43 protein-coding genes and 1 other RNA gene (1 of these 44 only partly in view) are annotated in these 57,671 nt (G+C 41.4%); 25 read left to right on the top strand and 19 right to left on the bottom strand.

Features of this window, described 5'->3' with window-relative positions:
* Positions 1-17: 17 nt before the first annotated feature.
* The 4 genes from V7K35_RS25825 to V7K35_RS25840 form a co-directional block, all read right to left on the bottom strand.
* Entirely contained in the window at positions 18-932 is a 915-nt protein-coding gene (locus V7K35_RS25825; RefSeq protein ID WP_335082888.1) for a M23 family metallopeptidase, read from the bottom strand.
* Positions 933-1,164: 232 nt separating this feature from the next.
* The gene (locus V7K35_RS25830) at positions 1,165-1,602 is read right to left on the bottom strand and encodes a DUF6918 family protein (protein WP_334724482.1); all 438 of its coding nucleotides are present in this window, start codon (positions 1,600-1,602) and stop codon (positions 1,165-1,167) included.
* A gap of 519 nt (positions 1,603-2,121) precedes the next feature.
* A complete protein-coding gene (locus V7K35_RS25835) occupies positions 2,122-5,463 on the bottom strand; it encodes an efflux RND transporter permease subunit (protein ID WP_335082890.1) in 3,342 nt (1,113 codons plus the stop codon).
* A 479-nt stretch (positions 5,464-5,942) separates the two neighbouring features.
* Positions 5,943-7,601, bottom strand: a complete 1,659-nt coding sequence (locus V7K35_RS25840; protein WP_335082892.1) for a mechanosensitive ion channel family protein — start codon at positions 7,599-7,601, stop codon at positions 5,943-5,945.
* 383 nt (positions 7,602-7,984) lie between these two features.
* Between V7K35_RS25840 and ahcY the strand changes: the two genes are divergently transcribed.
* The 3 genes from ahcY (at position 7,985) to V7K35_RS25855 (ending at position 10,135) form a co-directional block, all read left to right on the top strand.
* Entirely contained in the window at positions 7,985-9,262 is a 1,278-nt protein-coding gene (ahcY, locus tag V7K35_RS25845) for an adenosylhomocysteinase (RefSeq protein ID WP_335082894.1), read from the top strand.
* Positions 9,263-9,401: 139 nt separating this feature from the next.
* Positions 9,402-9,818 (top strand): XisH family protein, encoded by a 417-nt coding sequence (locus V7K35_RS25850; protein ID WP_335082895.1) that lies wholly within the window; start codon positions 9,402-9,404, stop codon positions 9,816-9,818.
* Positions 9,806-10,135 (top strand): XisI protein, encoded by a 330-nt coding sequence (locus V7K35_RS25855; protein ID WP_335082897.1) that lies wholly within the window; start codon positions 9,806-9,808, stop codon positions 10,133-10,135. The genes V7K35_RS25850 and V7K35_RS25855 overlap by 13 nt, the downstream gene beginning before the upstream one ends.
* Before the next feature lie 528 nt (positions 10,136-10,663).
* On the opposite strand, the gene V7K35_RS25860 is transcribed toward V7K35_RS25855, so the two are convergent.
* Complete coding sequence (locus V7K35_RS25860) at positions 10,664-10,792, bottom strand: hypothetical protein (protein ID WP_335082899.1); 129 nt, start codon at positions 10,790-10,792, stop codon at positions 10,664-10,666.
* A 98-nt stretch (positions 10,793-10,890) separates the two neighbouring features.
* On the opposite strand from V7K35_RS25860, the gene V7K35_RS25865 reads away from it, so the two are divergent.
* Complete coding sequence (locus V7K35_RS25865) at positions 10,891-11,130, top strand: type II toxin-antitoxin system Phd/YefM family antitoxin (RefSeq protein WP_335082901.1); 240 nt, start codon at positions 10,891-10,893, stop codon at positions 11,128-11,130.
* Positions 11,127-11,513, top strand: a complete 387-nt coding sequence (locus V7K35_RS25870; protein ID WP_335082903.1) for a type II toxin-antitoxin system VapC family toxin — start codon at positions 11,127-11,129, stop codon at positions 11,511-11,513. Before V7K35_RS25865 ends, V7K35_RS25870 begins: the two co-directional genes overlap by 4 nt.
* A gap of 325 nt (positions 11,514-11,838) precedes the next feature.
* Here the strand turns inward: V7K35_RS25870 and V7K35_RS25875 are convergent, their stop codons facing one another.
* From V7K35_RS25875 to V7K35_RS25885, 3 genes are all read right to left on the bottom strand, one after another.
* The gene (locus V7K35_RS25875) at positions 11,839-13,107 is read right to left on the bottom strand and encodes a bifunctional sterol desaturase/short chain dehydrogenase (protein WP_335082905.1); all 1,269 of its coding nucleotides are present in this window, start codon (positions 13,105-13,107) and stop codon (positions 11,839-11,841) included.
* A 183-nt stretch (positions 13,108-13,290) separates the two neighbouring features.
* Positions 13,291-13,728: a fatty acid desaturase gene (locus tag V7K35_RS25880; RefSeq protein WP_335082907.1), complete on the bottom strand. Its 438-nt coding sequence runs from the start codon at positions 13,726-13,728 to the stop codon at positions 13,291-13,293.
* Positions 13,729-13,809: 81 nt separating this feature from the next.
* Entirely contained in the window at positions 13,810-14,433 is a 624-nt protein-coding gene (locus V7K35_RS25885) for a Uma2 family endonuclease (protein ID WP_335082909.1), read from the bottom strand.
* 168 nt (positions 14,434-14,601) lie between these two features.
* On the opposite strand from V7K35_RS25885, the gene V7K35_RS25890 reads away from it, so the two are divergent.
* The 5 genes from V7K35_RS25890 (at position 14,602) to dnaN (ending at position 18,514) form a co-directional block, all read left to right on the top strand.
* Positions 14,602-14,916: a hypothetical protein gene (locus V7K35_RS25890; RefSeq protein ID WP_335082911.1), complete on the top strand. Its 315-nt coding sequence runs from the start codon at positions 14,602-14,604 to the stop codon at positions 14,914-14,916.
* Positions 14,913-15,110 (top strand): hypothetical protein, encoded by a 198-nt coding sequence (locus V7K35_RS25895; protein WP_335082913.1) that lies wholly within the window; start codon positions 14,913-14,915, stop codon positions 15,108-15,110. The genes V7K35_RS25890 and V7K35_RS25895 overlap by 4 nt, the downstream gene beginning before the upstream one ends.
* Positions 15,111-15,829: 719 nt before the next feature.
* Entirely contained in the window at positions 15,830-16,339 is a 510-nt protein-coding gene (locus V7K35_RS25900; RefSeq protein WP_335082915.1) for a hypothetical protein, read from the top strand.
* Between the two features lie 149 nt (positions 16,340-16,488).
* Positions 16,489-17,136, top strand: a complete 648-nt coding sequence (locus V7K35_RS25905) for a pentapeptide repeat-containing protein (RefSeq protein ID WP_335082917.1) — start codon at positions 16,489-16,491, stop codon at positions 17,134-17,136.
* Positions 17,137-17,350: 214 nt separating this feature from the next.
* Complete coding sequence (dnaN, locus tag V7K35_RS25910) at positions 17,351-18,514, top strand: DNA polymerase III subunit beta (protein ID WP_335082919.1); 1,164 nt, start codon at positions 17,351-17,353, stop codon at positions 18,512-18,514.
* A 239-nt stretch (positions 18,515-18,753) separates the two neighbouring features.
* On the opposite strand, the gene V7K35_RS25915 is transcribed toward dnaN, so the two are convergent.
* The 4 genes from V7K35_RS25915 to V7K35_RS25930 all read right to left on the bottom strand — a co-directional run bounded on the left by V7K35_RS25915 (position 18,754) and on the right by V7K35_RS25930 (position 26,444).
* Positions 18,754-22,608, bottom strand: a complete 3,855-nt coding sequence (locus tag V7K35_RS25915) for a GAF domain-containing protein (RefSeq protein ID WP_335082921.1) — start codon at positions 22,606-22,608, stop codon at positions 18,754-18,756.
* A gap of 256 nt (positions 22,609-22,864) precedes the next feature.
* Positions 22,865-24,052 (bottom strand): TRC40/GET3/ArsA family transport-energizing ATPase, encoded by a 1,188-nt coding sequence (locus V7K35_RS25920; protein ID WP_273769113.1) that lies wholly within the window; start codon positions 24,050-24,052, stop codon positions 22,865-22,867.
* Between the two features lie 322 nt (positions 24,053-24,374).
* The gene (locus V7K35_RS25925) at positions 24,375-25,202 is read right to left on the bottom strand and encodes a peptidoglycan-binding domain-containing protein (protein WP_335082924.1); all 828 of its coding nucleotides are present in this window, start codon (positions 25,200-25,202) and stop codon (positions 24,375-24,377) included.
* An 843-nt stretch (positions 25,203-26,045) separates the two neighbouring features.
* A complete protein-coding gene (locus tag V7K35_RS25930; protein ID WP_335082926.1) occupies positions 26,046-26,444 on the bottom strand; it encodes a hypothetical protein in 399 nt (132 codons plus the stop codon).
* A gap of 192 nt (positions 26,445-26,636) precedes the next feature.
* On the opposite strand from V7K35_RS25930, the gene V7K35_RS25935 reads away from it, so the two are divergent.
* Entirely contained in the window at positions 26,637-26,810 is a 174-nt protein-coding gene (locus V7K35_RS25935; RefSeq protein WP_335082928.1) for a hypothetical protein, read from the top strand.
* A 90-nt stretch (positions 26,811-26,900) separates the two neighbouring features.
* Here the strand turns inward: V7K35_RS25935 and V7K35_RS25940 are convergent, their stop codons facing one another.
* Both V7K35_RS25940 and V7K35_RS25945 read right to left on the bottom strand, forming a co-directional pair.
* Positions 26,901-28,130, bottom strand: coding sequence for an ABC transporter substrate-binding protein (locus V7K35_RS25940; RefSeq protein WP_335082930.1), 1,230 nt, complete (start codon positions 28,128-28,130; stop codon positions 26,901-26,903).
* A 64-nt stretch (positions 28,131-28,194) separates the two neighbouring features.
* Positions 28,195-28,746, bottom strand: a complete 552-nt coding sequence (locus V7K35_RS25945; protein ID WP_335082932.1) for a 2'-5' RNA ligase family protein — start codon at positions 28,744-28,746, stop codon at positions 28,195-28,197.
* A 197-nt stretch (positions 28,747-28,943) separates the two neighbouring features.
* Between V7K35_RS25945 and V7K35_RS25950 the strand changes: the two genes are divergently transcribed.
* The 5 genes from V7K35_RS25950 to queF all read left to right on the top strand — a co-directional run bounded on the left by V7K35_RS25950 (position 28,944) and on the right by queF (position 30,760).
* On the top strand, positions 28,944-29,186 hold the full coding sequence (locus tag V7K35_RS25950; protein ID WP_335082934.1) for a YciI family protein: 243 nt from the start codon (positions 28,944-28,946) through the stop codon (positions 29,184-29,186).
* A 37-nt stretch (positions 29,187-29,223) separates the two neighbouring features.
* An RNA gene (gene ffs / locus V7K35_RS25955) (signal recognition particle sRNA small type) lies at positions 29,224-29,320 on the top strand.
* 25 nt (positions 29,321-29,345) lie between these two features.
* Positions 29,346-29,729, top strand: a complete 384-nt coding sequence (locus tag V7K35_RS25960; RefSeq protein WP_335082936.1) for a phasin family protein — start codon at positions 29,346-29,348, stop codon at positions 29,727-29,729.
* A 149-nt stretch (positions 29,730-29,878) separates the two neighbouring features.
* On the top strand, positions 29,879-30,277 hold the full coding sequence (locus V7K35_RS25965; RefSeq protein WP_335082938.1) for a hypothetical protein: 399 nt from the start codon (positions 29,879-29,881) through the stop codon (positions 30,275-30,277).
* A gap of 69 nt (positions 30,278-30,346) precedes the next feature.
* Positions 30,347-30,760, top strand: coding sequence for a preQ(1) synthase (gene queF, locus V7K35_RS25970; protein WP_442939765.1), 414 nt, complete (start codon positions 30,347-30,349; stop codon positions 30,758-30,760).
* 18 nt (positions 30,761-30,778) lie between these two features.
* On the opposite strand, the gene pstS is transcribed toward queF, so the two are convergent.
* The 3 genes from pstS to V7K35_RS25985 all read right to left on the bottom strand — a co-directional run bounded on the left by pstS (position 30,779) and on the right by V7K35_RS25985 (position 34,355).
* The gene (gene pstS / locus V7K35_RS25975; protein WP_335082940.1) at positions 30,779-31,843 is read right to left on the bottom strand and encodes a phosphate ABC transporter substrate-binding protein PstS; all 1,065 of its coding nucleotides are present in this window, start codon (positions 31,841-31,843) and stop codon (positions 30,779-30,781) included.
* A gap of 304 nt (positions 31,844-32,147) precedes the next feature.
* Complete coding sequence (locus tag V7K35_RS25980) at positions 32,148-33,548, bottom strand: cytochrome c biogenesis protein (protein WP_335082942.1); 1,401 nt, start codon at positions 33,546-33,548, stop codon at positions 32,148-32,150.
* A 66-nt stretch (positions 33,549-33,614) separates the two neighbouring features.
* Entirely contained in the window at positions 33,615-34,355 is a 741-nt protein-coding gene (locus tag V7K35_RS25985) for a cytochrome c biogenesis protein CcdA (protein ID WP_334726017.1), read from the bottom strand.
* Positions 34,356-34,535: 180 nt separating this feature from the next.
* On the opposite strand from V7K35_RS25985, the gene V7K35_RS25990 reads away from it, so the two are divergent.
* Together V7K35_RS25990 and V7K35_RS25995 are read left to right on the top strand one after the other, a co-directional pair.
* Complete coding sequence (locus V7K35_RS25990; RefSeq protein WP_335082944.1) at positions 34,536-41,621, top strand: AAA family ATPase; 7,086 nt, start codon at positions 34,536-34,538, stop codon at positions 41,619-41,621.
* Between the two features lie 167 nt (positions 41,622-41,788).
* Entirely contained in the window at positions 41,789-44,374 is a 2,586-nt protein-coding gene (locus V7K35_RS25995; RefSeq protein WP_335082946.1) for a GAF domain-containing protein, read from the top strand.
* A 638-nt stretch (positions 44,375-45,012) separates the two neighbouring features.
* Here V7K35_RS25995 and V7K35_RS26000 read toward each other — a convergent pair.
* Positions 45,013-45,939 carry a class I SAM-dependent methyltransferase gene (locus tag V7K35_RS26000; protein WP_335082948.1) on the bottom strand — a complete coding sequence of 309 codons (927 nt, stop codon included), beginning with the start codon at positions 45,937-45,939 and terminating at the stop codon, positions 45,013-45,015.
* A 219-nt stretch (positions 45,940-46,158) separates the two neighbouring features.
* Between V7K35_RS26000 and V7K35_RS26005 the strand changes: the two genes are divergently transcribed.
* From V7K35_RS26005 to V7K35_RS26030, 6 genes are all read left to right on the top strand, one after another.
* Positions 46,159-47,427 (top strand): HlyD family secretion protein, encoded by a 1,269-nt coding sequence (locus V7K35_RS26005; RefSeq protein WP_335082951.1) that lies wholly within the window; start codon positions 46,159-46,161, stop codon positions 47,425-47,427.
* 36 nt (positions 47,428-47,463) lie between these two features.
* Positions 47,464-49,428 carry an ATP-binding cassette domain-containing protein gene (locus tag V7K35_RS26010; protein ID WP_335082953.1) on the top strand — a complete coding sequence of 655 codons (1,965 nt, stop codon included), beginning with the start codon at positions 47,464-47,466 and terminating at the stop codon, positions 49,426-49,428.
* Positions 49,429-49,481: 53 nt separating this feature from the next.
* Entirely contained in the window at positions 49,482-50,621 is a 1,140-nt protein-coding gene (locus V7K35_RS26015) for an ABC transporter permease (RefSeq protein ID WP_335082955.1), read from the top strand.
* Positions 50,622-50,787: 166 nt separating this feature from the next.
* Positions 50,788-51,912 (top strand): ABC transporter permease, encoded by a 1,125-nt coding sequence (locus V7K35_RS26020; protein ID WP_335082957.1) that lies wholly within the window; start codon positions 50,788-50,790, stop codon positions 51,910-51,912.
* 489 nt (positions 51,913-52,401) lie between these two features.
* Positions 52,402-52,893, top strand: coding sequence for a hypothetical protein (locus V7K35_RS26025; protein WP_335082959.1), 492 nt, complete (start codon positions 52,402-52,404; stop codon positions 52,891-52,893).
* Positions 52,894-54,598: 1,705 nt separating this feature from the next.
* The gene (locus tag V7K35_RS26030) at positions 54,599-55,720 is read left to right on the top strand and encodes a response regulator (protein WP_335082961.1); all 1,122 of its coding nucleotides are present in this window, start codon (positions 54,599-54,601) and stop codon (positions 55,718-55,720) included.
* Between the two features lie 160 nt (positions 55,721-55,880).
* On the opposite strand, the gene V7K35_RS26035 is transcribed toward V7K35_RS26030, so the two are convergent.
* Positions 55,881-56,852, bottom strand: a complete 972-nt coding sequence (locus V7K35_RS26035; RefSeq protein ID WP_335082963.1) for an SGNH/GDSL hydrolase family protein — start codon at positions 56,850-56,852, stop codon at positions 55,881-55,883.
* Positions 56,853-57,232: 380 nt separating this feature from the next.
* On the opposite strand from V7K35_RS26035, the gene V7K35_RS26040 reads away from it, so the two are divergent.
* Positions 57,233-57,671 carry the start of a helix-hairpin-helix domain-containing protein gene (locus tag V7K35_RS26040; RefSeq protein WP_335082965.1) on the top strand. Its footprint extends 911 nt past the window's final position, so only the first 439 of its 1,350 coding nucleotides appear in the window; its start codon is at positions 57,233-57,235; its stop codon lies off the right edge, out of view.

Below are 57,671 nucleotides of genomic sequence, written 5' to 3' on the forward strand. Positions count from 1 at the left end.
AATATTGGATGGTAACTTTAGGGCGATTTTGTTAAAGTATAAAATCTGTCAGAATGCATGTAAGTCCCATTTCGCCAAACTTCCACTCTTTCAGGGCTGACTAAATAATAAAAACTACCATTATCGGCTCGATATCTGCCTTTACCAATATTCAAAGCTGATATCTTTATAGGCTTACTTGGGTCTTGTTTCAACTGCCCAATATAAAATAACTGACCATTTTCTTTACAGACTTTTACACGAATACTTGCAGTCTCACCCTCAATGATGGTAACTCCATTGCATTCAGTATCAGTGCTTACAGGTGCAAAATCTATTGGAATTGGCTGTGAAGATGAAACTTGCTTTGCCACTGGAGGTGTCGAGACTGGGCGGTTCGGGTTATCTACTTGCTGAACTTTAGAAGCAGGAGCAACACTTGCAGTTAAGGATGTCAACAGACGAAGGGGGTCAACTGCTATTCGACCATTTGGATGAACTTCAAAGTGCAGATGAGGTGCTGTACTATTGCCTGTAGATCCCATCTCAGCAATAATTTGACCTTGAATGACCTGTTGACCCTTGCTCACTAACAAACGGCGATTGTGACCATAAACAGTGATGCCCCCGTCAAGATGTTTAATAGTTATAGCATTGCCTAATCCCCAATCATCCCAACCTGCTTTTACAACTGTACCCGATGCAGCAGCAACAATAGGAGTCCCAGATGCCCCTGCAATATCAACTCCTTCATGTTGATATTTGTGGAAGCCTTGAGAAATAAATCCTTGAGTCGGCCATATTAAGTTAGAAGCAGGGATAGGAGTTTGCCCAATTGGGGAATCGTCTGCTAACTGTGTTAGGGCAGATGTAGTTGTACTTAATATGAGGGTTAAGGATATTAACCCAATTAGTCCATAAGTGCGGTATCGATAAACGGTAACTTTTTTCATGAGTTGCAAGCCTATTAAAACAATAATTCAGATAGTTTCTGATTATTTGCTGTTTCAAGCTAACTCGGAAAATATCAGGAAATTAAATACTGCACTTTTTTTATTTAGTAGTTATGGCATCTCTAAGACTTTCGCCAAACACTTTGGAGCTATAGTGTAATATCTGCCTTGTATGCCAGCCACCGACGCATCGAACGGCGGCATACGTTTATTGTGATTCTTCCCTTCTGGCTCAGGACTTAGTGTAATTATCGATTACTTTAGCTAAGTCTGGCACTGCTTCTTCTACGTGCTTTTTGGCTGAACCGCGAAGTTTTTCATAGGTTCCTCGCACGATTTGGCGCTTTACGTTCTTGGCTCTAGCATCGGTGACACCCAGTAGCGCGTCTGCTGTATGAGAGCGATTCCCACTAAGGTATTCAATTGGATTGCCTTTCTCTACGCCTTCATTCCAGATGGGATCAAGTGCTGTGAAGCACTGTGGCAGAATCTGCTCAACGACGTAAGGGATATACCCTGGCTTAACTCCCTTTAGGGCGGCGAAGGCAGTTTTCAACGCGATACCGCTCATCCCTGACTTGGATGCAAGCTGTCCTTCGATCATCTTGCAACAGTCATTTATCACCATAGCCTTTTTGGTCGGGTTCAAAAGTCCCTCGCTAAGTCCCATTTCACTCTTCCTTATCTAAGTACTTAATTTCTATTCAACTAATTTTTTTAGCAAGCAGGAAATTACAGAAAATGTTATCGCGTTTGGGGTCTTCCCAAGTAGAGGAGCCAGCCTTGTAGTGAGGCAGTCCGGTCTTCTCCCAAAGGGAGAGGCTAGTGCCAAGGGGGTTTCCCCCAGGAGGAACTGCCGAAAGGGTCTGACGACTTGAGCGGACTGGCCTCAAGTGGCGCGTGAATTCCATTCGTCAGGGCAGGCGTATTTTTACACTCATTTAGATGCTCCTCCTTAGTGCTTATCAAATAAGGACTTAAGTCCTTACTACGAACTTGCTTACGTATAAATTTAAACTTCACAGACTATTAGCGCTAGTAAGCCTTCTTGGATTGCCCTCATCCCCTAACCCCTTCTCCCAACTTAGGAGAAGGGAAACTAGAAGGAATTTAAGTACTGTGACGTGGTTGGTTATTACACAACCTTTGTGTTCGCGTAGGGTTTCGTAGAGAAGGCGGATGGCAAAAGTCAGGTTATCCCATCCTGCTGAGACCTGAGTTGTGTCTCTGGCTGACTTGAGCCAGCAGGCAGAGCTTTATGTTCAGATGCCGAAGCTCCATTAGGAGAATCTGGAGGCTTTGAACCTCCCGATCGCTTCTGAGAAAATATAGCCTGAGCCAGAGTCTTGATTAAGATGTAAAGAATTGGCACTAAGAACAAACTCAAGAACGTTGAAAGCATCAGCCCCCCAAAGAGCGCTGTTCCTAAAGACCAACGGCTGCTGGCTCCAGCCCCTTGAGAGATCACCAAGGGCAAAAATCCTAACAGTGCTGCAAAGGAAGTCATTAAGATGGGTCGTAGACGTTCTTGCCCCGCTTTCACCGCCGCCCGCGTGTAGCTCATGCCCTGCTCATGCAGTTGATTGGCAAATTCCACGACTAAAATCGCGTTCTTTGCGGCTAGACCAATCAAAGTCACCAAACCTACCTGGCAATAGATATCATCCACCACTTTGGGGAAAAGGCTACCTGCCATGAAAATATTGGAACGTAGCCAAAGTGCTGTCATCGCTCCCAAGACTGCTAAGGGAACCGTCAGCAAAATAATCAGCGGGTCAATGTAGCTTTCATACTGAGCCGATAGCACCAGAAAGACAATTATGATCGCTAAACCAAAAATTAGACCTGTAGCTCCCCCAGATGTCTTCTCTTGGAGATAAGTCCCTGTCCACTCGTAACCAAATCCCTGAGGCAAAACCTCTGCTGCAACTTGCTCCATCGCTTTAATTGCTTCTCCAGAACTAGAACCAGGAGCAGGAGCGCCCTGGACTTTAATAGACCTGTACAAGTTATAATGCGAAATGGTTTTCGGCCCCACAAAGGGAGTAACTTTCACCAGATTGCTCAACGGAATCATCGCCCCACTTGCAGAGCGAACATACAGCTTGCCAATATCATCTGGATTAGAGCGGAACACTCCATCTGCTTGGACATATACTCGATACTGTCGCTGTCCCTGCACAAAGTCATTCACATATTGCGACCCCAAGTAACTTTGCAACGCTCCAAAGATGTCGTTGAGTTCGACGTTGAGAGCTTTGGCTTGGTTGCGGTTCACTTGGATGTCAAATTGGGGAGTATCTGCGGTGAACTGAGTGAAAACTCGTTGTAAAACAGGTTTTTTATTTGCCGCCGCAATGAATTTGTTAGCAGTATCAACCAGGGTTTGAATCGGCGCACTTCCGGTTTTGTCTTGAATGATAAACTCAAAACCACCCGTAGTACTTAGCCCTCTAACCGGAGGAGCATTCACAGCGATCGCTCTAGCTTCTGTAATTGCAGAGAGCTTTTTGTTCATCCTCTGAAGTATGCCATAGACAGACTGAGATTCTAGAGTTCTCTCTTTCCAGGGTTTCAGGTTAGCAAAGGCAATGCCTAAATTAGAAGCATTGCCATCGAAACCAAAGCCACTGATCATAAAACTAGCTTGAACTTCGGGAAGAGATGTTACTTCTTTGACAACCTTATTCATCACAGATTCGGTGTATTTCAAAGAAACCCCATCAGGCCCCTGGACAATTACAAAGAAGTAACCCTGATCTTCCTCTGGAATAAATCCGGTAGGCACTGCTCTGTACATCAAAACCGTTGCTACTAAACCAGTGATAAAAACCCCAATTACAATCGGCTTGACATGGGTAAGGTAGCTAACAAACCCGACATAGCGGCGTGTGAACCAGCCAAATCCCCGATTAAACTGCGAAAAAAACCAGCCTAAAGGGCCCCGGGGAGTCTGAGCTGGGCGCATCAGGATGGCTGCCATAGTCGGAGAGAAGGTTAAGGCATTGAAGGTCGAGATGCCAATGGAGCAAGCAACGGTTAATGCAAATTGTTTGTAGACAATCCCAGTAGTACCCGGAATGAATGCAACTGGAATAAATACCGCCATGAGTACAAGTGAAGTGGCAATGATTGCCCCAGTTAACTCTTTCATAGCTTCGACAGCAGCATCAAAGGGTCTCATGCCCTGCTCCAGTTTGACTGCAACTGCCTCCACCACAATAATCGCATCATCGACGACGATACCGATCGCCAGGACAAAACCAAATAAGGTCAGTGTATTAATCTGAAATCCTAAAACCAACAGAGCCGCACATGTCCCAACCAGGGAGACGGGGATCGCAACAGTGGGAATGATCGTGGTTCGCCAGTCTTGCAAAAAGACAAAAATTACCAAGACAACCAGGATAATCGCCTCAACCAGAGTGTGTAAAACTTCTTCTAAAGAAATTTCTACAAATGGAGTGGTATCAAATGCCAACTGTGCTTTTAGTCCAGGTGGAAAACTCTTCGATAGTGTTGCGATCTGCTCTTCAACAGCATGGGCAACGTCCAGGGCATTACTACCTGGAAGTTGATATATCCCCAAACCCACGGCTGCCTTGGGAGTACTTCCTGGTAGGGTAAATTTGGCATCAGCGAGATAGCTCTCTGCCCCCAGTTCAACTCGACCGACATCTCTGACCTTAACTAGGGTGCTATTAGTGTTGCTATTAGTGGTGCTATTAGTGTTGCTATTAGTGGTGCTACTGGTGCCACCTTGACTTACCTTTAGCACCATATCCTCAAATTCAGCCGCATCTTTAAATCGGCTGGTTGCCCGTAAAGCAAATTCAAAGCTTTGATTATTTGGTGCTGGTTCCTTACCAATTGCCCCTGCACCCACCTGAATATTTTGTTCTTGCAGGGCAGTTACCACATCTTGAGGAGTTAGTTGATGTTGGGCAAGCTTGTTGGGATCAAGCCAAAGACGCATGGCATATTTGCGCTCTCCAAAAATCGTGGCTTTTCCTACGCCAGGAAGTCGTTTGATCTGATCAAAAATAAACAGATCAACATAGTTACTGATAAAAATGTTGTCATACTCATTATTTTCTGAGTAAAACCCAAAGACCAGAAGCAGACTGCTCGATGCCGTTTCAACTGTGACACCTGTGCGTTGAACAGTATCTGGCAGTTGAGGGTCAGCAAGTCCTTCTTTATTTTGAACGTTTACTTGAGCAATATCGCTATTGACATTAGTTGGGAAGGAGACAGTTATATTGCTAAAACCATCATTACCCGTATTAGAAGATATATAAGATACATCTTTAACACCATTAATTTGCCGCTCAATAATGTTGGTGACAGTACTTTCTGTTGTTTGAGCATCCGCACCAATATTGTTGGAGGTAACGGTGATTTGCACCGGAGCGAGGTCTGGTAGCTGAGAAATCGGCAGGATCGGAATACAGATGCTCCCCAGCAGCAAAATGATGAACGTACAGACCGTCGTCAGGACTGGACGTCTGATGAAGGTATTGACAAACATAAATTAGGGAAAAGTTCAAGACTCGTTAGTAAGGTAGTAGCTTTTTATTAATATAAGAATTTATTAAGGCTTAGTGTTGGCGATCGCGCAAAATTAGTTACAGAGTACTGGATATTGGGCATGTTTCTCCTGAAGTTGACACCAATGTAAAGATATAACCTCCTACTGTGTGTTGTATCCAACCGATAAACCTTTGCCAATACGGGTTGCTTAATCATCCCCCCATCTGCGGCGACCCCCTTAAAAAGTGGGTAAAAAAGGGTTATAAGCAAGCCTTTTTCCGGGGTGTCACTTGCTCCCCTTGGAAGGATCTTTAAAATCTTAAACCGTTAACCAAACCGGATTGAAACCTCTCCAAGAAGGACAGGGAAGCGGAAAAACTTTTGTTAGCTGGAAGAGGCAGATTCCAAGCCTCTCTCTGGTAAAAGAGAGGTCATTTGGGTTAATCAACTGAAAAATGCGGTAATGAATTAAAATTTCTAATTATCTTTGCCATTACCCTGAAAATTTAACAAATGATCATCATTCACCCAAATTGCTTGTTGAGGCACAGAAATGGAAATTTCAGCTTGGTCTAAGGCAACTTTCAGGCGGCGGCGAAACTCCCGTGCTACATCCCATTGTTTGAGAGGCTGTGTTTTAATCCAGACGCGAATAATCAAACCGCGATCGCCAAATTGATCTATTCCCAAAACTTGCGGCGGCTCCAAAATTTGAGGCTGCCATTGTACTTCTTGATTCATCTGGGAACCAACAGTTTCAATCAATTTCAAAGCCTTTTCTGTATCGGCTTGGTAGGCAATCGGGATTGTTAAATCGGCTCGTGACCAACGACTAGAAAGATTGGCAACAACTTTAATTTCACCATTGGGAATCGTGATCAAGCGCCCTTCCGAATCCCGCAGTTGGGTCATCCGCAGATTCAGATTTTCTACTAAGCCTCCCACGTCTCCCACTGAAATCACATCACCTAAAGCGTACTGGTCTTCTAGAATGATCAAAAAACCGTTAATCGCATCTTTAATTAAGTTTTGCGAGGCTAGAGATACTGCAACACCAACTAAGCTGACACCCGCTAGCAAGGGAACAATATCTATCCCCAATGACACCAGCGCTAGCAAGAAGCCTACTCCTACCCAGATGCCAGTAGCGATGCTTTTAGTCACGCCAGAAAATGTGGAAACTCGCAGTTGCAGCCGTTCAGAACTTTCTGGAGTCAATAAAGCACCACTGCTGATCAAAGTGGTAGTGAAGCGGTCAATTAGGGCGTAGGTCAAACGGATCGCTACATAGGTTCCCAAGAACACAACACCTAATCGCAAAGGAAATTGGGCAGCTGTGAGAATTCCTACCTGAAATGGTCGTGTATAAGGAAATAGACCCAAAATGAAGAAACTTCCACCTCCCCAAATTCCGGCTTGAGTTAGCTCAAACAATCGTCTGTTGACTTCTTGGAGATGCTGCTTTTGTCGTTGATTCAGTTGTGTTGTAATTGGTTGAGCTGCTGCTACTGCTGGTGAAACTGGGGAGTTTTGGGGCCCTCTGGAGGGTTGAGAGGCAATGGGGTGTAATAAATCTTTTTTGGAGCGCTTTTGCCAGCTATATACCCCGCAACTCATAATCATCATTGTCAGTCCGATGCCCGCAGCAATTTTACCTTGGTTAATTAAAGATTGAGTTTGTCTTTCTTGCTTTGCTTGTTGCAAGTCTTCTTGTAACGATTCCTTTATTTGATTTGCCGATGTCGATATATCTACCTCTCGCAATCCCGCATCCTCAGAAGTGATCGTCATCAGATATTGGTCGTTGACATAAATTACTGGTAAGTCGTTTACTTTGCGAACTTCTACCTTGACTTCTGTTTTTGTTGGTGAATTAATGTAACTTTGGCTAATTTTCTCCAACTTCTTTTGAATATCTTCTGAACGCTCAGGAAAGTTGGCTTTTGATGCCGCTATCTGAAATAACTGCCGACCATCTAAATAAATCCAGCCTGTAACAAGTCTATTATTTGAATCATTACTCACGCTGCTGGGAGCTTGCAGCTGCGGTAACAAAGGAATTTGGGCTGTGGCTTTTGGCGCTGATACAAGAGCTATAGCCATTGAACTAGCGATCGCTAAAAATTGAAAGCGCACTTAAACACCTCCTTGAGTAAAATCTACTATTGACTACTTCTATAACCGCAATTACTTTTTGTAAATGTACCTATCTAATAGTTGAAGTTTTCCCATTAGATAATTAAATTTTTATATTTTTTTATTATCTATCTTTAGAAAGATGACAATATACTTAAAATCAGCGATTAAGGCTGAGAATAGTATTACTCTTACCAAAGATAAAACAAAAAGGAAGAAGCTGGGGATGAAGTTGACATTCCGCTGATCAAACGTCAAGCTAGTTTTGAGGACTATTGGCTAGTAGTTTGCTTTCTTTCAAGTAAAAATCGCCAGTAGTAGAATAACCTAGTAGAGTGCGTAAATTTTACGTAGCTATTTTTAATTTTTTGAGGTAACTTTTGATGACCGCAACTTCTCCCCGATTAAAGCACGAGGTTAAAGACCTCGGCCTAGCTGCCTTGGGAAGACAGCGCATTGAATGGGCTGGACGCGAAATGCCAGTTTTGCGGCAAATCCGCGATCGCTTTGCCCAAGAAAAGCCCTTTGCTGGCTTACGCTTAGTGGCTTGCGCCCACATTACAACCGAAACAGCACATTTGGCGATCGCTCTGAAAGCCGGTGGTGCAGATGCGCTTTTAATTGCTAGCAATCCTTTATCAACGCAAGATGACGTAGCAGCTAGCCTCGTCGTCGATCATGAAATTCCTGTCTTTGCCCAAAAAGGCGAAGATAACGCAACTTATAGCCGCCACGTTCAAATCGCCCTAGATCACCGCCCCAACATCATCATTGATGACGGTAGCGATGTGGTTGCTACATTAATCCAAGAGCGCCAACACCAAATTGCTGATTTGATTGGCACCACTGAAGAAACCACAACGGGAATTGTGCGCCTCCGGGCCATGTTCAAAGATGGCGTTCTCACCTTCCCCGCAGTGAATGTCAACGATGCCGATACCAAGCACTTCTTTGACAACCGCTATGGTACTGGACAATCGACCCTAGACGGCATTATCCGCGCCACAAATATTCTGCTGGCAGGTAAAAACATTGTCGTAGTTGGTTACGGCTGGTGTGGTAAAGGTACAGCCCTCCGCGCCCGTGGTCTGGGTGGTAACGTGATTGTTACCGAAATTGATCCCATCAAGGCAATTGAAGCCGTAATGGATGGTTTCCGCGTCTTACCAATGGCAGAAGCTGCTAAAGTTGGTGATTTGTTTGTTACAGTTACAGGTAACAAGCACGTAATTCGCGCCGAGCATTTTGATGTGATGAAAGATGGTGCGATCGTTTGTAACTCCGGTCACTTTGATATTGAACTTGACTTGAAATACTTGGCTTCTCAAGCGAAGGAAATCAAGGAAGTGCGTCCCTTCACTGAAGAGTACAAACTGCAAAGTGGTAAATCAGTCATCGTTCTTGGACAAGGACGTTTGATTAACCTGGCTGCTGCGGAAGGACACCCCAGCGCGGTTATGGATATGAGCTTTGCCAACCAGGCTTTAGCTGTTGAATACCTAGTGAAGAATAAAGGTAAGTTAGAACCTGGCTTGCACTCAATTCCCATTGAGACGGATCAAGAAATTGCCCGACTCAAGTTGCAGGCTATTGGAATTATGATTGATAGCCTAACTCCAGATCAAATTGAGTACATTAATTCTTGGACTACTGGGACTTAATGATTAATTGATTTTTTTGGGGATAGGCTTTTAGGCTTATCCCTTTTTTTGTGTTTAGCGCAAAGACGCAAAGGAGCAAAGGGAGGAATACATTACTAAAAAAATTAGGTATGATAGGATATAAAATATTATTTTTTCCATGTCAGCGAAAGATATCTTTCACAATGCAGTTCGTTTAGCTTTAGAAAAAGATAATTGGTTTATTACTCATGATCCTTTATCTATTACAGTAGATGGTATCGAATTTCGTATTGATTTAGGAGCAGAAAAACTTTTAGCAGCAGAAAAGGAGGGGCAAAAGATAGCAGTCGAAGTCAAATCTTTTCTTGGAAAATCAGAAATAAGTGAATTTCATACAGCGTTAGGACAAACACTTAATTACCGTTCTGTTTTAAGAAAAAAAGAATTTGACCGCATTTTATATTTAGCAATTGGTTCTGAAATATATAAAGAGTTTTTTATGATTTCGTTTATTCAAGAAGTAATTGCTGAACATAAATTAAAGTTGCTGATATTTGAACCTATTAAACAGGAGATTATTTTATGGAAGGAATGAATTATTCAGAATTAGTGCAAACAGTTTTAGGAAGACATACAGAAAATCATTTATCTAAAGGAACAGAAAAAGAGTTAATTTTTGATTGCCAAAGAAATCGCTATCTTGTAGTTTATGTAGGATGGGAAAATGAAGAACGCGCTTATGGTTGTGTTGTTCATGTAGATATTAAAGATGGAAAAATTTGGATTCAGCGCGATTTGACTGAGGAAGGAATAGCTAATGAATTAGTAGAGTTAGGAGTACCGAAAACAGATATTGTTTTGGGTTTTAGATCACCTTATGTCCGGCAATTTACTGGTTTTGCATCTGTTTAGATTAATTAACTTAACAAAAAACTTTATGTCTAATTTTTACGATTATGTACGTATAACTTTAGAAAGAACAAACTTACCTGATGGGTTAATTGGTGATTTTACACAGTTGATAACTTGTGGAGAATCTTATGAGTATATTTTAGAATCATTTAACAGAACATACTATCCTGTTCCACAGGAAGACCTTGATTCTACTTGAGATGTCAAGAGTATCACTAAGCGATTATAAATCACCAGGCTTTTTTGCGTCTTTGCACGAGTTCAAAAATATTGATAACTTCATAATAATGCTCAATATAACTGGGCGAATAGTTTTAGGGTATAAATGACACTGCTATTACTTTACTAATTGCTCAAAATCTTGAAGAGAATAGCCTTTGCATTTTAAAAGTGCATGAGCATAGGCTTTTTTCAATATTAGATAATCAGCACTTACTAGGAGCGTTCGCAACAATAATTTATCTAATTCACTTAATTGATGATTTTGATTTTTTTCTAAAAGTTATAAATGTAGTTCTTGTTGAGTTTCTAGAATTTGACTTTGACCAATATAGTTAATAAATCCTCAATAGTTAATTTTTGCATAGCGATTAACTCTCCTTGTAATTCGAGGCGTGCATAATCAACAGCAGGAAGAGCATTTGTTTGGTTAGTCATAATTTTTGTAAGAATTATTTAATTTTTAGTATAGCTTATTATTTATTTTTGATAAATCTCAACTTGATATACTAGAAATATTCCTACAGACACATCTCATGTTAATTGTAACAATTGATGAAATCCAGCAGAACTTAACTAGCTATCTTCACCAAGTAGCAGCAGGAGAAAGTATTCTTATCACGCAAGCAGGTAAACCTATTGCAGAAATTAAACCAGTTTCACCCACTTCTCAACAAATCAGACCTTATGGCTTATGTGCTGGAGAGTTCATTGTTCCAGATGATTTTGATAGTCCCTTACCTGAAGAGATTTTGAATAGTTTTGAGGGTAAATGAAACTATTATTAGATACCCATATTTTCTTATGGTTTATTAGTGGCGATCAAAAATTACCAATTAATTTACAAAATAGCATTCGTGATTTAAACAACGACGTATATTTAAGTTGCGTTTCAGTTTGGGAAGCAACTGTTAAATATCAATTAGGTAAATTACCATTACCTGAATCACCTGAAATCTACCTTCCTAAACAGCGTCAGCAGCATTTAATCAGTAGTCTTAACCTAGATGAAGAAAGTGTTACTCAACTATTGAAATTACCATTATTACATCGCGATCCTTTTGATAGAATGTTGATTTGTCAAGCTTTACAACATAATTTAACAATTTTAACTGTAGACCCGGCAATTCGTTCCTACTCGGTCAGTGTTTTATATTAAGGTAATAATTGCTCAAAATTTAGAAGAGAATAGCCTTTCCATTTTAAAAGTGCATAAGCATAGGCTTTTTTCAACATTAAATAATCAGCACTCACTCAGAGTGATGCCTGCGGCGGGCTACGCCTACGCAATAAATACTATACGCGCTCAGAGGCAATTCATGAATTGCCCCTAATATCATGTCCGGCTAAATACTTGTCATTACGAACGCGGCGATAGCGGAGTGAAGTAATCGCAGAGTCATTGCGATTGCTTCGTTCCACTCGCAATGACATATTGTAAGTGATTGAGCGGACTTGATATAAGAAGAAAATCACGGTTTCGGCTATTGTTTGCGTGAGTCCTGTTCACTTTTCGCTGTGCGGCTGAAGACTCGATAGTATAGCCATGTACTAGTTTCTTTTAAGGGAAACAGCAGATAGGTGAGAGGATTTATTGTCACAATAATATTTCGGAAGTCGCGCCGTGCCAAAAATAAGATCGCACGAGCAACTTGCTGTGCAGACATCACTCCATAAGGATTTAGTTGACTCTTAAACGGGCCAAGAATTAACTTGCGAATTACACAATCCCCGTCTAAACGCTTGAGGGTAACTATATCACCTAGCGATCGCTTGCTGAGTTCATAAAGCGGACTCAGCGCTGGAGAAACCTCAGCTTCAGAAGTGTTTACCCAGATTTCCTTCGTTGCTTTTGCTTGTGCGCCTGTCACAGTTGTCAAAAATACATCCATCAACCGCAATGCTGAAAAGGTATTCACCTCATAGGAGGAGTTGATAGCCTCTGGTGTACGGCTGGCGTAGACGTTGATTGCGTGGTTGATAATTAAAATATCTACTTTCTCTAAACTATTCTTCAGTTCGGATTCATTACCCAACTGCCAGGGAACCACCTTTACCCCAACTTGCTCTACTAATTTTTCTGGATTGGTGGTTAATGCGACGACTTTAGCATTATTCTTTACAAGTTCAGCCGTTAATGCTTGCCCCAACGCTCCTGATGCTCCGGTTAAAGCGATGGTTTTCCCCTTGAGGGACAGTCCTGTACCAAGAATTTTATCCACTAGAGGAAAGACACCACTATAGTAAGCGTTGACATCATCAAAATGATGCCGCCAATGGTAAGAGCGATTTACCCACCAAATGGATGGAATTGTCTCTAAAGGGCCGGGTAGGTGGTTGTAGTCTGTATCAATTTTTCCCTGGAAATATCGCACAGACGCGCCATATAAGAAGGTGCAAGCATAAGCTACTCCCAGCCATAACCCTATTTGTTGGACAATTAAGGCAATGACTACCAATACCAGCAGCAGTAGACTCGACTCTAAAATGTCGTGATAGAGCTGAGATTCTTGATAAACTTTCGGGGAAACTATCGATAAATCCCGGCGATAGGCCATGTGGTGCTTGTTGTGCCATTTAGCAAGCCAATTGACTTGGTGACACAAAGCATGGTAGCTATCTCTCAAGACTTCAGCGAGTAAAAGTGAAAAAAGTCCCCAAGTCGCAAACTGTAAGCTGGCATTTAGCCAAACCCAATTGATTTGTAATCTTGCTTCAATTCCAATCAAGTTTTCAGCTAGCATTTTTATCATGTTTGTCTATACTCGTTTTTCTTAATCATTCTTCATGATCATCTGATAAAGGTGCATTAAGGTCGAGCCTAGAGCAAACAAAAATCAAATAGACTTATTGTCATCTTACCAATTAGCACTATTTAGCCACAATATCCCAGTTGACTTTCAGATAGCCAGGTTCAATGTGGGAAAAGTGTTTGCTCAACTGCTGATGTGCTTTTGGTAGGGCGTGGAACGGAATTGATGCGTACAAATGATGCTCTGCATGAAACGACGAAAAAACGTGCTGTTGTAAAATGAGAGCAAGCCGGAAAACCAAGCTACAGCATCATTGAAACGATTGTTAGCAAAAGCAGTTTTGTGAACACATTCATGCATTGGTGCAAACATCGAAGCCAAACTGAAGCCGTAGATTACCAGTGCTGGTATAGCCACCGACCAATTGCCAAAGTTTGTTGCCCATAAGTAGCCACTCAAACCCATAACAGTGAGATGAAAAGCCAGTTGAACTAGTCCTTTGGAGTTGGAGCGATCGTTTAGAAGACTTAATTCTTGTATAGTGAGAATTTGGTAGAGTTTTTGCTCATTATCAGCTTTCGGTTGCAATAATTTAGATTGAATAATTGTTGTATTAGACATAATTTTAAGTAGACGGGCGTGGGTTCGCTTCTAACTGCTGAATTCTGACTCCTGGTGTAATTATTAATACACACCGTGAATTTAGCTGACTACACCAGCGCGAAAAATTTGTTCTGCGGTTAAATTCAATTCTGGGAAAGTTGGTGATTGGATACGGTCATTACCTCGAAATTTATTAATTAGATACTCACCTTCTTCTAAACAGCAAACCAAGATAGTAGGTTGTTTTGGCTTGCCAATGAATTCCCTACCGCCCAATGCGGCATAGTCCACAATCCAGTATTCAGGAATTCCCATTTCCTCATAGTCAGCGTATTTTTTGTGGTAGTCATCACGCCAATTAGTACTCACTACCTCCACCACTAAAGGAATAGATGCAGCAAGGCTTACAGTAGATGCCCTTTTCCATAGAAGTTCATTTACTAAATTAGGCTGATTTAGTATCAGGACATCTGGTGAATAAGCTGATTCGTTTTCGAGTGGTTTGACGAATACTGTTTTTGGGATCAGATAGGGAAGATTTAAGCGGTCTAATTCAACACTAAGTTTTCTGACTAAAAATCCAACGACCTCTTCATGGTCGCCTGTTGGTTGTGCCATCTCAACAATTATTCCATCATGCAGTTCATAACGTCGTTGTGAGTTGTCTGGGTATTGAGCAACAAATTCATCGAATGTAACTAGTTTGCGTAAAGCTTGAGTCATGGCTTTATTCTTCAGGGAGGGAGAGCAGGGGAGGCAGAGAGGAGCAGAGGGGCAGGGGCGCAGGGGGGCAGGGGAAAAGAAAAAAGGTTTATTTTTCTAAGCCTATTGCACCAGAGGTGAAGAAACAAGGATGGGGAGAATATTTACAATCAGTAATTATTTAGACTTGTGAATGAGTCTTTGATACTCGTTGACGAGTCTTTGATACTCGTGAATGAGTCTTTGATACTCGTTGACGAGTCTTTAATACTCGTGAATGAGTCTTTGAACTCCGTTAACGAGTCTTTGATACTCGCTGACGAGTCTTTAATACTCGTGAATGAGTCTTTGAACTCCGTTAACGAGTCTTTGATACTCGCTGACGAGTCTTTGATACTCGTGAATGAGTCTTTGAACTCCGTTAAAGAGTCTTTAATACTCGTTGACGAGTCTTTGATACTCGTTAACGAGTCTTTGATACTCGTGAACGGAGTTTTTGTATGAAATATTCTAGTTTCTACACCCTCAAGTGTCACTCTACGAATTTTCGACGTTTGGAGACTGTGGATTTACGATCGCACCAAGCACCCAACCCAGGCGATCGCAATCATGGTAAAGTTAACCAAAGTGAACTATCAAAAATAACCATAATACATAAAAAACTCCCCTTTGGAGTGAAGGGAGTCAAGAGTTACTAATTAAAAATTAGCTTTACTGGCTGAGTAATCCAATAGCCATTTCCAAGTGAATTTTAGCTTTGTGTAAGTTCAGCAGGTTCTCTTGGTCATACCTATCTGGGTAATTCATTCTTTTACCTTCCATTGTGATTTTGATCAGTGCTGCTTACTCATCAGTGGGTGAGTTCATCTCATCTATCACTCCCTCAAAAAACTGGATAACGCTCAAACCGGGAGATTTTAATCCCTACCTATATAAATTAGCGCTAACAGAAAAATTCGGCGGTGTCAAGACCCCCATAAACCATAAAAAAGCGATAGACTCAGTAAAACTGTGGGAGTCAAGACTATTGACATGCTCACGCCCGCTGAAGCCACGGTGATTCCAACTTCACAGACGCGAGTTTTCTAGTTCTGCAAGTCGGCTTAGTTGGATATCGTTGCCGTTATCCAAGCAGAGGTCATCCACTTAAGAGACATTAATTCCCGTATGCCCTACGGTACTCAATCCAATACAAAGAATATTCACCGCAGCATTATGATTCACGATCTAAAACCGTTCCACATAAACAGGCGTGAGTCCTAGTGCTTAGACGGATTGAGAAGTTAAAATATATAATTCTCCTAACTTGTCACCTCACCTTGGGAAAGCTGATTGCAGACAATTGACAATCACCATACATCATTCTTACCCAAGTCATTATTGACCAGATTAACTTTTTAGGATCATCAGTTTCATTATGCCCAGTTCCAAAATCTTAGCCCAATCTTTCGACTATTATGGAGTTTACCCCTGCCCAGTCTGTCGGATAGGTAAGATTTCTCATATGCCATTAATGGAAGCTATGGCTTGTGACTTTTGCCAAGAGATTTTTACAGTCAACCTAGAACTACAGCAAATCAAAATGCCTTCTAGGCAACCACCCTTAGTTTGGCGTTGGAATGGGTTTAGTTGGACAGAAGCCCAGTTGGAAGGTATGGAATTAGGTTGGGGTTATGGAGTAGCAGCAGCAGCTTTTGTAATTTTTCCCACTACTTTAATTGGCATAGTAGCTTACTATTTTCCTGCTAATCTCAAGGAACCCATTACCTGGATGCCATATATTTGGACTATATTAACTTTCCTATCACATTTATCAATTATTGTTTGGATTTTTATTGAAGTCTATCAGATTCCAGTTGCAGCATATTTGAGAGCGATCGCTCGATGGAGAAATGGGGAGATGAGGAGCAGGGGGGAAGAGGGGTAGGGGGAGCAGGGGGAGATGAGAGAGTCGGATAAATCAATATCCAATGCCCAATGCTTAATGCTTAATGTCCCATAATCAATGACATAATAGTGCAGCGAATAGATGGCTTCATCACTGATAATTAAGTTGATTGTCCACCAAAATATCGTATGAGCGATCTGGAGCAGTACTATAGAATTTTAGAATTAGAGCCTGGGGCAACACTTGAGGAAGTGAACCAGGCTTACAAAGATTTAGTCTTTGTTTGGCATCCTGATCGCATTCCCAAAGACAATCTCCGTTTACAGCAGAAAGCACAAGAAAAGCTGAAAGCTATGAATGAAGCTCGTGAAAAGTTGCGCTCTCTAAAAACCAAATCTCAAACCACGCTTAACTCACCGCCACCTGAACCACAAAAACCATCTCCAACAATCCAGCAACCACCAAAGAAAAGCTCAGATTTGAGTGGTAAAGACTACAGTCGGGCAAATTTGAGCAATAAAGACTTATCTGGCAGAAATCTAAGTTATGCCAATTTGAGTGGTGCTAATCTCAGTGATACTTTTATGCACAAAGTCAACCTCAGAGGTGCGAATTTATCTGAAGCAAATTTATTTCGGGCAAACTTACTTTTAGCGGATCTGCGGGAGGCGAATTTACGTGCTGCTAATTTGATTGGAGCGGATCTTAGTGGGGCCGACTTGCGGGGAGCCGACTTGACAGGAGCGCGGATTCGCTCTGGTGAGCGCCTTTTGGTTAAACTAATTGGTACTAACTTAGCTGGGGCAATTATGCCTGATGGTGCAATTTACCAATAATTGAAAACATAGAATTGATGTGACACTTGAGGGTGCGGAATGTGGGATATATTCCTGGTGTATTCCGTACTGAACTCTTAATACACTCGCAATTAATGCGATCGTACTTGTCAGCGGCTTCCAGTAGCTGGCAATTATAGGCAACACGCCTAACCCCTACTCGCCTATGAACAATAACGGTGTTAGGATATCTTTCACCAGCGGAATCTGACTTATGAAATTAGTTTGCTCCCAAAGCGATCTTAGTACAAACCTCTCACTCGTCAGTCGTGCAGTACCTTCACGACCAACTCATCCTGTACTTGCCAATGTGCTGTTACAAGCGGATGCTCAAACTAACCAGGTAAGCTTAACAGCCTTTGATCTCAGCTTGGGAATCCGCACCAGCTTTAACGCTGAGGTATGGCAAGGAGGTGCGATCGCACTTCCTGCTAAGTTACTTGTAGACATCACCTCTCGCCTTCCAGAAGGGGAAATCACTCTAGATGATGAATCAGCCCTCACAGGTGCAACATCCGGTGGAGAAGGTTTAATTGTCACACTCACACCCAAAAGTGGACATTACCAAGTCCGAGCAATGGGACCTGAAGAATTTCCAGAACTACCTGTAATTGAAAATACAGAAGTAATCCATCTCACCACCACCGCATTAATTGAGGGATTACGGGGTTCATTGTTTGCTACTAGTGCTGATGAAACCAAGCAAGTACTCACTGGAGTGCATTTAACAGTTAAACAAGATACCCTAGAATTTGCAGCTACCGATGGACATCGCCTAGCAGTGGTAGAAACTAGCAACGAGCGTCCTCTAGGCGGAACTAGTCAATTAGAAGTGACAGTACCAGCTAGAGCATTACGCGAACTCCAACGAATGCTAGCTCATAGCGCCTCATCAGATGAACCTGTAGCTTTATATTTTGATCAAGGTCAAGTTGTATTTTCATGGCAAAATCAACGCTTGACTAGTCGTACATTAGAAGGACAATATCCTGCCTATCGACAACTGATCCCGCGCCAATTTGAGCGACAAATTACAATTGAACGACGACAATTTGTCAGCACTTTGGAGCGGATTGCTGTATTAGCTGATCAGAAAAATAATATTGTCAAGGTTAGTATTGATAGCGAAGCTCAAGAAATTACCTTATCTTGTGAAGCTCAAGATGTGGGAAGTGGTAGAGAATCAATGCCAGCCCAGATTTCTGGGGAAAATATAGAAATTGCTTTTAACATTAAATATTTGATGGAAGGCTTGAAAGAGTTACCATCTTCTGAAATTCAAATGTATCTAAATCAAAGCCTGACTCCAGTAATTTTTACGCCATTGGGTGATTTGAAAATGACCTATTTAGCTATGCCTGTGCAACTTAGAAGTTAATCGGACTTATACCAATTTTATCAAACAGAATAGAGGCGTCAGTCGTCAGAATTCAGCAATGTTTTCTGTACGATAAGAGCGGATGAATAAACGGGTTTAAAACCCCCACTAAATCAGAGATTTAGTGGTCAATATTTCAGTGGGGGATTCAGACCCCCACTGAAATATTGCTGACCCCTGAATTCTGACTTCTGAATTCTTCTTCAAGTTGGCTCCCAAACCTATGGGACTTGATTGTGCTATTTGGTGATTTGTCTAATCGGAATTTCAATCCAAAATTCTGTACCTAACCCTGGCTGAGAATCACATTTAAACACACCACCGTGTTTATCCACCACAATCTGATAACTAATTGACAACCCCAAGCCTGTGCCTTTCCCCACTGGCTTAGTAGTAAAAAATGGGTCGCAGATTCTTGCCTTTATGGCTTCGGGTATTCCTGAGCCATTGTCTGCAATGCGAATTACTACGCTATTGACATTGCCTTCAAGCTCACCAAGAGCAGTACGGATAGTAATTTGATGGCTATGAGGTTTCGATTCAGATTCCCTGTAATCTTCTAGGGCATCGATCGCATTGCTTAAAACATTCATAAATACCTGATTCAGTGGGCCAGCATAACACTCTACTAAGGGCAGGTCACTGTACTCTTTGACTAATTTAATAGCCGGACTTTCCGGTTTTGCTTTCAAGCGATGCTGCAAAATTAGCAAGGTGCTATCAATGCCCTCATGAATATTAACTGGCTTTTTTTCCGCGTGGTCAAGGCGGGAGAAATTTCGTAAACCCAAGACTATTTGACGGATGCGATCAATCCCAATTTTCATAGAAGATAGAGTTTTCGGCAAATCCTTGATAAGAAATTCTAAGTCTATTTCTTCTGAGCGATCGCGAATCTCAGGGTTGGGGTCAGGGCAGTTTTGCAAATATAGGTCTAGTATACTGAGTAAATCTTGGGTGTAATCATTGACATGGTTAATGTTGCCATAAATGAAGTTCACCGGGTTATTAATTTCGTGAGCAATACCAGCTACCAATTGCCCTAGTGAGGACATTTTCTCAGTTTGGATCAGTTGGGTTTGAGTTTGCTTTAAATCATGCAGAGCTAGAGCCAGCTTTTCTGTCTGCTCCTTAGTCTGATTATGCAATTGGGCTTGTTGGAGTGCAACCCCAAGCTGATTAGCAATTTGAGTAATGAACTTAATTTCCGAGGCTTCCCAGTGGCGGGGTGCAGAGTTCTGGTAAGCTGCTAGTAAGCCCCATAGCTGTTGCCCGATAAATATGGGTGCGATCGCATACGCTTTTACTTCTAATTGCTCCAAAGCCGCAATGTGACATTCCGAGTGACCAGACTGATAGATATCATCAACTATATAGCTTTCATTATGGCGATATCGTCCACCTTGAGTTTCCTGTAAATAACTATCTTCCCAAACTGTCTTGAAATCAGAACCGACAAGTTTTACCCAACCATCACCCACAAACTCGGCGATATATTCACCACTCCAATCTGGATGAAAGCGATAGACAGCCACACGATCCGCTTGCAGTGATTTGCAAATTTCTTGAGTGGTAGTTTGAAAAATCATATCTAAGTCAAGAGATTCCCGGATTTTCGCAACAACTTCAAACAATACCCGTTGTTGTTCTGCCGCTTGTTGCAAATCAACAGCTTGATGCTTGGTTTGTTCAAGTAAATCAGCTTGTTCCAGTGCTACAGAAAGCTGTGCCGCAACTTGGGTAGCGAACTGGATTTCTGAGGATTGCCATTCACGCGGTTGGTAACACTGGTGAATGCACAACAAACCCCACAGTTCATTACTTTTAGCCAGTGGCAAAACTAAATTGGCTTTAACTTGGAGTTGCTCCAGCATTTGGACATAACAAACATTCAGATCAGAGTTGTAGATATCAGCGATCGCGTGGATGCGTCCTTGACGATAGAGGGCATCATACTTCTCTTTAAAGCAGTTGTCTTGAATTTTTAATATTAAAGCAGAAGTAAACTCTGGTAAAAGATCCTCTGAAACAATTTCACCTTCATTGAGTTCGGAATTCGGGTCAAAGCGATATACTACCACTCTGTCGGCATTCAAAGAGCGACGGACTTCACACACAGTTGCGGCAAAAACTGTATTTAGATCAAGAGATTCCCGAATTTTGGCAACAACCTCAAACAATATATGTTGTTGTTCTGCCGCTTGTCGCAAACTTAACGTCTGCTGTTTTGTTTGCGTGAGTAATTCTGCTTGCTGAAGTGCTACTCCCATTTGGGCAGCAATCTGACTGAGAAAGCTAACTTCAGAGGCTTTCCATTGCCGGGGACCTGTATGTTGATATGTTGCCAGCAAACCCCAAAGTTTTTGCCCAACAAAAATTGGAGCAAGCACAAAAGCATGAATTTGAAACTGTTCTAGATTATCGATATGACATTGAGCAAACCCCATACTGTAGATGTCATCGACTGCAAATGTTTCATTGTTGCGGTAACGTCCTCCTTGTGTGTCTTGTAAATAGGTATCATTCCAAACTGTATTAATACCTAGTTTGGAGTCATTCAACCAGTATGGATTAGCAGCCTCGAAATCCCCGACAAATTCACCACCCCAATTAGAATCGAAACGATAAACAGAAACGCGATCGGCTTTGATTAATTGACAAACCTCTTTAGTGGTTGTTTGAAAAATGGTATTTGTGTCAAGAGATTCCCGAATTTCGGAAATGACTTTAAACACAGCCTGTTGTTGTTCAGTTGTCCGTTGTAATTCAACTGTGCGTCTTTTAACTTGTTTTTCTAAATTTTCATTGAAGGCTTGCACTTGTTGGTATAGTTCATACTGCTGAACTGCTGAAGCAAAGTGTTTACCGAGGTCTCTAGCCAGTTCAATCTCTTCAACTGTCCATTTTTGAGCTTGTGCTTTTTTAGATTCGCGCCAAACCTGAAAGGATTGTCGGGGGTACAATTGCCTTTGATCGCTGTCATACTGCCCCGCCCACAAAGTTTCTGTATCGATTTCGTCGCGGAAAATACTTAAATAGCCCAGCAACTGCTGACGATACTGGAGTGGGATCATCAACATGCTACGAATTTTAGTTGGTTGAAAAGCAACTTGCAAAGTTCGCAAGCTAGGAGTTTGATATATATCTAAAATCGGCCAAACATCGTAGTTACTTGACTTGTAATGTTCCTGCCAGACGCTATACTGCTCTATGAGTGGATATATGGTTTGTTCTGGCATCACAGGTTGCTGTCCACAAACATAAAGCTTGATACAAGTATTTTCCGGTATTAAGCATTCTGTTAAGCTGGTCAGGTTGCCATTGTGGGAATCAAAAGCTGCATTTCTAATACAAAGCCTACCACCAACACCATCAAAGGCAGCAACAGCCGCTTCTAGGGCTGGCTGTAATATAATAGTGGGTAGTGAATGCAGCAGGGTAGCAATGCGGTTAATGATAGTTTCTCGTTCGGCTGTTTTGCGGACTTGAGTGAGCAGGGTACTTTGAGCGATCGCTACTGAAAGTTGATCTACTACCATCTGTACAGCTTCCAGTTCATATTCTGAAATCTGGCGTGACTCAGAATGATGAGATACCAGCAGCCCCCAAAGTTGATCTTGATAAATAATCGGCGCTACTACAGAAGATTTGACCCCCATTGCACTCAAGTACTCAACATGACATGGATCTACAGCGCGGTAACGGATATCTTCTGATATAGTTTCTCCATTTTCCAACTCCTGCAAGTGACTTTGACCAATCTCTTGAGTATCAAGATTAACAACAGAACGCACTCGTGATTTAATAAATAGTTCACGGGCTGTGGGCGGAATATCATCAGCAGGAAAGTTCAGCCCCAATAGCGACGGTAACCGATTTTCGTAAATTGACTCAGCAATGACCTGACCACTATCATCGGCATGAAATTTGTAAATCATCACTCGGTCAGTTTTTAGTAGCGATCGCACCTCTGCCGTTGTGACTGTGATAATTTCTTTCAACTCTAAGCTTCGTCTGATACGGTTTGTAATGCGGCGTAGTAAACTTTCTTCATGGCGACATAAGGGCAAATCTTGTTCAGGGTTGGAGATCATTGCTTATAGCAAAATAAATTAATAATTTGCAAACTAAAATAATTAAATCTAAAGCCATTTTGAAATTTATTTTATCAAATTGTCTTCAGTGAAACTACTGCCAAATCCCGAAGACAAATATTTATTTACCTTTTATAAAAATTTACCAAAAACTCATAAAAACAGACGCTAAAAAAATTGCGTCTGTACTAGCTATAAAAAAAGATTCTTGCTTTTTAGGGTTGAGTTTTTGTCAATTATTGTCGGAGCAACAAAATTAAACTCTTATGTTGTCAGTAAAACGAATTTTAAGATAGTCGTCTTCCATCTTTGCCCCTCCTGGTTGTAGTGCTGCTAAGGCTTGCGGTAAAACTAAGTTACGACGGTGGTTGCCAATAGTAATGTTTAATTCGTCCCCATTTTTACTCAGTTGAACTTGGTTTTTAGGAATACCAGGTAAGTAGAGTTCTAAACTGTATTGGTTTTGCTCTTGCACGACTCTCATAGTCGTTTCTTTATAATAAACCTGAGTTGGATCTTCATCTTTATAAAGGGTTTCCTTCAGGCGTTCTAATGAAGCCAAACCGCACATTTCCTCAGAAAAAAGCGGAACTTCTTTCACAGGTAGAGGGTGGAAATTATCATGAATTTCCTGACGATATTGTTCCTGACTTTCCTTCCAACGTTGGAAAAATGGGTCTTGGACTTCACTTGGAATAATCCGATTAGCCACTACTAAATCTGTTGCAACATTATACAAACTCAAATAAGCATGGGCCCGGAGAGACTCTTTAATCACCATTTTTTCGGGATTAGTGACCAGACGCACTGAGGTTTGAGTATTGTCTGTTAATACTTTTTCCAGAGCTTCAATTTGTTCATAAAACTCATAAGGTGCATCCATCACCTCTTTATCTGGTAGCGAAAAACCGGCAATTGGTCTAAAAAAAGGTTCAACCAGAGGTCGAAGTGCTACGGAGATGTTTTGAAATGGTTTGTAGAAACGGCGCATATACCAGCCACCGACTTCAGGTAAACTCAGCAAGCGCAGTGCTGTGCCAGTGGGGGCTGAGTCGATAATTAAAACATCAAACTCACCTTCATCGTAATGGCGTTTCATCCTTACCAAGCCAAAAATCTCATCCATGCCTGGTAAAATTGCCAATTCTTCTGCCTGTACGCCGTCTAAACCCCTTGCCTGTAAAACTTGCGTAATGTAACGTTTCACAGCACCCCAATTTCCCTCTAGTTCTTGCAGCGCATCCAGTTCTGCACCCCACAGATTTGGGCGAATTTCCCGGGGTACATGTCCCATTTCTATGTCAAAACTGTCTGCCAGGGAGTGAGCGGGATCTGTACTTAAAACCAATGTTCGATAGCCTAATTCTGCACAACGGAGTCCAGTTGCAGCAGCAACGGAAGTTTTGCCCACGCCGCCTTTGCCGGTCATTAAAATTACACGCATAGATGCTTCTGTCCTGCCTGAGGATTTTTTACATTTATTTACATTATCGACTGTTTAAGGAAAATAAATTAGTAGGCAAGGTTTCGAGTTTATCAAACTGATTATCAATAGTGTCAGTTTATTGATAAATTGATAACAGAAAATCAAGGATTTTAAAAATAATTTTCCGTTCTTTTGCGTCCATTTGATTGCCAGTTCAACTTGTGTGTACACGTTAGCCCAATTTATCAGGGAGCGGGTGCAGTCTTCTCCCTACAGCCCTTCCCTAACGGGCATCCTACGGCAGGCAGGCGTTAGCTTCTCCCCAAGGGAGAAGGGGAGACTATTTATTCCAGAGACTTAAAAATGCTTGAGAGATAGCTGGGGTAATCTGACTTTGTAAGTGATTTAGTGCATCACGATGGTTTGCATTGTTGTCATCATAATAAGTGAACAAATTCGTCAGCTTGACAATTTCAGGATTTTGATCATTTGTCCCCCTCCATTTATTAGTAACTTTGTATAAAACGTCCTTGGGTAGATTTTGTTGTAAGTTATTTAGGGCTGCGATGTAAGAAGGATTTTTAGGATTCTTTTTGAATTGGAAGCACAAATCTATCAGCTTAAGTTGTGATTGTGGCTGTGGCTGGGGCTTATTTGTTAGAGTAGGTTGCTGTAGAATTTGACGCTGTTCAATAGTGGCAATCCCATTTTCAGTTAAACCCTGAGATTTCTGAAATTTTTTGACTGCTGTATAAGTGGCTGGCCCATAAAAGGGCTTGTCTAGAGGAATTTCGGCATTGGTTGCAAAACCATGAAACTTCAATCTATTCTGAAGCCCTTTGACTGTATCTTCCATTACAGTTCGAGTCTCTGAATCAGCGTTACCATTTACCACAAGTTTTTGTGAGTACTGTTTCTGAAACTTTTTAATCGCTTCTTCGGTAGGATCATCAGTCAAGGAGTTATTGTTCCTCTTCCAGGGAGCAAATTTTGTCAGATCAGGCTTAGGATCAATTTCAGGAGCTAAATATCCCAGCCCAATCAATATATGACGGATGACTTCAGGGCTACTAATGGTCATGCTTCTTGGTTCCTTTGCTACTAAACTACCATTTAATGTATCTTGTTTTACAAAAATTACGTAAGTAGAAATAAATAAATCTAACATATCTTGTTTACAAGGCGTTCTAAAAGTTAAGCAATGTGTGATGACAAGGTGCAACTCTTTGAGACGTTTAGCGTAAGTGACTACACACTGGTAAAAAGAAAGGTGGTTTTAAGTCTTAGTGAGCGATCGCTTATTCTCAACTATTGATGATACTACGCAATGTTTCCTTTACACCAGCTTGCAAGCGGCTCTCTGTACTTGTGCGATCGCTCTTTGCTATTTTGCTACGTTTGTAAAAGAAAGTTGCGATTGGCAACGAAGAAAAAGGGGTAAGCGATCGCTTCGGATTGCTTGTAAATAGCGATCGCATCTATTACAGCAGATTTCAAGTTAGTTAAGTACGGTACTTTGGTCTACAAGCCAGATAAAAAACTTTTTTGACTCCTAACCGGAGGCGGAGCGTCTGCGGCTTTGCTCCTAAATCCTGCTCTAAAAGGTTGTTTGAAAAGTGTTTCCCTGGAGACTTTAGGCACTTCCAGATCCCCCATTACCCACCTTTTTAAGGGGTATTTAGAGGGATCTAAAACTTTTGATACCCAGAAGAGAACTTTTTAAACACCCTCTAAGGGACTGACAAAAAATAAATTATCCAAAATTATTTGTACATTTGTAGGGGCGTAAGGCCTTGCGCCCCAAAGATGAGATGTTTTTTTAACTGGAAGTCCAAAATGATAAGTAGCTGCACAAAAATATTGGCAGTCATTACCAACGAAGTAAAGCAATCCTAAACCGCAAGCAAATTGCAACTTTACAAGACGCTATGCGTAGCTTGCTTCTTCATAGGAGTGCGTTTCACTTCGTTACACTTGTAATGATATTGTGTAATTAATTCTGTCCGACTACTTACTTAGCGGTTTGAGCGCTCTTTTTTGATTTTTGCTTTACGCCACCTTTCAAGCGGGTTATCCTGCTTCTGCGGATGCGCTCGCTTTTGCGAATACCACCCGCCATCTCATATTCGATGCTATCGTTACCGTACTTGAAAGCAACTCCCATCAACATTTTCGCAGTAAGATTACCTAAGCTTGTTTCCAACTCTTCAATCTCGGTTCGGTAAGAATCAATCATCGCTAAAGCGCTGTTATACTCATCAATTTTGGTGCGTAACCGCTCAATTAGTTCTGTGAAGTTTTTTAAGTTGTGAGTATCGCCAAAATCTATGGTTGGATTAATCGCCTTCAGTCCAGAGGCTCTTAACTCAGCCTTTTCTAAAATGCGGGATATTAGTTTTTTACGAGACATAAATTTACTCTTATCAAAAGCTTATAAAGCTAGTTTGCCCTACAGTGACTATATATCGCAGCAGTATAATCCGCAAAATATTGCATTTTTTTAACTAAACTAATTATTATTTTTCGTAGTTTATCTTCAGCTTAACGGCGGATCGAGTGTTAATAACGACAACTTACTTAAGACTTTGTTGGGTTAAGCGTAGTGCAACCCAACCTACGATTCTTCTTAAGTCAGGCATCCCTCTTATTTCGAGAACTGCTGCGATCGCTGTTAGCTATTTCACCATCTTGGCAAAAGGGAACTGCGATCGCATTACCTAAAAAAAAATCAGTCACTAAAAGCAATGAAACCGCGCTATATCAAGGGACACGATAAAAAGTGTGCTAACAAATGCTATGGTAGTCAAATAAAAAGAAATGTAAGTTTGAGACAAAAGTGTTGTCAAGTACAACCGATATTGGCGCTCTAATTAGCTTTTAAAAAAGAAAACTTACCATTGATACCGTTTGGTTCCATCTTGAGTTGGGCAACGTAAAACTCTTTTTGAATTACATCACCTACTGGTGTAAAAGCAATTTCACCTAGAGGAGTTTGATATTTTCCTCTTAGTAACTCTTTATTCAATTCTGTACGCAACTGTGGCAGTGTCAATTTATTAATGTTGCTGTTTTTATCTAAAGATTGAAAAGCTTCTACATATACCTGTAACGCAGCAAAAGCTTGAGCACTTACTTGGGGTGGTTCTCTATGATATTGTTCAAGGTAGGCTTTGCGAAATGCGGTGTTAATTTCACTGGCATACACAGGGCTATAAGCTTGAGCCACAATCACGCCATCACAAAGCGCTCTGCACACAGAAAATATATGGGATGTGTTAAAACCATTGCCACCAACAATTATTCCTTTATAACCAAGTTCTCGTAATTGTTTAACTAAATTACCTCCATCTACAGCTAACCCAGATATAATCGCTAAATCTGGTTTTAAATTAATAGCATCGCTAGCTTGAGCTTGAAAGTCGGTATCTGTAGTTTGAAACTTTTGGACTGTGACTAAATCCAATCCTAAATTTTTAACTGTTTTTTGAAATATTTCTGTTTCCGACTTATTGAAAGCGTCATTTTGAGCGTAGAATACAGCTACTCTTTTAAGATTAGGATTTTGCTTAAGTGCAGCTTTCACCGAATAAGGAGCGACGACAGCAACAGATGAAGAAACACGAGTTACATAATCACCAATTTCGGGAATGCCTTTAGCAGTGTTTGATGCTCCAATAACTGGGACTTGATTGCGTTCTGCTACGGGATCAGCGCTAAAAGCTTGTTGTGATAAGGTAGGGCCAACAATGCCAACAACTTTATCTTTACCAATTAAAGTTTGAAAAGCGTTAATGGCTCCAACTTCATCGCCACCAGTATCTTGATAGACTAATTTAATTGGTCTACCATTGATACCTCCTTTGTCATTAAAATACTTCTGGGCAATTTTTACTCCATCAGTTCCCTCTTGACCAAGTAATGCTACATTGCTCGTTTGTGCAAAGGCGATACCGATGGGAATAGCATTATCTGCACCTGTTGTCGCTGTTGGATTATTTGCGGAGTTTGCATGATTACTGCCACTTTTACCACAAGCTACCAGCAGTATAGAGCATATAAATAGTAAGGCAGTTTGATGTGTAAACGCTTTTTTCATAAATACAGGACCACGATGTTTGTTAGGATAATACTGGGTAGAAAATATCTGAATAATATATTACTCATTGTTCAGTAGGCAAAAAACCAAACTCCGATTTAATATTCCAGCGCTTACCGTCGTGAAGCAGTAGCGTTAGTTTGTCGGCAGTAAACTCAAAATGCAACTGACGCTTTTCAAACTCTGGCCAAGCAGCTTTAAAGTTTTGCTTTGTTAAATCCCGAAACGCAACTGTCATGTGGGGCGCAAAAGGGCGGGTTTTAGAAACCTTGTCAACAATCCCCAAGTTGCTTTCTGTATAAGCCATTAAATCAGCTTCTAAAGTCAAAAGTTCTTGACTTCTGACGACATTAATGTATATGACACGAGGTACAAAAGCATCAAACCCCCTGAGTGTAATTGCTACAGTCTGTTGTCCACTAGCAAACTCCTTCAAGGATGCTTCTAGCAGTGGCAAGTTAGCATCTGCCCATTCAAAGGGCGGTTGCAAAGTAATATGAGGCGGAGACTTTAACGCTCCGCTACTAGCATAGCGATCAGCAAAGTACTGCTTAATCTGGTTGGCGTAGTCTTGAATGTCTTGCGGTGGTAAAAGGGCGACAAAAAAACGGCTCATCTAATTTTATTCCTTAGTAATTGGTAGTCAGTTTTATTTTTTAGCCAGAGGTCTAACAGTCAAAGATGCGTCGCTTCTGCTGTTTTAGTTAAAGATTCAGTAAATCGCTGTAGTTCGTGTATATTGCTACTAAATTGCTACTCAAAAATAGTAATAACTTAAGCAGGATCCCTGTTGCAACTGGAGTTAAGAAGCAAATGCCTTGGTTTGTGAAAATTGAAGAAGGCAAAGTCGATAAACCGACCTTTGACCAATATGTACCTGCCCACAAAGCCTACATTCGGGACTTGATTGCTAAAGGACACAAAGCGCGAACAGGCTACTGGGCAGAGCAAAGAGGCGGGATGTTGCTGTTTGAGGCAGCCTCAAAGGATGATCCATTGGTGCAACATGGCTGCGTCAACTATCAGCTTTACGAATGGCGGATTGTTATGGAATAACACACACTTACTGAATTTTAATGTTATACTTTTAGTAGACCTGGATCTATGCGATTGCAACACCCAAATCTTGTCAGAACCGGAAGGTAGCAGCAACACGGGAGGCTTGTGATAGGCGTAGTCTCCGGGTCGCCCTATTTTTAGGAGTGTTCAGCAACAATGCCTGGTTTTGGAGATATTGTTCAAAAAGCTTTTTACCTCGGTGTTGGATTAGCTTCTTACGCAGGTGAGAAAGCAGGGGGAAAATTAGCCCAAGTGCGATCGCAAGTCCAAAAACTGGCAGATGAAATGGTGGCAAAGGGCGAAATGAACACAGAAGAAGCCCGCCGCTTCGTTGAAGATATGATGAAGCAAGCTCAACAGGCCCAAGCATCTGCTGAAACCTCACCAGAAACACCCCCTTCTGAGCCTCGCCGCATTGAAATTTTAGAGGAAGATGAAGAACCAACGGTGAAAGAGGGAGCAACTGATGAGAATGTGGATAAATTACGTCAAGAAGTGATAGACCTGCAAAATGAGTTAAAACGATTGCAACGCGATTAATAAAAAATATTCTTTAGATCGAAATATTAGTCATAAGTGGCACTTCAGATAGAAACTTGAGTAAGATACATTGCTTAATGTATACTCTAGTGCTTCCAGCCAGATAACACAAACCGTCCTGTTTATAGCCTGTTAAGGGCGTCAAGTTTATGGAACAGTGGCAAAAAGATTTAGCAGAAATCGTCGAAACAGTGGCTGATGAAGTAGAGCGTTTCTTCCTGGGAATGAGTGAAATGGTAGACGCTTTTTTTGAGCTAACGGAAGAAATCACCGAGCAAGTCCCTAACATTGTCACTGAAGTCGATCAGTATTTACAGGATTTGGCTGAACCAATGTTGGAAGTTTACTGGGAACTGGAAGACATTGTAACAGATGTAGATCCGGGTTTTCCTTATTCAGTTGAACCCACAGCCGAAAAAAATCCTGCCTGCATCGGTTGTACTCACTACCACGGTCAGGTTTATAGTGGTAATTTATTAGTTTGTGCTATGCATCCGCACGGTTGTGAAGATGAGAATTGTCCAGACTGGGAGAAGGAAGAGTATTGAGAGAGTGCTGAGTTAGGAGTTAGGAGTTAACAAGTTACTAAAAGGACGTAAAGACGAGTAAAATAACCAATGATAACTGATAAATTACCTGAAAGTACATCCCAAACCAGCCAAGAAATCAAGTATGGTGAGCGCGACATTGCGGAAGGTAAATTAATTACCTTTCCGAATCCGCGTGTGGGTAGGCGATATGACATTAATATTACTTTGCCGGAATTTACTTGTAAATGTCCGTTCTCCGGCTATCCTGACTTCGCGACAATTTACGTTACCTATGTGCCTGATGAGCGGGTAGTGGAATTGAAGGCGCTTAAGCTTTATATTAACAGTTACCGCGATCGCTACATTTCTCACGAAGAATCTGCCAATCAAATTTTGGATGATTTTGTAGCTGCTTGTGATCCCTTGGAAGTCACGGTGAAAGCAGATTTTACGCCTCGCGGTAATGTACATACTGTGGTTGAAGTGCGTCACCAAAAGTAATATCATCACTGATTAGCGTTATTCAGCAATTTTATTAACGGCAGATTGCACTTGAAGCACAACTTTTTTAGACAAAGGAATATATCCGAGTTCCAAACTGGATTTTTGCCCCTCAATCACAACCCAATCAACAAAGTTTTTCAGCACTTGAGCTTTGACTCGGTTTGGATATTGATGATAAGTTAAAAGCCAGCTGTAAGTGACGACGGGATAAGACTGGGCATCTGTAGGATCGGTGATAAAAGCAATCAAATTATTGTCAGGTAATTTTACTGCCTCTAAAGTTTGAGCTACAGATTTTGGTGTCGGCGTAATATAATTACCAGATTTATTTTCTAAAGCAGCCACAGGAAGTTTATTTTGTTTGGCGTAAACGTACTCTACATAGCCAATAGCTCCTGGTATCTGTTGAATCAGGGCAGTAACACCTTCGTTACCCTTTCCACCAATTCCCACTTGCCATGCTACAGATTTACCAGCCCCAAGTTTCCTTTTCCATTCTGGACTTATAGCACTTAGGTGTTGCGTTAACACGCTCGTAGTCCCACTCCCATCAGTTCGGTGTACGACTTGAATCGGTAAATTGGGCAAACTTACCCCTGGATTAGCTACGGCTATTGTAGGATGATTCCAATTCGTAATTTTTCCAAGAAAGATATCTACGTAAACTTGCCGTGGTAGCCTTAGAGTATTTGGCACATTGACTTGAGGCGACTGCTGTGCAACTTGTCTGAGGTTATAAGCCAGTACAATAGAACCGGCAGTTATTGGCAAAGCAATTACTCCCCGTTTTATCTTGGCTGCTTGTTCACTTGTTATTCCCACATCACTAGCTGCAAAGTCCACAGTACCTTCAATGAGTTGTTGCACTCCAGCACTGCTCCCTATAGCTTGATAGTTAATTTCCACATTGGGATTTTTCTGATTGTAATCTGAAAGCCAGCGCTCGTACAAAGGTGCGGGAAAACTTGCTCCGGCACCAACGAGAGAAATATGCTTGATGTTTCTATGATCCCCAGTGCAAGAAGCAATACTCAACGAAACAGCGATTAGGGGTAGAAGGTAAACGCGTCGAGCAGACATAGAAATCTTTTGTTCCAATGTTTAATAAACACCTTTAATAATTTTTCAATTTGTAGCTATGTAAGCGTAATTAATTGTAAATAACCAGGACTTAGGCAAAAATCGCCCAAAAGGTTAATTTGTCGAACCGCCAAGACGAGGCAGTGCGTTGGGCGGCTCTGCCGACTTGAAGCAACTGCCGTGCCAAGAACGCTAAGAATTCGTAGAGTGTGCGTAAGTCCTAATAACTTTGAAACGCAAAGGTAGACAAAGTTATCACTTATGCTCTGCGTTCGTCTGCGATTTACTTTGCGCTCCTTTGCTTTTAAACTTCAATTGGCGTCTCTTTCTCCTCACCTTTTGGCTGTGAACTCAGTCGATCTAAAATATCCAAAACCTCTTGTTCAAAAGCAACTTGAGCGCGATTAGTTTTACCACCCACATACAAGCGATCGCCTTTTTGCAATGCCCATATTTGCGAGTGGGAAAAGTAACTCATCACCACGCCCAGCATTAGCAAGCCAAACCCTGTATAAACAATTGGTATGCCTGGATCGGCTTTAATTTGTAAGCCAGTGCTACCAATCACATCCAGAATTTTCAGCTTCACACCATTGACTTGAGTGGACATCCCAGCGCGGACAGTATCAACGAGTTTGCCAGTGGGATCATAAATCAATACCATCCCTTGCAAGTCTTTGGCTAACAGGGAGACACCCTCACTCAAATCAGGTTTAGTCGGAACCCACGTTCCCCAAATGCGCCCGTTACCGTTGGTTTTCAATTGCGCCATCGGTAGCTGAAAAATCGGGCTGTTGTTAAATTGGATGCGAACAGCTGCAATTCCCCAATCAGTTTGATAGAAAGTGACGCCATGATAGCGCAGAGGCTCGTTGACAAAAATCTTCTTGTGATCAACTTCCTTTCCCTGATTATTCAAGACAGACATATCCGAATAAAATTGATCAATGCCGCCAGATGGAGTGTAGTCAATCCAAAAACGATTGACGCGCACAGACCAATCTTTCGGGACTTGGGCTGCTGCTAAAGGGCCAGCATCGACAATATTTCTCACCTGAAATGTATCACCACTGGCAACCATTTCCTGAGCAAGAAACCCAGTCATCGCCCCCCAAATTCCGCCTAGCAGAATAGCTACGATGCCAATATGAACGATAATTGGGCCGATGCGTCCGACTATTCCCTTGCGGGCATAGAGAAGATTTTCTTTTTCTTGATCGGGAAAAATTTTATAGCGGCGTTTCTGTAATATTTGGCTCAGAGAATTCAAAGAACCAGTATCTAGTTCTGCACTTAAAGCTAACTTTTGAAATTGCCGGGGTTCTTCGTAATATTTCCAGCGCTGGGCAGCTTTTAAGGCTGGTAACTGACGGGTAAAAGAACAAGCAGTTAAGCTAGTGCCAAATAAGATGAGTAATGCCAGAAACCACCAAGTACGATATACGTGATCTAACCCAACTACCTGAATTACCTTCCAAGTTAAGAAACCAAATAAAGCTGGATGTTCTGGGTAATTGGCTTGGTAGAATCCGGGTGACTGACCTTGCTCAATTACAGTACCAGTAGAACTAAAGATTGCAATTAATAGCAGTAGTGCGATCGCTAATCGTAAGTTGGTCAGTACAGGCAAAAGCTCCTGCCGTAAGAATTGCCCAGGTATTGCCCACCATTTTAATTCTTTTTCCGCTGAATCTTCTATAGTCATTATGTGTAAAATATTACAAATCTATTGCTAATATAAATCTCAATCAGTCACTATCAAGGATTGAAATTAAAAACTGCCAAGGGGAATCCGAGAAATTAAGGAAAATACACCGAATCCTACCAACAGCGCCCCACTGACTGGGTTAATCCAACCAGACCAGCGACGCAATTCTAGTAACTTTTTAATTGAAGCTGTAAAAGTACCCGCCAAAATCAATGGTGCTACATAACCGCCTGTGTAAGAAAGTAGCAAAACAGCGCCTAAAATTAAGTCTTGTGTATTGGCAATCCAACCTAGTAAGCTAGCTAAAACAGGCGTGCTACAAGGGGATGCGACTAAGCCGAAAGTCAGCCCCAGCAAATAGGAACGCAATCCGGCTGGTAAATCTGGCGAAATCCAATTCGTTTCACCCAAGGATGGAAATTGCAGAGGTAGTGCTTCTAGTAAGTTCAGCCCCATGAGAATAGCGATAATGCTGACGATAATCGGCAAACCAATTCCCACTTGACCGTAGACTTTTCCTACCAAAGCTGCTAAGATACCTAATCCTGCCAATGTAGTTGCTAATCCGAAAGCAAACCAAGTTGATTGAGCAGCTGCTTGCAAACGGCTTTTGGCTTCATAACCACCGATGTAACCAATGGTAATTGGCAGCATAGAAAGCATACAGGGTGTGAGACTAGTGAGCAAGCCAGCTGCAAAGATGATACCAATACTTGCCACACTCAGGTGTGTCAGTTGGTTAGAAACGAGGCTGTTGGCAAATTGTTCTAGTTGGTAAATTTGGGTTTGCAGGTTATCAAGCATGGGGAGTTTATGAGCGGGAAATGCTTACTCTGCTTGAATTTTAGCTTATTTTTGGTTTATGAGTCAGCAGAATTCGTTATCCTAACCTAATATTATCTAAATTTAATCTGCCCAAGGAAATGTATCTAAAATACAATTAATCTGGATTATCCCTGAAGAAGTACGCCTGGAGTATTTGGCATGATGATTGCATTACCTGGATTTCAAATTGTCGCTTTGTTAAAAGCAGGGGTAAAAGCAGTCATATACCGTGGAATTAAGGTTAAAGATCAGTGTCCGGTAATTATCAAAGGGCTACGTCCAGAACAGTGTACACCCAATAATATTGAGCAACTTAGACATGAGTATGCGATCGCTCAAAGGTTAAATATTGCAGCAGCAGTCAAAGTGTACGCTTTAGAGATGCATCAGGGAATCCCTTATCTAATTATGGAGGATTTTGGGGGGCGATCGCTTGACTTGTTGCTAGACCAATTTCAACAGCCTGTTCCATTTTTGAAGATTGCTATTGAAATCACCAGCAGACTTGCACAAATTCACAGCCATCACATTGTTCACAAAGATATTAAGCCAGAAAATATTTTAGTTAACCTCGAAACTAATCAGGTCAAAATTGCCGATTTTGGAATTGCTGCCTTCATTCCCTATGAGCAGCAAAGGGTTAGCAGTTCCAGTCGCATTGAAGGCAGTCTACCATATCTGTCACCTGAGCAAACCGGGCGGATGAATCGAGGGATTGACCATCGCAGTGATTTGTATTCACTGGGAGTCACCTTCTATGAAATGCTCACAAGTCAGCTACCGTTTCAAGGCAAAGACCCCTTAGAGTGGGTACATTGTCATATTGCCAAATCTCCGCCATCCCTGAAAAAGCTAAACTCTAATATTCCCGAAATGCTTTGTGAGATCATCACAAAATTGCTGTCCAAGGTTGCAGAACAGAGATATCAGAGCGCTTTAGGTCTGCAATTTGATCTGGAACGGTGTTTAGAGCAATTGGAGACAACCACAGAAATCCAATCCTTTGTTTTGGGTGAGCAAGATATCTCAGAGCGCTTTCAAATTCCCCAGAAATTATATGGACGAGAACAAGAAATTGCCAAGCTTCTCCAAGCATTTGAGCGAGTTGTTAGCCAAGGAAAACCAGAGATTGTATTCGTCTTTGGCTATGCTGGGGTTGGGAAATCCTCTCTGGTGAAAGAGATTCACAAGCCTATTGTCAAAAAACGTGGGGTTTTTATCTGTGGTAAGTTTGATGAGTATAAACGAGATATTCCTTATTCCACTATTGTTCAAGCTTTTCAAACACTTGTTCGGCAAATTTTAACTGAGCCTGAAGATAAACTTACCACCTGGAAAAAGCGAATACAAGCAGCATTAGGGAACAATGGTAGACTAATTGCTGATCTAATTCCAGAACTTAAACTAATCATTGGAGAACAGCCTCATATACCAGAGTTGGGGCCTGCTGAATCTCAAAATCGATTCAACTTGGTGTTTCAGAACTTTATCAGCGTCTTTGCTCAAAAAGAGCATCCACTCACTGTTTTCTTAGATGATATGCAGTGGGCAGACACCGCTACTTTAAATTTAATTCAAACTATTATTACTGGCTCTACTCCCCAGTATATCTGCTTCATTTTTGCGGCTCGATATAACGAAATAGATATTGTATATCCCTTAAATTTGATGATGGAGAAGGTTCACCAGTATGGAGCAAGAATAACTGAAATTATACTGACTCCCTTGAATCTTGTTTATATAAATCAGTTGATTGCTGATACATTGCATAGTTCAGCAGAACGAGTTGAACCTCTCGCTCAATTGATTATCGAAAAAACTGACGGTAATCCTTTTTTTGTAAATGAATTTCTAAGAACACTGCATCAAGAAAATCTGCTGAATTTTGATCGCCAACATGGTATTTGGCGATGGAATATAGCTCAGATTGAAGCCCAAGGCATTACAGATAATATTGTCAGTTTGATGATTGGGCGGATGCAAAAACTGCCACCCCCAACTCAACAGGTGCTTAAGTTAGCCTCCTGTATTGGTAATCGCTTTGATTTAGAAGTTTTAGCGATCGTTGGTGAACAATCTATTGATGAAACGGCAAATGCACTTGTTGAAGCAATTTTAAGAGGACTAATTATCCCCATTGAGTCAGATGAAAGTACTCATAAAAACTATCGTTTCTACCATGATCAAGTTCAACAAGCTGCTTACGCCTTAATTGTCGATGAATCAAAGTCGGCAGTTCATCTGACGATTGGGCGACTTTTGCTCAAAAATGCTAGTCCTGAACAAGTGAGCGAGCAAATTTTTGATTTAGTCAATCAACTCAATCTCGCTGTGAATCTGATTAGTGAACAGACAGAAAAAGATGAATTGGTACGATTGAATTTAATCGCTGGTAAGAAGGCAAAAGCCTCCACAGCCTACACTCCTGCTAAAAGATTTTTTAGCATTGCCATGAATCTTTTAGCTGAGAATGCCTGGATTCAACAATATAAGCAAACATTTACTCTCTTTAAAGAACAGGCTGAGTGTGAATTCTTAACAGGGAATTTAGAGCAAGCAGAAGAATTATTTGAGCTGCTATTGCTCAAAGCAGAATCTCATGTGGAAAAAGCCAACATATATATGCTGCAAATCCGACTCTACCAAGTTGCAGGTAGGTATGAAGAGGCGTTGACACTGGGATTAGAAGCTTTAAAGCTGTTTGGGGTGACATTCCCTGATCCAAATGAGCAAGTGCAAGCTGCGATCATACTTGAAAAAAATCAGATATTAACAAATTTAGGTGATAGACAAATCTCTGATTTAATTAATGCTCCGGTAATCAAAGACCCCAATATTAAGACATTAATTAGTCTGTTGACAACTTTGGGTCCACCTACTTATCTCGGTAAACCTGATCTCTTTCCGTTAGTCGTACTTAAAGCTGTTAACTACTCACTCAAATTTGGTAATACGGAAGATTCCTGTTTTGCTTACAGCATGTACGCCATGTTGTTAGTTTCCATCTTTCATGATATTCCCACAGGCTACGCATTTTCTCAGATGACAATTCAATTAAATGAAAAGTTGGATGACTTGAAACTTCGAGGAACTGTTCTGCACATTCATGGAAGTCATATCAACGTTTGGCGTAACCATATTGCCACTGATATTCCCTTTTTAGAACGGGGATTTATCGGCTGTGTGGAAGCAGGCGATGTGATAATGGCGAACTACAATGGCTATCAAAGCTCTTGGCAAATTATCCAGTTAGGCTTTCCACTTTCAGATACATACAAATCTTTAGAAAAATACACCAACTTTGCCCGCGAGTCTAAACATGAGGCGGTCTATCAGACAATTAGATTACAGCAAATGCTATTGATGAATCTGCGTGGACTAACTCACTTAAATCTAACTCTAAATGATGACAATTTTGATGAATTACGCGCATTTTCTGTAATCACAGATGCAGGTTTTGTCAGTGGAATTGTTTTTTATCATGTTATTAAATTAATTATATTTTATACCTATGAAGAGTATGCAGAAGCTCTTAAGTGTACCTTTAAATTATCCAAACTTCAAGTTAAAACACTGGCATTACCAATTGAAACAGATTATATTTTCTATTACTCACTAACTCTAACGGCTCTTTATCCAACAGGCTCTTTTCAAGAGCAAAAACAGTTTTTACAAACCTTAGAATCCCATCAGCAGCAATTGCAATACTGGGCAAGTCACTGTCCTGCTAACTTTTTACACAAGTCTCAATTAGTAGCTGCTGAAATAGCTCGAATTGAAGGTCGGGACTTGGAAGCAATGCGCCTGTATGAGCAATCGATCTCTTCAGCCCGTGAGCAGGGATTTGTGCAATATGAAGCTTTGGCTAATGAGCTAGGCGCTAAGTTTTACTTAGAGCGGAAGTTTGAATTAATTGCCAAAACCTACTTGCAAGCAGCTAAAAATTCCTATGGGCGCTGGGAGGCATCTGCTAAAGTCAAGCAACTCGAAGAATCCTATCCTCAGCTATTGCCACGACAGCAGCTTGTCTCTAACGGAACGTTTTTTACCACAGGTGAACACCTAGACTTTCTATCGGTTGTTAAAGCATCTCAAACAATATCTAGTGAAATTGTACTTTCACGGTTGTTGAAGACATTAATGCAGATTGTCATTGAGCAAGCAGGAGCAGAAATCGGTTATTTGCTGCTTGAAACCGAGCAAAATATGGTAGTAGAAGTAGAAGCTAAGGTTAATCGCCAGGCAGCAAAGCCCAATGTTTCTCAAGCCGTATTAAAGGGCGACATTTCAGAGGTTATTCCTCAATCGATCCTGAATTATGTTCAGCGAACTCAAGAAACAGTGATTTTGCCGAATGCTACAGAGCAGAATCTGTTTTCTAGAGATGAGTATGTAATCCAAAAGCAACCTAAATCTCTACTTTGTTTGCCGATTGCCCGTCAGTCGAAACTACTTGGGATTTTATATTTAGAAAACAATCTCATCCCTAGCGCTTTTACGCAGGATAAACTTGCCGTACTGGAGATTTTGACAGTTCAAATTGCGATTTCTTTAGAAAATGCTCGTCTTTATCAAGGTTTAGAAAAGAGCCAAGAACAACTCAACCTGGCGTTGAAGTCTGCCCAAATCGGTGTTTGGAGTTGGGATATTGCCAATGATCAGTTTGACTGGGATGAGCAAACTTATCAACTATTTAGGTTAACACCTGAAACCTTTGTTGCCACCTCCGAAGCAATTTTAGCTCGCCTGCATCCAGATGATCGAGGATTGCTGGCTCAATCTTTGAGTCGAGCGATTAATGAAGGTGTGGAGCATGATTTAGAATATCGAATTATTTTGAATGACGGCAGCATCCACTATTTAGCTTGCCGGGGAAAAGCCTTTTTCAATGAGGCAGGAAAAGCCACACACATGAGTGGTATTGTGCTTGATATCACCGATCGCAAACAATCTGAAGCCAAACGTATTCAACTGATTCAAGAGCAAACCGCCCGTCTGGAAGCAGAAGCCGATCAGCAACGAGCAGCGTTTTTGGCTCAAGTCAGTGCAACACTCGCCTCTTCCCTCGATTATGAAAGCACGCTAACAAGCGTGGCAAACCTGGTTGTGCCCTACTTCGCCGATTGGTGCAGTGTTGATCTCCTGCAAGACAATCAAGCAATTAATCAAGTAGCAGTTGCCCACCGAGATCCAGAGAAAGTGAAAGCTTGGGAACTATATCAGCGTTATCCCAGAGATTTGGATGTAGCTGAAGGTGTAGCTAAAGTACTGCGTACAGGACTTGCAGAAATGGTAACTGAAATTTCAGATGCAGCCCTAACAGCAGCCATCCAAGATCCAGAACATCTGCGAATTTTACGTGAACTTGGTTTAAAGTCATGTATAATCTTGCCCTTGATGGCACGTGAAAGAATTTTTGGTGCAATTTCCTTTGTGACTGCTGAATCAGAACGTCGTTACAGCATAGCTGACTTGTCACTGGCAGAAGATGTTGCCCATCGAGCTGCGATCGCCATCGATAATGCCCGCCTTTACCAAGAAGCGCAGCAGGCACAAACAACAGCAGAGCAAGCATTAGAGCGAATTGCCCGTCTCCAGTCGATTACAGCCGCCCTTTCCGAATCGCTGACACCAGCCCAAGTATCTGAAGTCATTGTCGAGCAGGGCATGGCTGCCTTGGGAGCTAGTTCAGCCCTCGTGGCTTTGCTGAATGAAAACAAAACTGAACTGGAAATTGTGCGTGCTGTTGGCTATAACCAAGATTTGCTGGACACTTGGCGGCATTTTGCCATAGATTCACCCTTTCCTTTAGCAGAAGCCGTGCGGACTGGGCAACCTATTTGGGGACAAGCGAGACAAAATCAGATAGCTCGTTACCCTGATCTAGCTCAAATTTACGCCCAATATGACATTGATCCCTGGATTTCTATTCCATTGATGGTAGAAGGTTGGGCAGTTGGAGGTATAACTTTGGGATTTGCCCAGCCTCAACTACTTAGTGGAGAAGATCAAGCGTTTATTTTGGCTGTTGCTCAACAATGCGCCCAAGCGATCGCTCGTGCCCATCTTTACGAAGCCGAACGAACAGCGCGAAACGCTGCTGAATCAGCAAACCGCATTAAAGATGAATTTCTAGCTGTGCTGTCTCATGAACTGAGAACACCGCTTAACCCAATTCTGGGTTGGACAAAACTGATGCGAACCCGCAAACTTGACCAATTAACAAGCGATCGCGCCCTCGAAACCATTGAGCGCAACGCCAAGTTACAAACCCAATTGATTGAAGATTTGCTCGATGTCTCCCGCATCCTTCAGGGTAAACTTAATCTCAACTTCTACCCGATTAATTTGGTATCAGTCATTGAAGCTGCGATCGAGACAGTGCGTTTATCAGCACAGGCCAAGTCCATTGAGATTCAGATAATTCTTGAATCTGGTGTCTGGCAAGTTTTAGGCGATGCCAATCGATTGCAACAAGTCATTTGGAATATCCTTTCCAATGCCATTAAGTTTACTCCCACTGGGGGACAGGTAAAAATTAAATTAGAGCAGGTTGGCTTACAGGTACAAATCTGCATAACTGACACAGGGAAGGGGATTGTACCTGAGTTCTTAGCTTATGTCTTTGATTATTTCCGTCAAGCAGATAGTGCCACAACTCGAAAATTTGGCGGTTTAGGTTTAGGATTAGCGATCGTCCGGCATCTTGTAGAACTTCACGGGGGAACTGTTCAAGCAGAAAGCCTGGGCGAAGGACAAGGAGCAACTTTCACCGTCATCCTTCCATGCTTACAGGATGAAAGCAAAGGAATTAAAGATGCAAAAGATAACTGCTCACTTCTGCCAGATCAGTCCTCACCCTTGTCTGGCTTACAGATTCTCGTGGTGGATGATGATGCAGATATGCGAGAATTTTTGTCCTTCATGCTAGAGCAGTATGGTGCAACTGTGATCACTGTAACCTCAGCCATTGCAGCTTTAACTGCACTGAGTCAATCCCAGCCAAATCTGATCATCAGCGATATTGGGATGCCAGAAATGGATGGTTACATGCTGATGCGACAGGTGAGAAGTTTAAAACCAGAGCAAGGCGGGAGAATTCCAGCGATCGCTTTAACTGCCTATGCTGGCGAGATGGATCAGCAGCAAGCGATCGCTGTCGGATTTCAACAACATATTTCCAAACCTGTCGATCCACAGGAATTGGTAAAGGCGATCGTGTTATTAGGGACTGACAAAAAATAAATTATCCAAAATTGCTTGACTTCCACCTGACTCCACAGGATGACGCTAGCTAAACAAGCGATTAAACTATGGGTAATATCAAACAATTGTTGCTTTTAGCACCACTTACATAAATTTAATTTCATTGTTAAATCTAAAATCTTACCCTGCTATATAAAATACCGATTATGTCAGTGTATCAAGGAAGTTGTGGGGAGACCGCCGATATGATTATTGGTGTTCACAACCAAGAAAACCGCGAATTACAAGCAAATTCGGCTCCTGTAGGTGCTCTTGCCACAAGACAAGGAACTTTTTCTACGTTTCTTGCTCCCCTGACTCAGGATACTTTTAAACAGGTCGTTAAGGATGTCGAGCAAAAATTACAGATTGTCCATCAAACCTTGTCAATGCTGGATTCTCACGGGTTTGAAACTCTTCTGCAAGAAATGTTACATTCGATTACCTTAAAAACCGGGGAATTACTGGGGGCAGACCGGACAACGATATTTTTATTGGATGAAGAAAAACAAGAACTCTGGTCAATTCTAGCTGAGGGGGAGGGCGATCGCTCCTTAGAAATTCGCATCCCCGCCGATAAAGGCATTGCTGGGGAAGTCGCCACCTCCAAGCAAGTTATCAATATTCCCTTTGATTTTTATAATGACCCGCGATCGCATTTTGCCCAAGAACAAGAAAAAAGAACTGGCTATCGCACCTACACCATGCTGGCTTTGCCATTGTTGAATGAACATAGGCAATTAGTTGCGGTAGTACAATTACTGAATAAATTAAAATCTGGGAATAATCACGATGCTCCACTTGCAGAGCGCATTGATACCAAAGGTTTTATCTGTGCTGACGAACAATTATTTCGAGAATTTGCGACTTCGATTCGCCTAATTTTAGAATCCTCACGCTCTTTTTATGTAGCCACCCAAAAACAAAGAGCAGTGGCGGCGCTGATGAAGGCGATTAAATCCCTCTCTCAAAGCAGTCTCGACTTAGAAGACACCCTGAAGCGGGTGATGGATGAAGCCAAGGAACTGATGAATGCTGATCGCAGTACCCTATGGTTAATAGACCGCGATCGCGATGAATTGTGGACGAAAATCACCCAGGATGATGGTTCAACCAAAGAGTTGCGAGTACACATAGGTAAAGGCTTTGCTGGTCTAGTGGCGGTTTCTGGCAAAAAACTAAATATTGCCTTTGATTTGTACGACCATCCTGACTCGGAGACAGCCAAACAAATTGACCAGCAAAATGGCTATCGCACCTGCAGCTTGCTTTGTATGCCAGTATTTAACGCCGATCAACAACTGATTGGCGTTACTCAACTCGTAAATAAGAAGAAATCAGGAGATTTTCCCCATTATAATCCAGCTGATTGGCCGAAAGCTCCCGACTGCTTCCAAGCTAGCTTTGACCGCAACGATGAAGAGTTCATGGAAGCTTTTAATATTCAAGCTGGAGTAGCGCTGCAAAATGCCCAGTTATTTGCCACAGTCAAGCAACAAGAACAAATGCAACGGGATATTCTGCGTAGTCTTTCCAATGGAGTGGTTTCCACTGATAAAACTGGATTAATTATCGCCGCTAATGAAAGTGCTAAACGTTTGCTAGGACTGGGGCCAGAAGACCGTTTAGAAGGTAAATTAGTTACTGATGTCATCGCTATCAAAGAAGGTGACTTTAGCAAGTGGTATCAGGATGCTTTACACGCGGCCGACTTAAAAGGTCGCCAGCAATATTACCCCGATCGCACACTTCTAAGTACTAGTATCAAACAGCATAGTATTAATTTATCGATTAATACAATTGCTGATGCTAGCGACCAAGAGCAAGTCCGTGGGGCGCTGGTGGTGATGGAAGATATCAGTGATGAAAAGCGGCTCAAGAGTACAATGTACCGCTACATGACCCAAGAATTAGCCGAAGAATTGCTGAAATTGGATGACGCTAAACTAGGAGGCGATCGCAAAGAAGTTTCGATTTTATTTTCTGATATTCGTGGCTATACCACTTTGACAGAAAACTTGGAAGCAGAAGAAGTGGTGAGTATGCTCAATGAATATTTTGAATCAATGGTGGAGGCAGTCTTTAAACATAAAGGTACCCTTGACAAATACATCGGTGACGCCATCATGGCTGTGTTTGGTTCTCCCCTACCCTTAGAAGACCACGCTTGGATGGCAGTGCAAACATCCTTAGAAATGCGCGATCGCTTACACGAATTTAATCAACGCCGCTATGCAGTTGATAAGCCCGGAATCAAGATCGGCATTGGCATCAATTCTGATACCGTGATTAGTGGCAATATTGGCTCTAGTAAGCGGATGGAATTTACCGCCATTGGTGATGGTGTTAATCTTGGTTCACGATTAGAAAGTGTTAGTAAACAGTATGGTTGCGACATTATTATTAGCCATAACACTTTTAAACCTTGCCAAGATTATATTTGGGCTAGGGAACTGGATTACATTCGTGTCAAAGGCAGAAATGAGCCAGTAGCCATATATGAATTACTGGGTTTGCGTTCTGATTCCATTGAAAGCGAAAAACTGCAAGTGATTGAGCACTATCATAAAGGGCGCGAGTATTACCTCAAGCGGCAGTTTACCTTTGCTAGAGCCGAGTTTGCCAAAGTTTTAGCCGCAGACAACCATGACAAAGCTGCTATGTTGCATCTGTTGCGTTGTCAGCATTGGTTACAATCACCTCCAACAGATTCAGATTGGGATAAAGGAGTCTGGACATTTCAGGAAAAATAAGTAGCGTTGCTAAATTGACGGCTGAAGAATGAGTGACCTTTTTTGAATTAAGAATTAATAATTTGGAACTATAATAATTTTTAATTAATTTTGGGTACAGAGAAAGCACTCTGCGGTAATTAAAAATGTAAAATTAAAAATGCAAAATTAAGATTTGCTTCTTCAATTTTTAATTGTTAATTGATTGTGGTATAGCAGTTCCCATTCAGATGCAGCACAACGTTACATCACGAGGGGTAGGGGCACGGCATTGCCGTGCCCCTACGGGTGTACCTCACGTAAACGATAACTGCTATAGGTTCAGAGCCAACACTGATAGCGTAGCTCTGTTAAAGTCTGCGTCCCTTGCGCGTCTCGTAGAGAGCAGATTGCAATTTTTAATTCAATCCGGTTCAGTTAAGCCTAAAAAATATATTTTGTAGGTTGGGTTGAGGAATGAAACCCAACCCACAATTATCCTTAACTGAACTGTATTGATTTTTAATTAATTAGGACTTACGCAAAAATTGCCAACTTCGCTTAATTTATCGAACCGCCAAGACGAGGCAGTGCGTTGGGCGGCTCTGCCGACTTGAAGCAACTGCCGTGCCAAGAACGCCAAGAATCGTAGAGTGTGCGTAAGTCCTATTAATAATTATTTAATTTCGAGAGGACGCTTTGGGTTTAACGAACTTGAGAGTCATGCGATCGCTCTCCCCAATGGCGAGGAAGCGTTGCCTATCTTTTTGTCCTTGGCTCAAGGTCGGAGGTAGTGTCCAGACTCCACCTGGATAATCTTTAGTATCTTTTGGGTTGGCGTTAATCTCTGATTTGCCCACCAACTTGAAGCCGGCTTTCTCCACAGCAGCAATTACCCCATCAACAGACATATAGCCAGTTTTGATACTCTCTTGCAAAGAAATACCTGGTTTGGCACGGTGTTCTTCTACTCCCAAGATGCCTCCAGGCTTGAGTGCTTTGTAAGCCTCTGCGTAAACCTGCTCGGCATATCCAGCCTTAACCCAGTTGTGAATATTACGGAAGGTAAGAATCATGTCCACAGAATTGTCTGGGGCTAGGGTGAGTTCATTTGGGGGATTAATTTCAACGACTTTGACCTTACCAAAAATCTTTGGCTCACCTGCTAGCTTCTGTTGGAAAGCCAAAGCCTGTTTACTCGTGCTGGGAGCAAAGTTGGTAACTATGAATTGTCCCTTTTGCTGGAGAAACGGGGCGATAATCTCGGTATACCAACCGCCCCCCGGCCACAATTCAACCACGGTCATATTCGAGCGCAGACCAAAGAATTCAAGAGTCTGGGCTGGGTGACGGTACTTGTCTCGATCACGATTTGCAGCAGAGCGATGACTGCTGGTAAGTACAGTTTGAAGCGTGGTTGTGTGGTCAAAAGCTTTGGCTTGTTCGCTCTCGTCGGCTAAAGCACTGGTGGGCATTATGAATGCCAACAAAAAAAAACCTAGAGTTAGGGCTTTTAGCAAGCCTTGGTAACGGGTGGGATTTTGGGCAAATTTCATCGCTGTTTTTTCTACTTTCCGCTTCAGCATAAAGGCAAATTGGGTTCTCATAAATGGTGAGTATCGCACACTTTTGTGCTATTGTTTCTGACAAAACTGAAAGGAATGCAATGTGATGACAATTCTTTTAGTAACAGATGATAACCAGATTCTTAATATTGCCGATCGCATCGTCTATATGGAAGATGGTATTGATGTCAGGGCAAAAGTAAACGCCGCTTAATCTAACCAATTTATAACTGTCATTCTGATATTCTTCCCCACTCCAATATGACTCAGTTAATCTCACCACCCCAAGAACCCATTGATGGTGCTGTACCGGAGAAAAAAAAGGGTAAACCCTCTCCTAGCGTACTTATCCCCGTAGCCCTATTACTCATAGGTGCAGGTGTAATAACTTGGTTTTTTCTCTTACCGCATTCGGAAACTAACGCGCTGCGGTTGAGTGGTCGCATTGAAGGCTATGAAACTGATATTGGTGCAAAAGTAGCGGGTCGAATCGAGTCAGTAGCAGTGCGAGAAGGGGATGCAGTCCATAAAGATCAAGTGATTGTAAAGTTGGATGATGCAGAAATTCAAGCACAACTTCAGGGCGCAGATGCCCGTTTAGATTCCATCCGCAAACAAGAAGAACAGGCGCGGTTGCAAATCAATATCCTAGAAAGTCAGATTATGGAAAATCAGCTTTCTTTACAACAGGCGCGAGGCGATGCCAAAGGTCAGATTTTTCAAGCTGAGTCATCGGTTGCTTCAAGTCAGGCGCAACTAAATCAAGCGATCGCTCAAGTAGAACAAGCCAAATCGGAATTGAAACTCACGCAAATAAATCGCGATCGCTACACTAAATTGGTTGCCCAAGGAGCTGTCACCCAGCAACAATTTGACCAAGCCCAAACAAGCTTTGAAACTGCCCTTGCTACCCTGAAATCACGTCAAGCAGCAGTAGATTCTTATCGAAAATTAGTCAATTCTGCCCAAGGACAATTGACCCAAGCCCAAAGCACGGCGTTAAATCCTTCTATTCGTAACGCCCAACTAGGGGGATTACGCGCCCAATTGGCACAAACACGCTTAAAATTAGCCGCATCTCAAGCTGATGTCGCTAACGCCAAAGCTTCTCAGCAAGAAACTAAAGCCCAGATTGCTTACCTAAATGTGAAAAGCCCAATTGAAGGCGTAGTCGTCAGCCGGAGTGTAGAACCAGGAGCAGTTGTTACCACTGGCAAAACCCTGCTCACAGTGATTGATCCCAAAACAGTTTATTTACGTGGTTTTATCCCCCAAGGCGAAATTGGAAAACTGCGAGTTGGTCAGTTAGCGAAGGTATTTCTAGATTCAGCACCCAAAGAACCCTTAAGTGCTAAAATTGCTGCCGTTGACACCGAAGCATCTTTTACCCCTGAGAATATTTATTTCCAGCAAGACCGGGTTAAACAAGTTTTTGGCGTCAAAATCACCATCGACAAGCCCGATGGTTTAGCCAAGCCAGGAATGCCAGCTGATGCTGAGATTAGCATCGCACCAGACGCAAAAAAATGACCTTTGCTATACTCCAATTCCCCAATCCAAAATTCTATGACTACCATCACGCCATCTGCTGATCTGGGCGATTCACTAAGTCATCCCAAAATTGGTGCAGAAGTAATTCAGGTAGAAGGTTTATCCAAACGTTATGGAAAATTAGTCGCGGTTAAGGGAATAGATTTTGCCGTCCGACGGGGAGAAATCTTTGGCTTAATTGGCCCCGATGGTGCAGGAAAAACAACCACTTTCCATATTTTGGGTGGGGTTATGGAAGCATCTGCTGGCAATATCCAGATTTTAGGCAAACCACCCCGCGATGCCCGTTTCTCTATTGGTTATCTGACACAGCAATTCTCACTGTATCTCGACTTGAGTATTGATGAAAATCTGCGTTACACTGCGGGATTGCGGGAAGTTCCCGAAAAGCAATTCTTTGGGCGTCGTCAGAAATATCTGCGATTAATGAGTTTGGATAAATATGGCGATCGCTTGGCTGGTCGCCTCTCCGGTGGGATGAAGCAGAAATTAGCTTTGTGCTGTGCCTTGATTTCTCAACCTGAAATTCTGCTGTTGGATGAGCCAACTACAGGAGTTGACCCGGTATCTCGGCGAGAATTTTGGGATGTTCTTGCCGCAATTGCCGCAGAGGGAGTGACGGTAGTTGTGGCGACACCTTATTTAGATGAAGCCGAAAGGTGCGATCGCATTGCTTTAATGTATGAAGGAGAGATTCAACAAATTGGTACCCTTTCTCAGTTGCGAGAAAGTCTAGGTTTACAGCGTTTAGAAGTTCGGACTCAGCACCTGGAAGCAGCTGAACGAGTATTACATGAGGCGACAAATAACAAACAGACATCAATTGTCGATGTACAAACCTTTGGCGATCGCTTGGATGTGTTAGTTAAAGATGTCGCAGTCGGTACATCAGCAGTTCAGACAATTTTCACTCAGCAGCGGTTACAACTTGACAGCATTCAAGCTACTGACGCTACTTTAGAAAACGTTTTTGTTTCCCGTCTGCGTGCAGCTGGCAATGACCCAGAGTTTATTGCTTTTCCCAGTACAAAAAGAAAGTCTGAGGAAAGAGGAATTACATCTATTGCTATTGGTGCAAATAGACTCAGAAAGGTGTTTGGCGACTTCCAAGCGGTTAAGAGTGTAGATTTGGAAGTTCGCTATGGTGAAATTTATGGGTTGCTAGGAGCGAATGGTGCGGGAAAGACAACTACGATTAAGATTCTCTGTGGTCTTCTAGAACCAACATCCGGGAAAATTTCTTTAGCTGGACAAACTCAGAATCTGCGTAGTAGGGCTGTGCGCCAACGCATCGGTTATATGAGCCAAAAATTCACCCTCTACGATGATTTGACTATTATCCAAAATCTGGAATTTTACTGTGGAGTTTATGGTGTACCAAGTGGGTTACGCCGCACCAAAATTGATTGGGTACTTGCCACCTGTGGTTTAGTTGGCAGAGAAAATATGCTCACGGGACAACTACCAGGAGGATGGAAGCAACGGGTAGCTTTTGGCGCTTCAGTGATGCACGAACCAGAAATTTTGTTTTTAGATGAACCGACATCAGGAGTAGACCCCTTAGCACGTCGTCAGTTCTGGCGATTAATTAATGAGTTTGCCAGAGCAGGTACAGCAGTACTGGTAACTACCCACTATTTAGAAGAAGCAGAACAATGTAACAGAATGGGGTTTATGGTGGCGGGTGAAGTGGTGACACAGGGTTCCCCAAGTCAGATTAAAGCTGCTCAACCCGGTCAACTGGTGGAGGTCGTGACCGATAAAACCCAAGATGCCTCTAATTTACTCAAAACTGAGTTGGCACCGTGGCGAGTATCAATTTTTGGCGATCGCTTACATCTTGTTCTCGATCATCCAGACTCAGATATTCCCCATATCCGCTCAATTTTACAAACACAGCAGATCAATATTCGCTCTTTGCGACCTATTCCCTTTTCTCTTGAGGATGCATTTATTGGTATTGTGCAACGTACCCAATAAGAGGAGAGGGGGCAGGGGGAGAATTAATAACTAAGGACAAATGACCAATAAAAATGAAACGAATTTTATCTCAATGCCGTAAAGAATTAGCCCAATTTCAGCGCGATCGCTTTACATTAGCACTAGCATTCCTCCTACCATTTATCAGCTTAATTATCTTCGGTTTTGCTATTCGATTAGAATCTAAAAATATTCCCTTGTTTGTCCAAGATTTTGACGTCAGTCCCCTTAGCCGTGGTTATACTGAGCGGTTATTTGCGACCAATCAATTTGAACCAGTTAATAATCATAGCTTTCCACTTCTCAATTCAAATACAAAACTTAAAATTCAAAATTCTCAATTGGCAATTGATCAGGGACTTGCAAAAGCTGCGGTGGTCATTCCGCCGGATTTCAGTCGTCGCATTAAATCAGGTTTAACTAGCACAGTACAAATTTTAGTTGATGGAACTGATGTTAATAACGCACGAGTTATCAAAAATAGTATTCAAGCAACAACAAGATTCTTTCTTCAAAATTCTGGTTTACAACCATCATCTGATAAAATTATTGCTCATATTCGCCTCTGGTTTAATCCGGGAAGAAAAGAATCTCTTTCAATAGTGCCAGGTGTTTTCGCAGTGATTTTATGGATTTTTCCCTCGTTATTAACAGCAATCACAATGGTGCGGGAGAAAGAAAAGGGGACAATATTACAAGTTTACACTTCTAGCCTCAGTGCTGAAGAATTCCTCTTAGGAAAAGCTTTAGCTTACCTACTAATTGGAATTAGTGAAGCTTTACTTATTATGATCATGAGTGTAATAATTTGGCAATTGACACTAGCTGGAGATCCAACGCCATTATTAATAGGTACACTAATGTTTTTGATAGATAGTACTATGTTTGGTTTATTAATTGGTATTCGCTCTCCCACTCAAAATGCTGCCGTCCAGACTATTGCGCTACTAGGATTTTTGACATCCTTATTACTAAGTGGATTTATTTATCCGCTTAGTAATATACCCTTTCCACTCTCACTAATTACTTATATTGTTCCAGCACGTTATTATATTGAAATTACTCGTGATGCCTATGTACGCGGCACTGGGTGGGCAGGGGTCTGGTTATCATTTTTAATGCTAGTTATCTTAGGGTTATTGCTATTTAATGCAGCCCGTGGGATATTAAAACGAATGCAATTATCAGATTAATCATTACCTGAATATTATATTTATTCTTTTATACAGTAGTTGGCAACTAAATCAAGTACAGCATCTCACCCTGGAAGCCAGATAGAAAGCTTCTTTAACTCCGGTACAGACGCGATTAATTGCATTTTCATATATACCATTTTTATAATTTAGAAATAAATTCACCATGAAATTAATCCAAAGATTATTAAATAGCCGATTCTGGAGTTTAGCTCTTAAAGAGTTTCGCCAAATATTGAGAAGTAAAGAAACACTAGTATTATTGATAATTCCTCCAACAATCCAAATGCTAATTTATGGGTTTTCTCTTAATCCAGACGTGCATTATCTTAAATTAGGAATTGTTGATTATGCCAATACTTATGAAAGCCGAGAACTAGTTGCTGAATTAACTGAAAATAAAGTCTTTGTCGTTGAAAAATATATGTTCAACGATCAGGATTTGGGTGAGCAAGTCCGGCAGGGAAAAATCACAGCAGGGTTAGTAATTCCCTACGATTTTAATCGCCATTTATCCGAAGATAAACCAACTGACATCCAGATTTTAGTTGATGCAGTAGATGCTAATACTGCTGGGATTGCTCAAGGTTATTTAAATCAGATTATTTCTCAATTTAATCAACGGTTTTCATCTAATCAAGCACCAGCATTAATTAACCCGGAAACCACTTTTCTTTATAATCCTGGATTAGTGAGTAGTTGGTTTTTCATTCCAGGAGTTTTGGGAGTAGTTTTGACACTAATTAGCTCTCTAGTTTCTTCAGTCACAGTTGTCCGAGAAAAGGATACAGGAACTCTGGAACAACTGTTAATGACTCCGGCTAAAGCTTGGGAAATTTTGTTAGCTAAAATTGTGCCGCTGTTTATTCTGTTGATGGGCGATGTCATCTTAGCTTTGAGTTTGGGAAGATTAGTTTTTGGAGTGCCTTTTCGAGGCAATGCTTTTCTATTTTTAGGACTATCAGGACTTTATTTATGTGTGGGAATTGGCATTGGGATTATGCTGGCAACAATATGTCGTACTCAGCAACAAGTTGTACTGACATCATTTTTTATTAATTTACCATTAATTCAACTTTCGGGTGCCCTCTCTCCCGTCGAAAACATGCCTGTAATATTTAAGTATATATCGCTACTAAATCCCTTACGCCATTATGTAGCGATTGTCCGAGGGATACTGCTTAAAGGCTCAGGTTTGGACGTACTTTGGTTGAATGCGATCGCACTTTTATTTTTTGCTATAGTGCTTTTATCTATCAGTATTAACCAATTTCGTCGTCAACTAAGCTAACTTTTATTGTTAGCTCAATTCAGCACTAGCAATACTTATCATCAACTTTTAGCACTGTCACAATATTTAAGTCAAACTATGCCGCATATAAACCACTACCGATCATTTTTTTCGTTTCCAGCCTCTGGCTGGAAATGCATTAAAAGCGGCTCTGACGCAAATTCGGGAGGCAAAGCCTCACATTAGCCATTCCCAGTCAGAAACTGGGAACGAGGTAAAGGAGGTAATTGATGCAAGAGGTGAGTTATGGATGCTGAAGAATTGCTCAAGCGTTATGCTGCTGGAGAGAGAAATTGAGTATTTATAACAGACAAAATATATGTAAATTAATTTTTAAACTATCTTAATATTTATTAACTAAGTTTAAAAAATCTTGGCATTGGATTAAGAATGAATTAAGAGAAATGGCTTTGTAAAGGTTAGTTGATATTACTTGTCAAACTGCCAATGAAGTTACAAACTAAGAATATAAACGCACGCAATTATTTTATGACTGCTATTTCTAGCCTTGAATTCAAACGACCAATTTGGCAAACTGCGATCATATTGACTTTGGGCTTTTGGCTCAGTGCTAGTCTAGTTTTAGACTGGGTAATTATGCCTAGTCTTTATCTTTCTGGGATGATGAGCCAAGCTGGTTTTACGACAGCAGGCTATACGATTTTTTGGAACTTCAATCGGATGGAATTATTAGCTGCTGCTGTAGTCCTGACGGGGGCACTAGCTTTGGGCAAAATCCGATATCACTGGCGTATTGGCAGTATTGTTTTATCGGGGCTGCTACTAACTATAGCTATGCTTGACACCTATTTCTTAACTCCGCAAATGTGCGCTATTGGAGTTCAACTCAACCTATTTGAAGCTGCTGCTGCTATTCCATCGACAATGAATTTACTACACGGCAGTTATTGGGTACTGGAAGTAGTTAAGCTGGTGGCTGGTGGTACACTTTTAAGCTGGTGCTGGCGGGAGCAATTTTAAGTAAATCACGAAGTATAACAGTGAGATTATTCACTTCTAAATCTCATGTCAAAGACGCAAAGAAATTCTTTGCGTCTTTTTGCTACATATACCTTATGGGTTAATGAATGCAATGTCTATAATGGGCTACGCCTACGCGGACAAATTTGTATTTATATTTGTGACTTTTAAAACTTGAGATTTTTATGGTAAATTGCTACCATAAAATGATTCACTCATTTACAAGTGTAATTCAATAAGCAGACAAAATTATCTTTTACTGTACATTTTCAGTCTTTCAGGACATTTGAACAAATAAATACTGGAAGATTATATTAATTAGTTTTCATGTTTACTTTACTGATTTATCATGAAGTTTATATATTTCTACTAACTTTTTTTGAAAATTATAGTAATCTGAATTTTAGTGAGTACGTTACTTGTTATCTACCATCTAGCTGAAAATAGCTATTTTGCAGGTATGTACTAGTAATCAAGAATATCGCTGTAAGTTCTTGAATTTGTCACTCCAGTGTAGGGTGACTATTTAGCCCCACACAACATTAGAACCCGTTTCCAGTGCTTATGAAGAGATTCCCTTCTGCTGATTTGGTCGCCAGTGCATCTCACCACACACCATCATAGCGGCAATTATCAGCTAACTCATTCTTGGTCGGAGGTTACCATTCTTGTTGTGCAAGTGATAATTTTGCCCAATCCCAACACTAAGAGTTGCTCTACAATACACAAACCTAAGTAAGACATTGAACTTTTTATTGGGGATTAGGGACTGAGGACTGGGAAGATTTGGATGGGCATTAGAACCCCAACCAAGAACGAAAGTAAGAATTTCTTGCCCAGAACTTAGTAGTGGAGCGCCCATTGGTGAGAGGCCAGCGCAGTAAGGGAGTGCGGTCTTCTTCGTACAGCCCTTCTCAAGACAGGAGACGCTCTTACGTTCGTTCGGGTATCCTACGGCAGGTGCTAGCCTCTCACAGATGAGAGAAGGGGAGCCACTCGCTCAGAGGGGTTTCCCCCAGGAGGAACTGCCCAAAGGGTATCCCGACTTGAGCGGACTGGCGTCAAGTGGCGTGCGTGACACGATGCCGCGCATAACGCAGCCTCAACTCTAAAAGTTCCCTTCAAGAATAAACTTCTAGCAAAAGTGCCGACGACTTTCGTCACGGCTACAAAAACATAGTTCGTCAGCGCGGACTTAATGCCTAAAAGCCTTGAATAAATCCCTTTACGTCTACATTATTGTAGGTTTTGGTCGTTCTAAACTTTAGCATTAGGAGCAAAACAACTTTTGTAAGATAACTAAAGTATCTGCAATTTTAGGCTGCAAAATACGGATAACAATGATACTTTTGTGACTGATGGGCGAGAGCCAATGGTGTGTGCGTCACACTTGAGCTACTGTTAGATCGGCTAGATTAGCGAAAGATACAGAAAACCAATCTAATTTTTGAAATACTATATCCTGGCAAGCAGTCAGGCGATTTTGCTATTGGGCTATAACATGAATTGGTTTAGTTGTAATTCGTGCCTTATAGCTTAACAGAGATTGGTGAATTAGGAGTTGGGGGGTGTGGAATCTCTGTACTAACTCAAATGTGACCGCTATATTTATCTGATAGTGCTTCCAACAAAGTCGCGGTGAATTCCGAAAAGGTAATTCACTAATTTTGCTTGCAAATGTTAATTTTATTCCAGAGCCATCCCAATGAAGACACTTCCGATTAGTAGATACAGATTTTTCCAAAAGCTCCAGCCTTTATCTCTGTTGAAAAAAATCACTGGTAAGTCGGTTACTGGTTGTTTGCAGGTGTTTAGCACGTCAGGCTGTTGGTCTATATATGTGGACGAGGGTAAACTCATTTATGCCTCATACTCAGAGAAAATGTTTGAGCCACTTTATAGGAATTTGCAACGCTTGAGTCAGGAAATTTCTACTCTCCCTGGCGGAATCAAAGAACAGTTGCGGGCGATATTTGAAACTGGTATTGAAAATCAGGCAATACCGAACCCAGATTATCTGGCTATTTGCTGGTTAGTCAATCAGAAATATATCAGTCCCTCTCAAGCTGCGATACTGATAGAGGAATTGGCACTAGAAGTTCTAGAGTCTTTTCTGAACTTAGAAGAGGGAAGTTATGAATTTATTCCTGAAAGCTTTCTGGATGACATGCCAAAGTTTTGTCATCTAAATCTCCGCTTACTAGTTGAACGATGTCAAACCCCCCGAAGCGTTGGCGTTCGCGTTAGTGTCTCTGAAAGAGAAGCCTCTCGTAGAGAAGCAGCTTATCGTCAAACATCACCAACTTCTCAATCGCACCCCTCACAATTGTTCAAAATAAATGAGCTGAAACCTAAAACTACACCAAAGTCGTCTATAACAAACAGCTATAAACCATCTGCCTACTCTATTAATACTAATGAACATAGGGATCAACGAATCACCCAACCGCCTGTTGATAAAAAAGTCTACACAATCTTTTGTATTAATGACAGTCCTACAGTATTGAATGCTATTAAGAGTTATTTAGATGAACAAACCTTTTCTGTTGTCGGAGTCACGGATTCTTTAAAAGCTTTAATGCAGATTATTCGTACAAAACCTGACATAATTTTGTTGGACATTTCAATGCCTAATTTAGACGGATATGAACTCTGCTCTTTGCTGCGAAAACACTCGCATTTTAAAAATACACCTGTGATTATGGTGTCAGGAAAAGTAGGATTTATAGATAGAGCTAAAGCTAAGATGGTCAGAGCATCAGGCTATTTAACTAAACCTTTTACACAAGGTGATTTACTAAAAGTAATCTTTAAACATATTATTTAATTTACTATTTTAATAAATAACTCTATGAAAACCAATATTTTTTTGGATATTTAAGATTGAGTATTATCTGGATCGCTACTATTCTAGTTAGAAAATATTATCTGATTAAATTGAAATTAATTAGTCATTGTTTCAGCAACAAGGGTTAAAATTTATAACTTTAATAGCTCTGAGGAAGTGATGCCTCCCCCAGTATTTCCAAAAGCGATCGCTCCATAACTTCACTGACAAATTTATTACCTTGTAAGTTGAGGTGAATGTGATCGTGATACAAACCTTGCGGGTTGGTAGTTGAATTGAATAGCGGTAAAAAATCTATATAGTTAATTTGCTCTACTTTGGTAAAATCGTTCAAGCGCTGCCGTGCTATAATTTCGTAATCGCGGGGACCTGGTTCACCAATTTCTCGCAGCAAGGGAGTCATGACTAGTATAAATTGGCTGTTGGTTTGGCGAGTCAGGGCTTGAATTTTGCCGATGGCCTCCAGATTAATCCCAACGCGATCGCCTGCTTCATTATGCACTGCTTTCATTTCGGGAATTGGCTTTTGCTTGACGATATAACGTTGCCACACTTCCACTAATGCCAGGGGAGGTTTACTGTCAGGATAGTTGCGATCGCGTCCTACTGGTAAGGAAGTGGGAGGAGTAGCAAACAAATCATCGGTATTAATTAATAACACTACCACCTGCGCGTTGAAATTGCTAAACTTCTCTAAATAAGCTAACTCGTTCCTTGGTCCCCAAGAATTAGCTGAAGCATTCAGCACTTCTACTTCCTGATAATTACTGTTAGTGAATGATGCCAGAGAACGCATCATCATTGTGGATATTGTATTAGTCTGATCTGTCCACCAGCCACCATTAGCAATAGAATCCCCTAACAGTAAAACTCTCAGCCCGGAAGGTGCAGGTATCTTTTTGATCGGACTACCTCGCATAGAATACTCATTAATTTCAATGCGATTACCGAAACGACGGGTACGCTGGTTAGGAGCCAACAAATAACCAATCTGCTCATCGCCAATGTAAATCAGGGGATTACCAAAGCCAAAGAGCGATCGCAGTCCGATCTCGACTACCACAAACAATCCCACAACCACCGCCAAAATTACGATCAGCGCTACTTTCACCTACTCACACCCTTTTATACCGAGTTGCTTTTCAATGATCGTAACTGACGCATTGGGCATTGGAAAGAGGCAGAGGGGCGGGGTGCAGAAGGAAAAACTTTTCTCCCCTGCTTCTTCTCGACTCCCCAGGCATCTGACTAAGCGGATTAATATATTATATTGAAATGTGTTTAATAAGCTTTAAAAACAGCAATTATATGCTTATTAACTGTCTATCTAATAGTTTACCAACGTTTTGATATATTTGGGCTACTTTTGTGTAAGAGTATAGCAGTGTTTTCTAATGATCTAAAATTGTATTATAGGTATTACTATAGCTACAACTTTGAGCGTTTTATCAATTAATTTCGCCAAACTTCGCAATTTTTTTCGGGGGTAGGATGATCAAAATAGCCACACGTAAATATTTAGGCAAACAAAATGTCTATGATATTGGGGTTGAGCAAGACCATAATTTTGCGCTCAAAAATGGCTTAATAGCTTCCAATTGCTTCAATAAATCCCATTCGACTGCCTATGCTTATGTAACTTATCAAACAGCATATTTAAAAGCTAATTACCCATTGGAATATATGGCGGCACTGTTGACGGCGAACAGTGGCGATACAGATAAGGTACAGAGATATATTACTAACTGTACTAATATGGGTATTTCCATAGATCCGCCAGATATTAATCGTTCTGGGGTTGATTTTACACCGACAGCGGGAAAGATTCTGTTTGGGTTTTCGGCGGTGCGTAATGTGGGACAGAATGCGATCGCCTGTATTTTGGAGTCGAGAAATGAGACAGGATTTAAATCCCTTGCTGATTTTTGCG

Source organism: Nostoc sp., from assembly GCF_036917275.1.
Taxonomy (GTDB): Bacteria; Cyanobacteriota; Cyanobacteriia; order Cyanobacteriales; family Nostocaceae; genus Nostoc.

What these genes read in the sequence shown, in the direction of transcription:
- V7K35_RS25825 (WP_335082888.1), bottom strand. Translation starts at nt 932, where the DNA reads ATGAAAAAAGTTACCGTTTATCGATACCGCACTTATGGACTAATTGGG.
- V7K35_RS25830 (WP_334724482.1), bottom strand. Translation starts at nt 1,602, where the DNA reads ATGGGACTTAGCGAGGGACTTTTGAACCCGACCAAAAAGGCTATGGTG.
- V7K35_RS25835 (WP_335082890.1), bottom strand. Translation starts at nt 5,463, where the DNA reads ATGTTTGTCAATACCTTCATCAGACGTCCAGTCCTGACGACGGTCTGT.
- ahcY (WP_335082894.1), top strand. Translation starts at nt 7,985, where the DNA reads ATGACCGCAACTTCTCCCCGATTAAAGCACGAGGTTAAAGACCTCGGC.
- V7K35_RS25850 (WP_335082895.1), top strand. Translation starts at nt 9,402, where the DNA reads ATGTCAGCGAAAGATATCTTTCACAATGCAGTTCGTTTAGCTTTAGAA.
- V7K35_RS25855 (WP_335082897.1), top strand. Translation starts at nt 9,806, where the DNA reads ATGGAAGGAATGAATTATTCAGAATTAGTGCAAACAGTTTTAGGAAGA.
- V7K35_RS25860 (WP_335082899.1), bottom strand. Translation starts at nt 10,792, where the DNA reads ATGACTAACCAAACAAATGCTCTTCCTGCTGTTGATTATGCACGCCTC.
- V7K35_RS25865 (WP_335082901.1), top strand. Translation starts at nt 10,891, where the DNA reads ATGTTAATTGTAACAATTGATGAAATCCAGCAGAACTTAACTAGCTAT.
- V7K35_RS25870 (WP_335082903.1), top strand. Translation starts at nt 11,127, where the DNA reads ATGAAACTATTATTAGATACCCATATTTTCTTATGGTTTATTAGTGGC.
- V7K35_RS25875 (WP_335082905.1), bottom strand. Translation starts at nt 13,107, where the DNA reads ATGATAAAAATGCTAGCTGAAAACTTGATTGGAATTGAAGCAAGATTA.
- V7K35_RS25880 (WP_335082907.1), bottom strand. Translation starts at nt 13,728, where the DNA reads ATGTCTAATACAACAATTATTCAATCTAAATTATTGCAACCGAAAGCT.
- V7K35_RS25885 (WP_335082909.1), bottom strand. Translation starts at nt 14,433, where the DNA reads ATGACTCAAGCTTTACGCAAACTAGTTACATTCGATGAATTTGTTGCT.
- V7K35_RS25895 (WP_335082913.1), top strand. Translation starts at nt 14,913, where the DNA reads ATGAAATATTCTAGTTTCTACACCCTCAAGTGTCACTCTACGAATTTT.
- V7K35_RS25900 (WP_335082915.1), top strand. Translation starts at nt 15,830, where the DNA reads ATGCCCAGTTCCAAAATCTTAGCCCAATCTTTCGACTATTATGGAGTT.
- V7K35_RS25905 (WP_335082917.1), top strand. Translation starts at nt 16,489, where the DNA reads ATGAGCGATCTGGAGCAGTACTATAGAATTTTAGAATTAGAGCCTGGG.
- dnaN (WP_335082919.1), top strand. Translation starts at nt 17,351, where the DNA reads ATGAAATTAGTTTGCTCCCAAAGCGATCTTAGTACAAACCTCTCACTC.
- V7K35_RS25915 (WP_335082921.1), bottom strand. Translation starts at nt 22,608, where the DNA reads ATGATCTCCAACCCTGAACAAGATTTGCCCTTATGTCGCCATGAAGAA.
- V7K35_RS25920 (WP_273769113.1), bottom strand. Translation starts at nt 24,052, where the DNA reads ATGCGTGTAATTTTAATGACCGGCAAAGGCGGCGTGGGCAAAACTTCC.
- V7K35_RS25925 (WP_335082924.1), bottom strand. Translation starts at nt 25,202, where the DNA reads ATGTTAGATTTATTTATTTCTACTTACGTAATTTTTGTAAAACAAGAT.
- V7K35_RS25930 (WP_335082926.1), bottom strand. Translation starts at nt 26,444, where the DNA reads ATGTCTCGTAAAAAACTAATATCCCGCATTTTAGAAAAGGCTGAGTTA.
- V7K35_RS25940 (WP_335082930.1), bottom strand. Translation starts at nt 28,130, where the DNA reads ATGAAAAAAGCGTTTACACATCAAACTGCCTTACTATTTATATGCTCT.
- V7K35_RS25945 (WP_335082932.1), bottom strand. Translation starts at nt 28,746, where the DNA reads ATGAGCCGTTTTTTTGTCGCCCTTTTACCACCGCAAGACATTCAAGAC.
- V7K35_RS25950 (WP_335082934.1), top strand. Translation starts at nt 28,944, where the DNA reads ATGCCTTGGTTTGTGAAAATTGAAGAAGGCAAAGTCGATAAACCGACC.
- V7K35_RS25960 (WP_335082936.1), top strand. Translation starts at nt 29,346, where the DNA reads ATGCCTGGTTTTGGAGATATTGTTCAAAAAGCTTTTTACCTCGGTGTT.
- V7K35_RS25965 (WP_335082938.1), top strand. Translation starts at nt 29,879, where the DNA reads ATGGAACAGTGGCAAAAAGATTTAGCAGAAATCGTCGAAACAGTGGCT.
- queF (WP_442939765.1), top strand. Translation starts at nt 30,347, where the DNA reads ATGATAACTGATAAATTACCTGAAAGTACATCCCAAACCAGCCAAGAA.
- pstS (WP_335082940.1), bottom strand. Translation starts at nt 31,843, where the DNA reads ATGTCTGCTCGACGCGTTTACCTTCTACCCCTAATCGCTGTTTCGTTG.
- V7K35_RS25980 (WP_335082942.1), bottom strand. Translation starts at nt 33,548, where the DNA reads ATGACTATAGAAGATTCAGCGGAAAAAGAATTAAAATGGTGGGCAATA.
- V7K35_RS25985 (WP_334726017.1), bottom strand. Translation starts at nt 34,355, where the DNA reads ATGCTTGATAACCTGCAAACCCAAATTTACCAACTAGAACAATTTGCC.
- V7K35_RS25990 (WP_335082944.1), top strand. Translation starts at nt 34,536, where the DNA reads ATGATGATTGCATTACCTGGATTTCAAATTGTCGCTTTGTTAAAAGCA.
- V7K35_RS25995 (WP_335082946.1), top strand. Translation starts at nt 41,789, where the DNA reads ATGTCAGTGTATCAAGGAAGTTGTGGGGAGACCGCCGATATGATTATT.
- V7K35_RS26000 (WP_335082948.1), bottom strand. Translation starts at nt 45,939, where the DNA reads ATGAGAACCCAATTTGCCTTTATGCTGAAGCGGAAAGTAGAAAAAACA.
- V7K35_RS26005 (WP_335082951.1), top strand. Translation starts at nt 46,159, where the DNA reads ATGACTCAGTTAATCTCACCACCCCAAGAACCCATTGATGGTGCTGTA.
- V7K35_RS26010 (WP_335082953.1), top strand. Translation starts at nt 47,464, where the DNA reads ATGACTACCATCACGCCATCTGCTGATCTGGGCGATTCACTAAGTCAT.
- V7K35_RS26015 (WP_335082955.1), top strand. Translation starts at nt 49,482, where the DNA reads ATGAAACGAATTTTATCTCAATGCCGTAAAGAATTAGCCCAATTTCAG.
- V7K35_RS26020 (WP_335082957.1), top strand. Translation starts at nt 50,788, where the DNA reads ATGAAATTAATCCAAAGATTATTAAATAGCCGATTCTGGAGTTTAGCT.
- V7K35_RS26025 (WP_335082959.1), top strand. Translation starts at nt 52,402, where the DNA reads ATGACTGCTATTTCTAGCCTTGAATTCAAACGACCAATTTGGCAAACT.
- V7K35_RS26030 (WP_335082961.1), top strand. Translation starts at nt 54,599, where the DNA reads ATGAAGACACTTCCGATTAGTAGATACAGATTTTTCCAAAAGCTCCAG.